Origin of the sequence: Microbacterium sp. NPDC056736, assembly GCF_042790415.1 — a bacterium.
In the GTDB taxonomy this organism is placed as follows: Bacteria; Actinomycetota; Actinomycetes; order Actinomycetales; family Microbacteriaceae; genus Microbacterium.
Genome location: NZ_JBHTZE010000001.1, coordinates 794,177 through 850,378, shown reverse-complemented (window position 1 = coordinate 850,378; position 56,202 = coordinate 794,177). Strand labels below are relative to the sequence as shown.

Annotated in this window: 51 protein-coding genes and 1 tRNA gene (2 of these 52 only partly in view); 20 read left to right on the top strand and 32 right to left on the bottom strand. The window is 70.6% G+C overall.

Annotated features, from left to right (window positions below):
- Window positions 1–451: the 3' end of a magnesium/cobalt transporter CorA gene (gene corA / locus ACFRAL_RS03890; protein ID WP_378879932.1), read on the top strand. It extends 548 nt beyond the left edge of the window; the window shows 451 of its 999 coding nt (coding positions 549–999); the start codon falls outside the window, past its left edge; the stop codon is at window positions 449–451.
- Window positions 452–542: 91 nt separating this feature from the next.
- Here corA and ACFRAL_RS03885 read toward each other — a convergent pair whose 3' ends face one another.
- The 5 genes from ACFRAL_RS03885 to ACFRAL_RS03865 all read right to left on the bottom strand — a co-directional run bounded on the left by ACFRAL_RS03885 (window position 543) and on the right by ACFRAL_RS03865 (window position 6,463).
- Entirely contained in the window at window positions 543–1,913 is a 1,371-nt protein-coding gene (locus tag ACFRAL_RS03885) for an ABC transporter substrate-binding protein (RefSeq protein ID WP_378879930.1), read from the bottom strand.
- Window positions 1,914–1,978: 65 nt separating this feature from the next.
- A complete protein-coding gene (locus tag ACFRAL_RS03880) occupies window positions 1,979–2,929 on the bottom strand; it encodes a carbohydrate ABC transporter permease (RefSeq protein WP_378879927.1) in 951 nt (316 codons plus the stop codon).
- Entirely contained in the window at window positions 2,929–3,948 is a 1,020-nt protein-coding gene (locus ACFRAL_RS03875; RefSeq protein ID WP_378879925.1) for a carbohydrate ABC transporter permease, read from the bottom strand. Before ACFRAL_RS03875 ends, ACFRAL_RS03880 begins: the two co-directional genes overlap by 1 nt.
- A 191-nt stretch (window positions 3,949–4,139) precedes the next feature.
- On the bottom strand, window positions 4,140–5,159 hold the full coding sequence (locus tag ACFRAL_RS03870) for a zinc-dependent alcohol dehydrogenase family protein (RefSeq protein WP_378879923.1): 1,020 nt from the start codon (window positions 5,157–5,159) through the stop codon (window positions 4,140–4,142).
- 56 nt (window positions 5,160–5,215) lie between these two features.
- Window positions 5,216–6,463: a multidrug effflux MFS transporter gene (locus ACFRAL_RS03865; protein ID WP_378879921.1), complete on the bottom strand. Its 1,248-nt coding sequence runs from the start codon at window positions 6,461–6,463 to the stop codon at window positions 5,216–5,218.
- Window positions 6,464–6,563: 100 nt separating this feature from the next.
- Here ACFRAL_RS03865 and ACFRAL_RS03860 point away from each other — a divergent pair, with 100 nt between their 5' ends.
- Window positions 6,564–7,463, top strand: coding sequence for a helix-turn-helix transcriptional regulator (locus tag ACFRAL_RS03860; protein ID WP_378879918.1), 900 nt, complete (start codon window positions 6,564–6,566; stop codon window positions 7,461–7,463).
- Between the two features lie 43 nt (window positions 7,464–7,506).
- On the opposite strand, the gene ACFRAL_RS03855 is transcribed toward ACFRAL_RS03860, so the two are convergent.
- Together ACFRAL_RS03855 and ACFRAL_RS03850 are read right to left on the bottom strand one after the other, a co-directional pair.
- Window positions 7,507–8,514, bottom strand: a complete 1,008-nt coding sequence (locus ACFRAL_RS03855) for an alcohol dehydrogenase catalytic domain-containing protein (RefSeq protein WP_336393700.1) — start codon at window positions 8,512–8,514, stop codon at window positions 7,507–7,509.
- Window positions 8,515–8,547: 33 nt separating this feature from the next.
- Window positions 8,548–10,260, bottom strand: coding sequence for an IlvD/Edd family dehydratase (locus tag ACFRAL_RS03850; RefSeq protein ID WP_378879915.1), 1,713 nt, complete (start codon window positions 10,258–10,260; stop codon window positions 8,548–8,550).
- Between the two features lie 244 nt (window positions 10,261–10,504).
- Here ACFRAL_RS03850 and ACFRAL_RS03845 point away from each other — a divergent pair, with 244 nt between their 5' ends.
- From ACFRAL_RS03845 to ACFRAL_RS03820, 6 genes are all read left to right on the top strand, one after another.
- A complete protein-coding gene (locus tag ACFRAL_RS03845) occupies window positions 10,505–11,071 on the top strand; it encodes a TasA family protein (RefSeq protein WP_378879912.1) in 567 nt (188 codons plus the stop codon).
- A gap of 26 nt (window positions 11,072–11,097) precedes the next feature.
- The gene (locus ACFRAL_RS03840) at window positions 11,098–11,661 is read left to right on the top strand and encodes a signal peptidase I (protein WP_336393703.1); all 564 of its coding nucleotides are present in this window, start codon (window positions 11,098–11,100) and stop codon (window positions 11,659–11,661) included.
- Window positions 11,662–11,753: 92 nt separating this feature from the next.
- A complete protein-coding gene (locus ACFRAL_RS03835) occupies window positions 11,754–12,146 on the top strand; it encodes a hypothetical protein (protein WP_378879909.1) in 393 nt (130 codons plus the stop codon).
- An 88-nt stretch (window positions 12,147–12,234) separates the two neighbouring features.
- Window positions 12,235–14,061, top strand: a complete 1,827-nt coding sequence (locus ACFRAL_RS03830; RefSeq protein ID WP_378879906.1) for an Ig-like domain-containing protein — start codon at window positions 12,235–12,237, stop codon at window positions 14,059–14,061.
- A 75-nt stretch (window positions 14,062–14,136) separates the two neighbouring features.
- The gene (locus ACFRAL_RS03825) at window positions 14,137–14,850 is read left to right on the top strand and encodes a response regulator transcription factor (protein WP_378879903.1); all 714 of its coding nucleotides are present in this window, start codon (window positions 14,137–14,139) and stop codon (window positions 14,848–14,850) included.
- Window positions 14,843–16,075, top strand: a complete 1,233-nt coding sequence (locus tag ACFRAL_RS03820; RefSeq protein ID WP_336393707.1) for a HAMP domain-containing sensor histidine kinase — start codon at window positions 14,843–14,845, stop codon at window positions 16,073–16,075. Before ACFRAL_RS03825 ends, ACFRAL_RS03820 begins: the two co-directional genes overlap by 8 nt.
- 9 nt (window positions 16,076–16,084) lie before the next feature.
- On the opposite strand, the gene ACFRAL_RS03815 is transcribed toward ACFRAL_RS03820, so the two are convergent.
- From ACFRAL_RS03815 to ACFRAL_RS03795, 5 genes are all read right to left on the bottom strand, one after another.
- Window positions 16,085–16,471: a PPOX class F420-dependent oxidoreductase gene (locus ACFRAL_RS03815; RefSeq protein WP_336393708.1), complete on the bottom strand. Its 387-nt coding sequence runs from the start codon at window positions 16,469–16,471 to the stop codon at window positions 16,085–16,087.
- 86 nt (window positions 16,472–16,557) lie between these two features.
- Entirely contained in the window at window positions 16,558–17,178 is a 621-nt protein-coding gene (locus ACFRAL_RS03810; protein WP_378879899.1) for a TetR/AcrR family transcriptional regulator, read from the bottom strand.
- 17 nt (window positions 17,179–17,195) lie between these two features.
- The gene (locus ACFRAL_RS03805; RefSeq protein WP_378879896.1) at window positions 17,196–18,494 is read right to left on the bottom strand and encodes an ABC transporter permease; all 1,299 of its coding nucleotides are present in this window, start codon (window positions 18,492–18,494) and stop codon (window positions 17,196–17,198) included.
- Window positions 18,491–19,180: an ABC transporter ATP-binding protein gene (locus ACFRAL_RS03800; RefSeq protein ID WP_378879893.1), complete on the bottom strand. Its 690-nt coding sequence runs from the start codon at window positions 19,178–19,180 to the stop codon at window positions 18,491–18,493. The genes ACFRAL_RS03805 and ACFRAL_RS03800 overlap by 4 nt, the downstream gene beginning before the upstream one ends.
- A gap of 153 nt (window positions 19,181–19,333) precedes the next feature.
- Window positions 19,334–21,478 (bottom strand): MMPL family transporter, encoded by a 2,145-nt coding sequence (locus tag ACFRAL_RS03795; RefSeq protein WP_378879889.1) that lies wholly within the window; start codon window positions 21,476–21,478, stop codon window positions 19,334–19,336.
- Window positions 21,479–21,560: 82 nt separating this feature from the next.
- Between ACFRAL_RS03795 and ACFRAL_RS03790 the strand changes: the two genes are divergently transcribed.
- Both ACFRAL_RS03790 and ACFRAL_RS03785 read left to right on the top strand, forming a co-directional pair.
- A complete protein-coding gene (locus ACFRAL_RS03790) occupies window positions 21,561–22,067 on the top strand; it encodes a MarR family winged helix-turn-helix transcriptional regulator (protein WP_378879886.1) in 507 nt (168 codons plus the stop codon).
- A gap of 215 nt (window positions 22,068–22,282) precedes the next feature.
- Window positions 22,283–23,323 carry a TerC family protein gene (locus ACFRAL_RS03785; RefSeq protein WP_378880236.1) on the top strand — a complete coding sequence of 347 codons (1,041 nt, stop codon included), beginning with the start codon at window positions 22,283–22,285 and terminating at the stop codon, window positions 23,321–23,323.
- A 44-nt stretch (window positions 23,324–23,367) separates the two neighbouring features.
- Here ACFRAL_RS03785 and ACFRAL_RS03780 read toward each other — a convergent pair whose 3' ends face one another.
- From ACFRAL_RS03780 to ACFRAL_RS03770, 3 genes are read right to left on the bottom strand one after another with little or no spacing between them, the layout of a single operon-like run.
- A complete protein-coding gene (locus tag ACFRAL_RS03780; protein ID WP_378879883.1) occupies window positions 23,368–24,117 on the bottom strand; it encodes a cupin domain-containing protein in 750 nt (249 codons plus the stop codon).
- Window positions 24,117–25,013: a PmoA family protein gene (locus ACFRAL_RS03775; protein ID WP_378879881.1), complete on the bottom strand. Its 897-nt coding sequence runs from the start codon at window positions 25,011–25,013 to the stop codon at window positions 24,117–24,119. Before ACFRAL_RS03775 ends, ACFRAL_RS03780 begins: the two co-directional genes overlap by 1 nt.
- On the bottom strand, window positions 25,010–26,152 hold the full coding sequence (locus tag ACFRAL_RS03770; protein ID WP_378879878.1) for a Gfo/Idh/MocA family protein: 1,143 nt from the start codon (window positions 26,150–26,152) through the stop codon (window positions 25,010–25,012). Before ACFRAL_RS03770 ends, ACFRAL_RS03775 begins: the two co-directional genes overlap by 4 nt.
- Before the next feature lie 277 nt (window positions 26,153–26,429).
- Between ACFRAL_RS03770 and ACFRAL_RS03765 the strand changes: the two genes are divergently transcribed.
- The 4 genes from ACFRAL_RS03765 to ACFRAL_RS03750 all read left to right on the top strand — a co-directional run bounded on the left by ACFRAL_RS03765 (window position 26,430) and on the right by ACFRAL_RS03750 (window position 31,602).
- Window positions 26,430–27,812 (top strand): TrkH family potassium uptake protein, encoded by a 1,383-nt coding sequence (locus ACFRAL_RS03765; RefSeq protein WP_378879875.1) that lies wholly within the window; start codon window positions 26,430–26,432, stop codon window positions 27,810–27,812.
- A 133-nt stretch (window positions 27,813–27,945) separates the two neighbouring features.
- Window positions 27,946–29,313 carry a TrkH family potassium uptake protein gene (locus ACFRAL_RS03760; RefSeq protein WP_378880233.1) on the top strand — a complete coding sequence of 456 codons (1,368 nt, stop codon included), beginning with the start codon at window positions 27,946–27,948 and terminating at the stop codon, window positions 29,311–29,313.
- On the top strand, window positions 29,306–30,007 hold the full coding sequence (locus ACFRAL_RS03755; protein WP_378879872.1) for a potassium channel family protein: 702 nt from the start codon (window positions 29,306–29,308) through the stop codon (window positions 30,005–30,007). Before ACFRAL_RS03760 ends, ACFRAL_RS03755 begins: the two co-directional genes overlap by 8 nt.
- An 80-nt stretch (window positions 30,008–30,087) precedes the next feature.
- Entirely contained in the window at window positions 30,088–31,602 is a 1,515-nt protein-coding gene (locus ACFRAL_RS03750) for an alanine/glycine:cation symporter family protein (RefSeq protein ID WP_378879870.1), read from the top strand.
- Window positions 31,603–31,635: 33 nt separating this feature from the next.
- On the opposite strand, the gene ACFRAL_RS03745 is transcribed toward ACFRAL_RS03750, so the two are convergent.
- From ACFRAL_RS03745 to ACFRAL_RS03725, 5 genes are read right to left on the bottom strand one after another with little or no spacing between them, the layout of a single operon-like run.
- Window positions 31,636–32,907 carry a D-arabinono-1,4-lactone oxidase gene (locus ACFRAL_RS03745; protein ID WP_378879867.1) on the bottom strand — a complete coding sequence of 424 codons (1,272 nt, stop codon included), beginning with the start codon at window positions 32,905–32,907 and terminating at the stop codon, window positions 31,636–31,638.
- Entirely contained in the window at window positions 32,904–33,872 is a 969-nt protein-coding gene (locus ACFRAL_RS03740) for a 3-hydroxyacyl-CoA dehydrogenase family protein (protein ID WP_378879864.1), read from the bottom strand. Before ACFRAL_RS03740 ends, ACFRAL_RS03745 begins: the two co-directional genes overlap by 4 nt.
- Window positions 33,869–34,381, bottom strand: coding sequence for a ribose-5-phosphate isomerase (locus ACFRAL_RS03735; RefSeq protein WP_336393722.1), 513 nt, complete (start codon window positions 34,379–34,381; stop codon window positions 33,869–33,871). Before ACFRAL_RS03735 ends, ACFRAL_RS03740 begins: the two co-directional genes overlap by 4 nt.
- Window positions 34,378–36,108 (bottom strand): dihydroxyacetone kinase family protein, encoded by a 1,731-nt coding sequence (locus tag ACFRAL_RS03730; protein WP_378879862.1) that lies wholly within the window; start codon window positions 36,106–36,108, stop codon window positions 34,378–34,380. Before ACFRAL_RS03730 ends, ACFRAL_RS03735 begins: the two co-directional genes overlap by 4 nt.
- Entirely contained in the window at window positions 36,105–37,088 is a 984-nt protein-coding gene (locus ACFRAL_RS03725) for a sugar phosphate isomerase/epimerase family protein (RefSeq protein WP_378879859.1), read from the bottom strand. The genes ACFRAL_RS03730 and ACFRAL_RS03725 overlap by 4 nt, the downstream gene beginning before the upstream one ends.
- A 181-nt stretch (window positions 37,089–37,269) precedes the next feature.
- Between ACFRAL_RS03725 and ACFRAL_RS03720 the strand changes: the two genes are divergently transcribed.
- A complete protein-coding gene (locus ACFRAL_RS03720; RefSeq protein ID WP_378879857.1) occupies window positions 37,270–39,093 on the top strand; it encodes a SulP family inorganic anion transporter in 1,824 nt (607 codons plus the stop codon).
- Between the two features lie 127 nt (window positions 39,094–39,220).
- On the opposite strand, the gene ACFRAL_RS03715 is transcribed toward ACFRAL_RS03720, so the two are convergent.
- Window positions 39,221–39,311, bottom strand: a tRNA-Ser gene (locus ACFRAL_RS03715).
- Window positions 39,312–39,395: 84 nt separating this feature from the next.
- Window positions 39,396–40,250: a class II glutamine amidotransferase gene (locus tag ACFRAL_RS03710; RefSeq protein WP_378879855.1), complete on the bottom strand. Its 855-nt coding sequence runs from the start codon at window positions 40,248–40,250 to the stop codon at window positions 39,396–39,398.
- Window positions 40,251–40,424: 174 nt separating this feature from the next.
- Here ACFRAL_RS03710 and ACFRAL_RS03705 point away from each other — a divergent pair, with 174 nt between their 5' ends.
- The 3 genes from ACFRAL_RS03705 to radA all read left to right on the top strand — a co-directional run bounded on the left by ACFRAL_RS03705 (window position 40,425) and on the right by radA (window position 44,280).
- Entirely contained in the window at window positions 40,425–41,792 is a 1,368-nt protein-coding gene (locus ACFRAL_RS03705; protein WP_378880230.1) for an MFS transporter, read from the top strand.
- A gap of 109 nt (window positions 41,793–41,901) precedes the next feature.
- Window positions 41,902–42,855, top strand: a complete 954-nt coding sequence (locus ACFRAL_RS03700; RefSeq protein WP_378879853.1) for an L-lactate dehydrogenase — start codon at window positions 41,902–41,904, stop codon at window positions 42,853–42,855.
- Window positions 42,856–42,909: 54 nt separating this feature from the next.
- Entirely contained in the window at window positions 42,910–44,280 is a 1,371-nt protein-coding gene (gene radA / locus ACFRAL_RS03695) for a DNA repair protein RadA (protein WP_378879851.1), read from the top strand.
- A 494-nt stretch (window positions 44,281–44,774) separates the two neighbouring features.
- Here the strand turns inward: radA and ACFRAL_RS03690 are convergent, their stop codons facing one another.
- From ACFRAL_RS03690 to ACFRAL_RS03665, 6 genes are all read right to left on the bottom strand, one after another.
- Window positions 44,775–45,185, bottom strand: coding sequence for a dehydrogenase (locus ACFRAL_RS03690; RefSeq protein ID WP_336393749.1), 411 nt, complete (start codon window positions 45,183–45,185; stop codon window positions 44,775–44,777).
- Window positions 45,186–45,254: 69 nt separating this feature from the next.
- Complete coding sequence (locus ACFRAL_RS03685; protein WP_336393750.1) at window positions 45,255–45,971, bottom strand: GntR family transcriptional regulator; 717 nt, start codon at window positions 45,969–45,971, stop codon at window positions 45,255–45,257.
- 127 nt (window positions 45,972–46,098) lie between these two features.
- Complete coding sequence (locus ACFRAL_RS03680; RefSeq protein WP_378879847.1) at window positions 46,099–46,872, bottom strand: 3-oxoacyl-ACP reductase; 774 nt, start codon at window positions 46,870–46,872, stop codon at window positions 46,099–46,101.
- A gap of 11 nt (window positions 46,873–46,883) precedes the next feature.
- Window positions 46,884–48,242 (bottom strand): aldehyde dehydrogenase family protein, encoded by a 1,359-nt coding sequence (locus tag ACFRAL_RS03675; protein ID WP_378879844.1) that lies wholly within the window; start codon window positions 48,240–48,242, stop codon window positions 46,884–46,886.
- The gene (locus tag ACFRAL_RS03670; protein WP_378879841.1) at window positions 48,239–49,006 is read right to left on the bottom strand and encodes a gamma-glutamyl-gamma-aminobutyrate hydrolase family protein; all 768 of its coding nucleotides are present in this window, start codon (window positions 49,004–49,006) and stop codon (window positions 48,239–48,241) included. Before ACFRAL_RS03670 ends, ACFRAL_RS03675 begins: the two co-directional genes overlap by 4 nt.
- Window positions 48,987–50,342, bottom strand: coding sequence for a glutamine synthetase family protein (locus ACFRAL_RS03665; RefSeq protein ID WP_378879838.1), 1,356 nt, complete (start codon window positions 50,340–50,342; stop codon window positions 48,987–48,989). The genes ACFRAL_RS03670 and ACFRAL_RS03665 overlap by 20 nt, the downstream gene beginning before the upstream one ends.
- Before the next feature lie 186 nt (window positions 50,343–50,528).
- Here ACFRAL_RS03665 and ACFRAL_RS03660 point away from each other — a divergent pair, with 186 nt between their 5' ends.
- Complete coding sequence (locus ACFRAL_RS03660; RefSeq protein ID WP_336393755.1) at window positions 50,529–52,097, top strand: amino acid permease; 1,569 nt, start codon at window positions 50,529–50,531, stop codon at window positions 52,095–52,097.
- 79 nt (window positions 52,098–52,176) lie between these two features.
- Here ACFRAL_RS03660 and ACFRAL_RS03655 read toward each other — a convergent pair whose 3' ends face one another.
- The gene (locus tag ACFRAL_RS03655) at window positions 52,177–52,398 is read right to left on the bottom strand and encodes a hypothetical protein (protein WP_336393756.1); all 222 of its coding nucleotides are present in this window, start codon (window positions 52,396–52,398) and stop codon (window positions 52,177–52,179) included.
- Between the two features lie 109 nt (window positions 52,399–52,507).
- Between ACFRAL_RS03655 and ACFRAL_RS03650 the strand changes: the two genes are divergently transcribed.
- Window positions 52,508–52,840 carry a hypothetical protein gene (locus ACFRAL_RS03650; protein ID WP_378879834.1) on the top strand — a complete coding sequence of 111 codons (333 nt, stop codon included), beginning with the start codon at window positions 52,508–52,510 and terminating at the stop codon, window positions 52,838–52,840.
- A 40-nt stretch (window positions 52,841–52,880) separates the two neighbouring features.
- Here ACFRAL_RS03650 and ACFRAL_RS03645 read toward each other — a convergent pair whose 3' ends face one another.
- From ACFRAL_RS03645 to ACFRAL_RS03635, 3 genes are all read right to left on the bottom strand, one after another.
- Entirely contained in the window at window positions 52,881–53,576 is a 696-nt protein-coding gene (locus ACFRAL_RS03645) for a hypothetical protein (protein ID WP_378879831.1), read from the bottom strand.
- Window positions 53,577–53,675: 99 nt separating this feature from the next.
- Window positions 53,676–54,179, bottom strand: a complete 504-nt coding sequence (locus tag ACFRAL_RS03640; protein WP_336393759.1) for an amino-acid N-acetyltransferase — start codon at window positions 54,177–54,179, stop codon at window positions 53,676–53,678.
- Window positions 54,180–54,299: 120 nt separating this feature from the next.
- Window positions 54,300–56,202: the 3' portion of an ATP-dependent Clp protease ATP-binding subunit gene (locus ACFRAL_RS03635; RefSeq protein WP_336393760.1), read on the bottom strand. The gene runs 623 nt beyond the window's last position; only the last 1,903 of its 2,526 coding nucleotides appear in the window; its start codon lies beyond the right edge, outside the window; its stop codon occupies window positions 54,300–54,302.

The following is a 56,202-nucleotide window of genomic DNA, read 5'->3' as shown; positions in this document are numbered from 1 at the left end:
CATCTACGACCTCTCGCGCGAGGTGATCCTCCTGCAGCGGGCCGTCGCGCCGCTCGCCGACATGCTCGAGGCGCTCCAGCGCGGCGCCCCGAAGTACGAGGTCGACGTGGAGCTGCAGCGGGCCCTCCGCGACGTCCACGACCACGCGCTGCGGATCGTCGACAAGACGGTGGCCTTCCGCTCGATCCTCGACAACGCGCTCACCGTCAACGCGACGATCGTCACGCAGCGCCAGACGGACACCGCACTCATGCAGAACGAGCAGGTGAAGAAGATCTCCGGGTGGGCGGCGATCCTCTTCGGCCCCACGCTCGTGGGGACCATCTACGGCATGAACTTCGAGTACATGCCCGAGCTGACGTGGCCGCTCGGCTACCCGATGGCCCTCGGTCTGATGGCCGCGACGAGCATCACGCTGTACTGGGTGTTCCGCCGGCGGCACTGGCTCTGAGCCCGAGCGACGACGCTCGAACGAACGGGGGCGGGCCGACCTGACGTCGAACCCGCCCCGCTGTCCCCCGCGCGTGGGGGCGGCCGGCGGCTCAGCCGCCGGCCGTCGCGTTCTCGTACGCCCGCATCGCGGCGGACTGCGCGTCGGCGAGCGCCTCTTCGGGCGTCTTGTCGCCGAGCAGCGCCGCGGTGACGGCGTTGTTCAGCTCGTTCTGGATGTCCTGCCCGGCGGGCGAGGAGCCGAACGACCGACCGTAGTCGAGCACCTCGTAGTAGGTGGCGATGGTCTGGTCGAAGCCGGCGTTGCCCGTCTCGACGACGTACTCGTCGCGGATCGCCTGGTCGGGGCCCGGCGCGCCGGTGAACAGCCCGGTGTTGATGCCGCCGTCCTCCTCGCGCGTCGCGGCGCGCGCCTCGCCGGCGGCCGCCCAGGCGTCCTCGCTGGTGAGGCTGATCATCCACGCGCAGGCCGCGGCGGCGTTCTCCGCACCGGCGGGGATGACGAAGGCCTGGCCGCCTGTGACCGAGAAGGGCTCGCCGTCGCTGTTCTTGAACGGCACCGCCTCGATCTGGATCTCGTCGACGTACGGCGACAGCACGTTCGGGTACCACTGCGCGTTCACCTGCGCGCCGACCTGGTCGGCGACGAACTGGTTGTTGTCTCCGAACGTGTCGAACGAGTCGGTGAAGCTCTTCACCGATGCGTAACCGCCCTGCGCGTCGTTGATCTGCTTGAGCATGTCGATGCCCGCGATGTTGCTCGGGTCGTCGAGCGTCGGCGCACCATCCTCATCGGTGAGCTGGCCGCCCATGCCGAGGATCCACAGCGGCGCCTGGCCCGTCGAGACCGGGTCGAAGCCCAGGCGCGTCGGCACTCCGCCGGACTCCTGGTACATCTTCTCGATCGCGCCGAGGAGGGCGTCGGGGTTCGACGTGTCGATGTCCTCACTGGTGACACCGGCCTCGTCCATCACGCGCTTGTTCAGAATGATCGCCGGCGGCTGGTAGAACTGCGGCACGGCCCAGATCGCGTCGTCGTAGCGGACGTCGTCGACCACGAAGGGGTACCAGTAGTCGTCGGGGGTGACCCCCTGCGCCTCGAAGCACGCGTCGAGCGGGACGATGAGACCCTGCGCGGCGTACTGGGTGACGTACCGCCGGTCCATCTGCACGACGTCGGGGACGTCGCCGCCCGCGATGCGCGTGGTGAACTTCTGCGCGTCGAACGCTGTGGCGTCGAGGTCGACCTCGACGTCCGGGAGCTGCTCCTCCGCGTAGTCCAGCCGGGACTGCCCGACGTCGTCGGCGTTCTCGAAGCCCCACGCCGAGAGGGCGCCGGTCGGCTCGGCCTCGAAGTCGACGTCGCCATCGGTGACTCCGCCGCCGTTGCCGCCGCCGCCGCAGCCGGCGAGGAGGACAGCGGATGCCGCGATGGCGGCCATTCCGATCATGCGCTTGCGCATCTGTTTCCCTTTCGCGTTCGTGATGTGTGGTTGTGGAATCGAGGTCAGCGTCGGAGAGGCATCCGTCATCCCTTCCTGCCCTGCGTCGCCACGCCCTCGATGAAGTACCGCTGGCCGAAGGCGAACAGGATGAGCATGGGGAGCGTGACCAGCAGCGACGCCACCATCACGTACTGGTAGTCGCCCTGGCCGCCGGCGGTGGGGCTGTACTTCGTCATCGCGTAGGCGATGCCCAGGGGCGCGGTGAACTCGTCGACGGATCCGGCGTTGAGGTAGATCAGCGCGGCCTGGAGGTTGTTCCAGCTCGCTTGGAACTCGAACAGGAACACGATGACGAACGATGGGATCGACAACGGCATCGCGATGCGCCAGAACAGTCCCCAGTAGCTCGCGCCGTCCAGGCGCGCCGCTTCGAACAGCTCCTTGGGCAGGCTCAGGAAGAACTGCCGCTGCAGGAAGATGTAGAAGGCCGAGCCGAAGAGGTTCATGCCCCACAGCGGAACCCACGTGCCGAGGAACCCGGTCTCCTTCCAGATCAGGTAGATCGGGATCATCGTCACCGCACCCGGGAGCATCATGGTCGCCAGCACCAGGCCGAACAGCAGCCCCCGCAGCGGGAAGCGGAAGTACGCGAAGCCGAACGCGACGATCGAGCTCGAGATCGCCACCGTCCCGGCAGCCAGGAGTGCGATCGCCACGCTGTTGAACATCCAGCTCAGCAGCGGCAGCTGGTTCCACACCTCGACGTAGTTCTCGGGCACGAAGGTCTTCGGGATGAGCGAGTTGTCGAAGACCTCGCCGCGCGGCTTGAAGCTCGCCGCGAGCAGCCAGGCGAACGGGTAGAGGAACAGCAGCGCGAACCCGAGGAGGAGGATCGTCAGCACCACGCGCCCGGCGAGGGTCTTGGGCTGCGAGAGCCCGCGGCGCCAGCGGGAGCGCTTGGGCGGCGGGGCGGCGGCCACCGCGGCTTCGGGGGCGGGCCGGGACACTCCGGGGGTCTGCAGCGACGCCGACATCAGCGGTCTCCCTCGTAGTACACGAAGCGGTTGCCGAACTTCACCTGGATCACCGTGATGATCATGATGATGACGAAGAGCAGCCACGCCATCGCCGCGGCGAACCCGAAGTTGAACTGCCGGAACGCCTGCTGGAAGAGATAGATGGCGTAGAAGAGGGATGCCTCGGGCGAGGCGTTGCTCTGATCGCGCCAGAACAGCAGGTACGCCTGGTCGAAGACTTGGAAGGCGGCGATCGACAGCACGATGATGTTGAAGAACATCGCGCCCGAGATCATCGGCAGCGTGATGGAGAAGAACTTGCGCACGGGGCCGGCACCGTCGAGCGAGGCGACCTCGTACAGCTCGACCGGCACGTTCTTCAACGCCGCGAGGAAGATCACCATCGTGCCGGCGACCGTCCACAGCGTCATGATCACGATGCTCGGTTTCACCCACGCGGGATCGACGAGCCACTGCGGACCCTCGATGCCGAAGATGCGCAGACCCTGGTTGATCGCGCCGGTGTTGCCGTTCAGCAGCAGGAAGAACACCGCCGCGGTGGCGACGGCCGGGGTCATCTTGGGCAGGTAGTACAGCGTCCGGAACGCGCCGGCGCCGCGGCCGACGCGGTTGAGCAGCATCGCGAGGATCAGGGCGAAGACGATCTCGAGCGGAACCGCCAGCACCACGTAGAACAGCGTGTTCGCCAGGGAGACACCCACCCGCGGGTCTTCGAACAGGCCGGCGTAGTTGGTGACACCGACCGGGCGGGCCGTGTTGGTGGCGAGGTTGTAGTTGCTGAACGAGATGTAGAGGCTGTAGACCATCGCGCCGGCGGTGAAGATCAGGAACCCGACGATCCACGGCGAGATGAAGAGATAGCCGGCGAGCACCTCTCGCTTGTCGTAGTGCTGCTTGACCTTGACCTTGCGCGGGCGCTCCTTGCGCCGCGCGCGGCCCCGTCCGCCGTCCGCGCTCGAGTCGGTGGCCTCCTTGAGAGCCTCGACGACGGCGTCGTTCTGCGACGTCACGCTCATCGCGGCGCCTCGCTCGCTGGGCGTGCGCGACGCCCGACCTCGCGTCGCGCGGTGAGAAGTGGGCATGGTGCGGCCATGGCGCGACGTTAGGCACCACCCCCGGCCGCTCTCCATGGGGTTGCGCGAAGCGCTGCTTCTGTGCATCCCCCCGGGGAGGGGCGCCGGCGGCGCCCCCTCCGGTCCGCGCGAGATCAGACGGTGAGGAGCACCTTGGTGGCCCGACGCTCGTCCATCGCCCGGTAGCCCTCGGCGGCCTCCTCGAGGGGCAGGGTCAGATCGAAGACCTTGCCCGGGTCGATCCGGCGGTCCCAGATCAGCTGGATCAGCTCGGGCAGGAACCGGCGCACGGGGGCCGGTCCGCCGTGGAGGTGCACCCCCGAGAAGAACAGCTCGAGCCCGTCGAGCGAGACGTCGTGCGAGACGCCGACGTACCCGACGTGGCCGCCCGGGCGGGTCGCGCGGATGGCCTGCATCATCGCCTCCTGCGTGCCCACCGCCTCGATGACGCTGTGCGCGCCGTAGCCGCCGGTGAGCTCCTTGATCTTCGCCACGCCCTCGTCGCCGCGCTCCTCGACGATGTCGGTCGCGCCGAACTCGCGGGCCAGGGCCTGCCGGTCGGCGTGCCGGCTCATCGCGATGATGCGCTCCGCGCCGAGCTGCTTGGCGGCGAGGATGCCGAGGAGGCCCACGGCGCCGTCGCCGACGACGGCGACCGTCTTGCCCGGTCCGGCCTCGGCGGCGACCGCGGCGAACCAGCCGGTGCCCAGCACGTCGGAGGCCGCCAGCAGCGACGGGATCAGGTCGGGGTCGGGCTGACCGGGAGTGGCGACGAGGGTGCCGTCGGCCATCGGGATGCGCGCGTACTCGGACTGCGTGCCGATGGCGCCCACCGGGTACGCGTGGATGCACCGCGACTGGTACCCGGCCTGGCAGATCTCGCACGTGTTGTCGGAGGCGAAGAACGAGCCGACGACGAAGTCGCCGACCGTCAGGGTGCGCACGTCTTCGCCGATCTCGGTGACGACGCCGACGTACTCGTGTCCCATCGGCAGGTGGTCGGCCTCGTCGTCGCCGCGGTACGGCCACAGGTCCGACCCGCAGATGCAGGTCGCGGCGAGCTTGATGACGGCGTCGGTGGGCTCCACGATGACAGGATCGTCGCGGTCTTCGACGCGGACGTCGCGGGGTGCGGTCATGATGACGGCGCGCATGAGGTGCTCCTTGTTGTCGGGGTTCGGATGGGGGTGGTCTCGGGGTTCGGAGGAGGTCAGCCGACGGATGCCGCCACCGCCGCCTGCTCCACGGTCGCCGCGGGAGCGGACCGGCGGGTCAGCACGACGTAGGCGACGGCCGCCAGCGCCACGGCCGTCACGGTGACGACGCCGAGAGGCAGGATGCTGGTCGCACCGGCGACCCCCACGAGCGGGGCGGCGATGCCGCCGAAGCCGAAGCGCACCATGCCCAGCAGCGACGATGCGGTGCCGGCCATGCGGGGGTGGTCGGCCAGGGCCAGGGTGGTCGCGGGGGGCGAGGTGATGGCGACGCCGACCGCGAGCGCGAAGAGCGAGACGATCACGACCCAGAGCGGCATCGCCGCCAGGCCGGATGCGAGCAGCCCGGCGGCGCCCAGCCCCGCGACCACGATGCCCGCCGCGAGCGTCCCGCGAAGGCTCCAGCGCTCGGCCAGGCGGCCGGCGAGCCAGCCGAAGACCATGAAGCCGGCGGAGTTCAGCCCGAAGGCGAGCGCGTAGCCGAGGGGTGTCAGTGCGTAGATGTCCTGCAGCATGAAGGTCGCCCCTGCCAGGTAGGCGAAGAGCGCCGCGTAGAGGAAGCCCTGGTTGAGGACGGCGCCGAGGAACGCGGCATCCGTCACCAGCGTCCGGTAGTCGCGCATCGTGCGGGTCCAGCCGCCCTGCGTGCGGTGGGCGACCGGCAGTGTCTCGGGGAAGGTCTGCAGCGTGATGACGAGGATGCCAGCACCGATCAGCGCGAGGAAGGCGAACAGTCCCCGCCAGTCGGTGACGGCGATGAGCACCCCGCCGAGAAGGGGGCCCACGATGGCGGCGAGTCCGCCCACCACCGTCAGCCGGCCGTAGAAGCGGATGAGCGCGCCGCCGGAGTACACGTCGCGACCGGCGGCCTGCGCGATGACGATGCCGACGCCGCCCGCGAGGCCCTGCACGAAGCGCGCGGCGATGAGCAGCTCGATCGTGGGACTCATGGCGCACAGCGCCGAGGTCGCGATGTACGCCGCGATGCCGACGAGGAGGATCCCCCGCCGACCGAACCGGTCGGAGAGCGGACCCGCGACCAGCTGCCCGACGGCCAGGCCCACGAGGCATGCGGTCACGGTGAGCTGGGCGACCGAGGTCGCTGCGCCGAGCTCGCTCGTGAGCGCGGGGAGCGCCGGAAGGTAGAGGTCCATGGAGATCGGCCCGAAGACCGTGAGCAGGAGCAGCAGCGTCGGCAGCAGCCGGGTGCGCGTGCTTCGCGGCGGAGCGGCGGTGTCGGTCATGCATCGAGCGTCGCGCGCAGCCGCTCGCCGGGGGAGTTCCTGATGAGACATGTACCGACAGGGCACCCTTCGCGCGGCCGAGCCGATCTAGCCTTCTCGTATGGACAACCGAGCCGAGGTGCGAGAGTTCCTCATGACGCGCCGGGCGCGGGTGACGCCCGATGCCGCCGGCATCGCGGCGGGGCCGAACCGCCGCGTCCCGGGGCTGCGCCGCGGCGAGGTCGCGATCCTCGCGGGCGTCAGCGTCGAGTACTACGCCAAGCTCGAGCGAGGAAGCATCGCCGGCGCATCGGCGTCGGTGCTCGAGGCCGTCGCGCGGGCCCTGCAGCTCGACGACGCCGAGCGGGCGCACCTGTTCGACCTCGCGCGCGCGGCGGACGGCATCCCCACCAGCGGCCGCCCGCGCCGCCGGAGTTCCCGCACGTCGGCGGCGCGCCCCAGCCTGCAGTGGGCCATGACGGCGATCACCGACGGCGTCGCGTTCGTGCGCGACCAGCGCCAGAACCTGCTCGCGGTCAACGAGCTCGGCCGGGCCTTCTACTCCCCCGTCATCGGCGACGGCGGACGTGTGCCGAACCTCGCCCGCTTCCAGTTCCTCGACCCGGCCGCCCGTGAGTTCTACCCCGACTGGGACCGGTTCGCCGAGATGTGCGTGGGTGTCATGCGCGCCGAGGCAGGCCGCGATCCGCACGACCCGGCGATGCAGGAGCTCGTCGGCGAGCTGTCCACGCGCAGCGAGACGTTCCGGCGGCTGTGGGCCGCCCACGACGTGCGCACGCACGGCGCGGGCACGAAGCGGTTCCACCATCCGGTGGTCGGCGAGCTGATCCTGGCCTACGAGGAGCTCGCGATCACCGCAGAGCCCGGGCATGTGATGCTCATCTACACCGCCGAGCCGGGGTCGCCCTCCGCGGACCGACTGCGTCTCCTCGCCTCGTGGGCGGCGACGCACCGCGCCGAGGAGCCCGCCGCGGACGAGCACGCGGCCGAAGGCGCCTGACGCGCCCCGCGTCGGCGCCCCGGCGGTGATCCGCCGAGCCCGCTCAAAGGGCGACGTGGAACTTCGGACCGGATCCGGCACCCTCCGGCCGCTCACCCGCCAGGATCGCGGGCAGATCCTCGAGGGCCACGGTGGCGGCGACGAGCGGGCGCGGGTCGACCACCCCTGCCGCGAAGGCGTCGATGGTTCCGGCGAGCCCGGGTGAGGCGCTCAGCACGCCGACCGCCGTCACGTCCTTCAGCGCCAGGTCGCGCGTGTCGATGAGACTCGGGGTTCCGGCGAGGCCGATGTAGACCACCCGCCCGCCGGGTTCGACCAGCTCGAGCGCCTTCGCCGGGAGCTGGGACGCGTTGGATGCCTCGATCACGGCGTCCCACGGCAGCTCCGGCAGCCGCTCCTGGGTCCAGACGTGGTCGAAGCCGAGCGATCGGGCGAACGCCCTCGCCCCCTCGTGGCGCGCGAGCAGGTGCACCTCGGCGCCGGCGGCGCGGGCGAACATGGCGCAGAGGAGCCCGATCGTGCCCGGGCCGAGGATGAGGCAGCGGTCGCCGGGCTGCAGCGCCGCACCCTGCACGGCCCGGAAGGCGTTGCCCCCCGGTTCGACCATCGCCCCCATCGCATCGTCCACCGGCTCGGGGAGTCCGTGCAGCGACGAGACGGTCGTCCCGACCTTCTCGGCGAGCGCGCCCGCCTTGCCCCCGCGGATGCCGAGCTCGAGCCGGCGCGCGCACACGTGCTGCCGTCCATGCTCGCAGCGCCGGCACGCCCCGCACCCCAGCATGGTGTCGCCGGTGACGCGGCGACCGACCCAGAGCGGGTCGACCCCCGGGCCGACGGCCGAGACGACGCCCATCCACTCGTGCCCGATGCGCATCGGATACGCGGCGTCACCGGTGCCGAGGTACGCCATCTCGCCCGTGAAGAACTCGATGTCGGTCCCGCAGATGCCCGCGCGCCGGACATCGACGACGACCTCGCCGGGGCCTGCTTCCGGTTCCGCGACCTCCTGGATCTCGGCGTGGCCGGGTCCGGTGACGACGAGCGCCCTCATCGCCCCGCCCACAGGTTCGGCGCGGTCTGGGTATCAATGCGACTCACGCGACACCTCGGATCCGGATGCGCCGACCAGGAAGTCCAGGTCGGCGCCCCTGTCTGCCTGCAGGACATGATCGACGTAGAGGCGCTCCCACCCCCGCCGGGGCCGGGCGTAGCCGTCGAGGGTGGCCTGGCTCGGCATCCGCTCGGCCAGCTCCTCCGCGGGGACGTCGAGGTCGAGTCGGCCGGCGCGCACGTCGAGGCTGATCCAGTCGCCGCTCTGCACGAGGGCGAGCGGGCCTCCGGCGGCGGCCTCAGGCGTCACGTGCAGCACGACGGTGCCGTAGGCGGTGCCCGACATGCGGCCGTCGCAGATGCGCACGACATCGCGGACGCCCCGCTCGAGCAGCTTCTTCGGCAGCGGCATGTTCGACACCTCCGGCATGCCGGGGTAGCCCTTCGGGCCGCAGCCGCGCAGGACCATCACGGACTCCTCGTCGATGTCGAGCTCCGGGTCGTCGACGCGTCGGTGGAAGTCCTCGATCGAGTCGAACACGACGGCCCGGCCGCGATGCTTCAGCAGGTGCGGCGAGGCGGCGGCGGGCTTGATGAGTGCGCCGCCCGGCGCGAGCGACCCGCGCAGCACCGAGATGCCCGCGTGCGGCTGCAGCGGCGCGTCCCGCGAGGCGATGACGTCGGGGTCCCAGATGCGGGCGTCGTCGACGTACTCGACGAACGGGCGCCCGGTGATGGTGAGGGCCTCCGGGTCCAGCAGGTCGCGCACCTCGCGCATCACCGCGAGGAACCCGCCGGCGCGGAACAGGTCGTCCATGAGGTACCGGCCGGCCGGCTGCAGGTTCACCAGCAGCGGCACGTCGGCCCCGACGCGGTCGAAGTCGTCGATCGTGAGGTCGATGCCCAGCCGCCCCGCGATCGCCAGCAGGTGCACCACCGCGTTGGTGGATCCGCCGATCGCCGCCAGCGCGACGATCGCGTTGCGGAAGCTGCCCTCGGTGAGGAACGTCGACGGCCGGCGGTCCTCCGCCACGAGCCCCACGGCCAGCGCGCCGGTCAGGTGCGCCGCCTCGAGCAGCCGCGCATCCGCCGCGGGGGTTCCGGCCACCCCGGGCACGACCACCCCGAGCGCCTCTGCGACCAGCGCCATGGTCGACGCCGTGCCCATCGTGTTGCAGTGCCCCTTGGAGCGGATCATCGACGACTCGGACTTCAGGAACATCGCCTCGCTGAGCGTGCCCGCGCGCACCTCTTCGCTGAGCCGCCACACGTCGGTGCCGCAGCCGAGAGCCTCGCCGCGGAAGTGCCCGGTCAGCATGGGCCCGCCGGGCACGACGACGGCGGGCAGATCGACGGATGCCGCGGCCATGAGCAGCGCCGGGATCGTCTTGTCGCATCCGCCGAGGAGCACGACGCCGTCGATGGGGTTGGCGCGCAGCATCTCCTCCGTCGCCATGGCCGCCATGTTGCGCCACAGCATCGCGGTCGGCCGCACGTTCGTCTCGCCGAGCGAGATCACCGGGAGCTCCAGCGGGATGCCGCCGGCCTCGTAGACGCCGTTCTTGACGGACTGCGCGACCTCGGTCAGGTGCGCGTTGCACGGCGTCAGGTCGGAGGCGGTGTTGGCGATCGCGATCTGCGGACGGCCGGTGAACGCCGAGTCCGGCAGTCCACGCCGCATCCAGGCGCGGTGGATGTACGCGTTGCGGTCGTCGCCCGCATACCACTGGGAACTGCGAAGCGTCACCGGTGACCCACATCCCCGCCCGCTCGAACGGGCGCTCCTGCCATCCTGCCCGACCGCGAGGGGGCTCCGCGCGATCCGGCGCGGCCGGGACGCGGCATCCGTCACCCGCTCGTTGCCATCCGCGGACGCGTGTGTCCGAGCCCTGGCGCTGTCGTAGTCCGGCTGTGGGGGTTCTGTTGCCCGCGCCTTCGTAGCGTTTTCCACAGCACGAAGTACCCCTTCTCAGAACAGGAACCCGCCCACGATGGACATCACCGCCACCCCCGCCGCTCCGGTCGCCGCGCCCGCTCGTTCGCGCAAGCGCATCCTCCTTCCGCTCGCCGGCCTTCTGGTCGCCGCCGCCATCACCGTGGGCTCGGGCGCCGACTTCGTCGCCAACTCGGTCAACACCGGCAACGCCTACAGCACCGGCACGCTGACGCAGCAGAACTCGAAGGCGAACAGCGCGATCTTCAACCTCGACAACCTCAAGCCCGGCGACACCGTCAACGGCAAGGTCACGATCACGAACTCCGGCTCGCTGGCCGCGGTCCTCAAGCTGACCGAGAGCGCAACGAACGGCTTCGCGAACAAGGACAACCTCAAGCTCACCATCACCAACGGCTCGACCACCGTCTGGAGCGGCACCTTCGGCGCCCTCACCACGGCCGGCCCCGTCGCCCTCGGCCAGTTCGCCGCCGGGGAGGCCCGCGAGTACACCTTCAGCGTGACGCTCGCCCAGACCGCGGGCAACGAGGAGCAGGGCAAGACCGCCACTGCGACCTACACGTGGGATGCCACGCAGACCGCCGCGACGGTCACCAACCAGTAATCCGACTTGGGGTAGGGGGACACGACATGAGCGCCGCGAAGACGTTCCAGCGAGTCGGCAGCGCCGCGATCACCATCGCCGCGATCATCGCCACCATCATCGCGGCGCTCATGTTCGTGCCCGGCCTCCTCGGGATGGACCGCTACGTCATCACCGGCGGCTCCATGTCCGGCACCTTCGAACGAGGTGCGCTCGTCTTCGAGCGCCAGGTGCCGGTGTCGGAGCTGCGGACCGGCGACGTCATCACGTACCTGCCCCCTGCCGACTCGGGCATCACCGAGCTCGTCACGCACCGCATCGTCTCGATCGAACCGAACCCCGACGGCAGCCCGTCGCGGGTGTTCCGCACCCAGGGGGACGCCAACGCCGGCGTCGACCCCTGGACCTTCACCCTCGCCGACGCCGTCCAGCCCCGCGTGGTCGGCTGGGTGCCCCTCGTCGGCTGGATCTTCATCGCCCTGTCCGATGCGATGATCCGGATGCTGGCGATCGGCGTACCCGCCGCCTTCATCGCCCTGCTCTTCCTCCGCGACCTCATCCGCGCCGGCAGCCCGCGCCGCGGCGCCGCCCCGGCTCCCGTCGCCTCCTGACCCGTGGCCCGCGTACCCGAAACGCGGGCCACGACCTTCCCCACCGCCGCCGGTCCCCGCTCACCGGCGACCTGCCCTTCCCGGAGCTCCCCATGGCACCCCTTCGCGCCTCCACACGTCACCGCCTGATCGGCGGGGGTTCGACGGCCGCCCTCGTGGGCCTGTCGGCACTTCACCTGCTGGCAGCCTCCGCAGGCGACCCCCGCCGGGACCCGTCGGCGCTGGTGTCCGCCGTCCTCGGCACGGCGGGAGTGCTCGCCGCCCTGCGCCTCGTCACCGCGCGCTGCTTCGAGTCGCGGCTGGCCATGGTCCTCATCGGCGCAGCGACGCTGGTCGGCGTCTGCCTGACCCACACCATAGGCATCCCCGGCGCAGCTGCCGCGCCGTGGGACGGACGGGATCTCCTGCTCGCGGGCCTCGCCGCCTGCCTGACCGCGTCATGGCCGGCCACCGCGCGCCGCGTCGCCGACGGCTGCCCACGCTGATTGTGGAGCGGGTGAGGCGCTGCCGTGGCACGGCTGTAACCCGGCCGCGCGTAGCGTCGGAATCGCCCCGTCCGACGAGGAGAATCCGATGACCCGCACCGCGCTCCGCAACGCGGTGCTCGTGGTGCTCGCGGCCGTCCTGCTCGTCGCCGGGGGTCCGCTCGGACCGGCCCTCTCGTCGGCGTCCTTCACCGCCCAGACCACCAACGGCGCGAACCGCGTCGGCGCCGCCGTCGACTGGACGCCGCCGACGGTGTCGGTCCAGCAGCCCGCCGGCACCCTCCGCGACACCGCGACGATCACCGCCCTCGCGGCGGACGCCGAGACCGGCATCCGCAGCGTCGTCATCTCGGTCCAGGCCGTCGGAGCGGCGACGTGGACGACGCTCTGCGCCGACACCACGAGCCCCTACAGCTGCGCGTGGGACACCCGCACCACCGCCGACGGCGCCTACGACCTGCGCGCCGTCGCCACCGACAACTCCGGCTACGTCACCACCTCGACGAGCGTGCGCGCCACCGTCGGCAACGCCGTCGGCATCGTCCTCGCCGACCCGGGTGAGATCGTGCGCGGATCCGTCTCGCTCGCCGCCGCGCTGCAGAACCCCGGCACGGGCACCTACACGGTGAACTTCGAGTACGCCGTCGCGGGCACGGGGATCTGGAAGTCGGTCTGCACGACGACGACGTCGCCGTACACCTGCGCCTGGGCCACGGGCTCGCTCAAGGACGACTTCTACGACCTGCGGGCGACCGTCACCGCCAACGGCGTGACCACCGCGTCCAACGTCGTCGCCGACGTCCTCGTCGACAACGGGGCGCCCGCCGTGGCGATGACCGACCCGGGGTCGCCGCTGCGAGGCACCGTGACGCTCGCCGCGACCGCCTCCGACGCCGCGTCGGGCATCGCCCGCGTCGTGATCCAGCTCTCGGCCAACGGCACGAGCTGGCAGGACGCGTGCACCGTCACCGCTCCGCCGTACTCGTGCCGGTACGCCACGACCGCGCTGCCCGGCGGGAGCTACTCCTTCCGTGCCGTCGCGACCGACGGGGCCGGGAACATCACGACCTCCGCCGTCATCGCACAGCGCGTCGTCGACAACACCGTGGCATCGGTGGCGATGGAGGACCCGGGCGCCTTCCTCAGCGGAGCGGCGAGCCTCACCGCGACGGCCAACTCGACGGCCGGAGTCGCGAACGTCGCCATCCAGATGACTCTGAGCGGCACGACCGCCTGGACCACCGTGTGCGCTCCGACGGCCGCCCCGTACAGCTGCGCCTGGAACACCCGATCGGTCGCCGACGGTCTCTACGACTTCCGCGCCGTGCTCACGGACTCCGCCGGCAAGACGACGACGTCCGCGACGGTCGCCCAGCGCCGCGTCGACAACCGCGCCGTGCGCGGCACGGATGTGCAGACCGCGAGTGGCGGCACGACACCGGGCCGACTGGATGCCGGCGACACGATGACCTTCACGTACAGCACGCAGATGAACCCGGCGAGCATCATGGCCGGCTGGAACGGCGTCGGCGCGCCCGTGACGCTGCGCCTGCGCGACGGCAACCTGCTCTCGCTCGGCAACGCCGGCGACACGGTCGACGTGCTGGTCCCGGGCACGAGCACGCTCGTGAACCTCGGCTCCGTCAACCTCAAGGGCGACTACGTGAAGAGCAACAAGACGTCGACGTTCAACGCCACGATGACGGCGACCACCGCGACCGTGAACGGCCTGCCGGTGACCGTCGTGCAGGTCACCCTCGGCTCCCTCATCGGCGGCGGCGCCCTGCGCACCGCTCCGACGACATCGGCGGCCGCCATGGTGTGGACGCCGTCCGGCTCTGCGACCGACCTCGGCGGCACCGCCTCTTCGAACACCCCCGTCACCGAGACGGGCAACCTGGACCGGGAGTTCTGAGTGAGCCGACAGCAGGGCGACACCCCAGGCGGGGCTGACGCAGCCCGAGGCGACAGCCTGGATAGCATCGACGTCGTGGGGCAGCGCATCCTGGTCGTGGAGGACGACGACGGCATCGCGGTGCCGCTCGTGCGCACGCTGACCCGAGAGGGCTACGAGGTCGAGCGGGTGGCCGAGGGCGGCACGGCGGTCAGCCGGGTCATCGGCGACGGCTTCTCCCTGGTGGTGCTCGATCTCGGCCTCCCCGACATGGACGGCCTCGACGTCTGCCGACGACTGCGCGAGGAGGGCTTCGCCGGCGGCATCATCATCCTCACTGCGCGCGACGGGGAGCTCGACCGGGTGGTCGGTCTCGACGTCGGCGCCGACGACTACATCGCCAAACCGTTCGCGCTCGCGGAGCTCCTCGCGCGGCTGCGGGCGCTGCTGCGACGCAGCGCAGGGCTGCTGGCCGCCGGGACGGCGGAGACCACCGCGGTCGCGGCATCCGGGGCCGGACTCACCGTCGACGCCGACGCGCGCCGGGTCTTCGCCGGTGATCGCGAGATCTCGCTGAGCACCAAGGAGTTCGATCTGCTCGAGCAGCTCGACCGCAACCGCGGCGCCGTCGTGACGCGGGAACGCCTCATGGACGAGGTGTGGGACGAGAACTGGTTCGGCTCCACCAAGACGCTCGATGTGACGATCGCCCGGCTCCGCCAGAAGCTGGAGGAGTCCGGCGCGGATGTGCACGTCACCACGATCCGGGGCGTGGGATTCCGCCTCGACGACGGGGCGGCGGATGCGTGAACGCCTCGTCTTCGCCTTCGTGGCCCTCGCGGTGGGGATCATCGCGCTGTACGGCATCCCGCGCGCGTACATCGTCGCCGACCTGATCCAGACCAGCGAGGAGCGGCGGGTCGTGCGTCTCGCCGATTTCCTCGCGGTGCTGATGGCCGAGCGCGAGGCGGAGGCCGAGGTGACCGCGGAGTTCCTCGAGCCCCTGCTCATCGAGGGCGAGCACATCGTCTATGTCGACGCAGACGGCGAGCGCGTGCAGGCGGGCGTGAACCCCCGACCGGACGACATCGTCTCGACCGCCGAGGTCGAGGGGGGCGGAATGGTGGAGTTCGGCCGGTCCGACGACGTCATCTCGGGGCGGGTGCAGGAAGCGGTGATGCCCGTGGTGATCCTGGGCGTGGCGCTCATGGCGGTCTCGGCCGTCGCGGCCGTGCTGCTCGCGCGTCGCCTCTCGCAGCCGTTCACCCGGCTGGCCGCCGTCGCGCGCGACCTCGGCGAGGGGACGCTCGAGCGCGCGCCCGAGGACCTGCGCATACCCGAAGCCCGGGCGATCGACCAGGCGCTGCGCACCAGCGCGTCCACGCTCGAGCAGCGCATCCGGCGCGAGCACGAGTTCGCCGCGAACGCCTCGCACCAGCTCCGCACCCCCATCACGGCACTGCGGCTCGAGCTGGAGGACCTGTCGCTGTGGCCCGAGACTCCGCCACCGGTGCGCGAGCAGCTGGAGCACGCACTGCGGGAGATCGACCGTCTCTCAGAGGCGATCGCCGAGCTGCTCGAGATGGCCCGAGGCGGCACGCCGGGTGCGGACGCGTGGACGCCGCTGGCCCCGATGCTCACGCAGGCGGGCGATCGGTGGCGATCGCAGGCGGCGGCGAAGAGCCGTCAGATCCGCGTCGACGCGACGCACGTGACCACCGTGGACGCGCCGGCGCCCACGGCGCAGATCCTCGACGTCCTCGTGCACAACGCGCTGCAGCACGGCCGGGGCAGGGTCAGCGTGTCGGCGGCCCGCGCGAACGGCTACGTGACGGTGAGCGTCGGCGACGAAGGACCGCGTCCCGCCGGCAACGCCATCTTCCAGCGCACCCCCGGCAAGAGCACCGGAGGCGGCGAAGGGATCGGGCTGGCCCTGTCGGCCGAACTGGCAGAGGCCCTGGGCGGGCATCTGCTGCTGGATTCGTCGCCCACGACGCGCTTCTCGCTGATCCTGCCGCAGAAGCGGCCGGAGTGACGCCCGGCCCTAGTCCCGGCGCAGCCCGCTGCTGCCGAGGATCCGCGTGGGCCGCAGCTGGATCGCCACCCGCTTCGGGTTCACGCGCGGCTGCCGATACCGCTCGGCGTAGAGCGAGACCGCGAGCGCGACCTCCTCGGGATCGTCGTGGACGGTCGCGGTGCCGGGGAAGCTGAGCCACCGCGCCCCGTCGACCTGGCTGATGGTCGCCGTCCCGTCGCGAAGCACGTTGCGCACCTTCTGGGAGTCGCGCGACGTGATGACGCGGAGGATCCCGTCGTGGAGTGTGAACCCGACGGGGACCGAATGGATGCCGCCCCACGGCGCCATCGTCGACAGCGTGGCCAGGTGGCGCTCGCGCACGAACTCGAATCCGGCCGACGACAGTTCCCGCACCGTCCCAACATACCGGGGGCGGACGCCCCGGTCGGTGCGGAGAACGACTGGGACGACCGTCACGCCATGATGCGGCCAGGCGTCGGTCAGCCGAGCTTGCGCACGGCGCGATCGAGCGCCTCGCCGATGGCGGTCGGGTCGATCGCGGGTGCCGCGCCGCGCTCCACATCGCGCGCCCACGACTGGCCGATGTAGCGCATGACCCCGGCGAGGAGGTGGGTGATGATGTCGGCCTGATCGGCCAAGTCGTCGGGAGCCTCATCGGGGTACTGGGTCTGCAGTCGCAGCTGGATGATCTCGCGCAGCTCGTGCTCGATCGACGCGAGACGCTCCATCTGACGGGCCATCAGGATGGGGTTGGTACCCACCGCGCGGATCCGGCGGGCGAGGAGCCCTGGGTCGCTCGCCATCGCACCCGCATCGATCCGGATGAGCTGCGTCGCCTCGCGCAGCAGCGGGCCGGTCGACACGATGAAGGCGCGCGCAGCGCGCTCGTCCACGGTCGGCGCACCGGGGCCGATCAGAGCCATGTCCTTCGTCTTGAAGTGGTTGAAGAACGTGCGCTGGCTCACACCCGCGCGAGCGCAGATCATGTCCACCGTCACCGCCTCGTACCCGTGCTCGAGCACGAGGTCGACCGCCGCGGCTTCGATGGCCGCGGCCTTCGCAACGGCGTCGCGACGACGTGGACTCGGTGACGTGGACATGATCTGCGCTCCTCGGCTCACTCGTACCGTAGCGACTCGATCGGGTCCTGGCGGGCCGCGCGGCGTGCCGGCAGCACGCCGGAGACGAAGGCGATCGCCATGATCACGACGATCACCACGGCGACGCCCGCCGGTTCGAAAAGGAGGATCCGCAGGCCCGGGAGGTCGGCCAGGACCGTCTGCGACAGGGAGCCGGCGAGCGCGGATCCGACGGCGACTGCGGCGAGCGCGCCCAGCGCCGAGCCCAGGAACCCGATCACCACCGCTTCGAGACTGAACAGCCCGAACACGCGTCCGTTCGACATCCCCATCGCCTTCATGAGTCCGATCTCGCGCGTGCGCTCCTGCACGCTCATCAGGAGCGTGTTCACGATCCCGAAAGACGCCGCGATGAGGGCGACCACCGCGAAGGCGCTGAGGACGCCGATGATGCCGTTGATGATGGTCTGGACGACCCCGAGCTGGTCCTCGACGGTCTGGCCTGCGAGATCCGCGTCGGCCAGTTCGGCCTTGACCGCGCCGATGTCATCGGCAGTCACCGCTCCGTCGTCGCCGGAGCCTTCGAGGTAGGCGACCGCGAGCGGCCACGCGCGAGGCTGCCCGGGTATCGCCTGAGCGGCGGCGACCTCCTCCACGAGCGCGGCGTTGGCGCCGGCGCCCGACGCGAACAGGCTCGTCCGCGCCACCCCCACGATCGAGGCCTCGACCTGCCGCTCGGCCAGTCCGGCGTCGCTGAAGCCGAGCATCACACGCGCGTCGACGGCCGAGTCGGCGTCGGCGAATCCCAGTGCGGCGACGTACTCCTCGGGGATCACCAGCTCGTACCCGGCCGATTCCTGGTCGAGCTGGGCGCCGGCGACGAGGTCGCTCCGCCCGATCGACGACGTCGGGTTGATGTCCATCTCGAACCTGGTCGCGTCGTCGGCGGCGGCCTGGACCCAATCGATCTGGACCTGGCTGACGGCCTCGACCGAGCGGACGCCGTCCATCCCGGCGATCGCTTGGACATCGTCCTCGTTCAGCAGCGTACCGCCGGCCAGCGGATTGGCCGCGGCGGCCTGCTGACGCCCGTCCGGATCGAACTCGTCAGGGCCGTCGGAGGTCTCGGTCGTCGCGGCGGGACTGACGAGCAGGACGTCTCCCGTGCTCAGGGTCGAGACCTGCCGCTCCACGTAGTCGTTGACGCCCGCACCGAGGGCGGTCGTGAGGGTCAGCGTGAAGGCGCCGACGAACAGGCTCAGCACCGTGAGGGTGGTGCGCAGCCGGCTGCGGAAGGCGTTGCGGGCCGCCGTGCGCACCAGATCGCTCGTCCTCATCGCGACACCTCCGTGAGCGCTGCGGCCGCGGTCGCGGCATCCGTCGAGATCAGCCCGTCGGCGATGGCGACCGCCCTCCCGCAGCGATCGGCGAGTTCGCGGTCGTGGGTGACGACGACGAGGGTGATCCCGCGTTCGCGCTGCAGCCCGAAGAGGATCTCCTCGACCTGCGCGCCGGTCGCGGAGTCGAGGTTTCCGGTCGGCTCATCGGCGAAGATCACCGACGGCTCGCCCACGAGGGCGCGGGCGATCACGACTCGCTGCTTCTGACCCCCGGAGAGGTCCGTCGCACGGTTGGCGGCCTTGTCGGCGATCCCCAGAGCGTCGAGCGCGGCCATGGTCCGGCGCCGCCGCTCCTTGGCCGGCGCTCCGGCGATCACCAGGGGGAGGCTGACGTTTTCGAACACCGACTGCCCGGCGGCGAGGAAGAACTGCTGGAAGACGAAGCCGAAGGTGGAGTTGCGGAGGGCGTTGAGGTCGCGAGCGCGGAGGGTGGCGGCATCCGTCCCCTCGACGATCACCTGGCCGGAGGTGGGCCTGTCGAGGAGCGCGAGCAGGTGCATCAGGGTCGACTTGCCCGACCCGGACTTGCCGACGATCGCCAGCGATTCGCCGCGTTTCACGGCGAGGTCGACGCCGCGCAGCGCGTGAAACGCGCTCTCGCCGCGTCCGTAGGTGCGCGTCACAGCGCGTGCCTCCAGAACGGGCGAGCCGCTTGCGGCTCGCCCATCGTCCGCTTGGGGTGTCATTATGGTCCCTCTCTCAGAAACTTACAGTGACTGCACTTTATATCGCAGTAACTGCATGTAGGCCGAGAGAGGCCGATCCGGCCTGCGGAGTCAGCGCACAGCCGCCACCGGGGCCTCGACGCTCTCGTCACCGGCGAGCTCGCCGGCACGCCCTGCGAGAGCGTCCAGGCCCGCCGCGCGCGCGTCCGCGTCGGACACGGCCGGACGCCGCGGCCACCAGAACCGATCGCGGGTGATGAACGCCATGGCCGGCACGATCACGGTGCGCACGAGCAGCGTGTCGATGAGGACGCCGATGCACACGATGACGCCGATCTGGGTGAGGGTGATCAGGGGCAGCACGCCCAAGACCGCGAACACCGCCGCGAGAAGGATGCCCGCGCTCGTGATGACGGCGCCGGTGGCGGCGAGCGCCCGGATCATGCCCTGCGTCGTGCCCAGCACGCGCGACTCCTCCTGGGCACGCGTCACCAGGAAGATGCTGTAGTCGACGCCGAGCGCGACGAGGAACAGGAAGCTGAACAGCAGCACATTGGTGTCGATGGCCGGGAACTCGAAGAGCGGCGATTGGAAGAGCCACCAGCTGGCCCCCACGGCGGAGAAGTAGCTCGCCACCACCGCGAGCAGCAGCAGGATCGGGGCCACGAGCGCACGCAGCAGGATGATGAGCACGACGAGCACGACCACGAGGATGAGCGGGATGAGCAGCGCCTGGTCACGCGCCTGCGCCTGCGCGACATCGAGGGATCTCGCGTCGAGGCCACCGACCAGCGCGTCGCTCGAACCGGCGTCGGCGAGTGCGGTGCGCATCCGTTCGATCGTCGCGAAGGATTCCGGCGTCTCGGCGGCATCCGACAGCACGACATCGATCCGGGCGAGATCGCCGCTCTCCTCGGTCACCGTCGCACCGTCGACGCCGTCGAGGTCGGACAGCGTCGCCACGACCTGCTCGGCATCCTCGCTCGGAAGGACGACGACCGCCGGCGAGCTCGTGCCGGCCGAGAACGCATCGGCGAGCACCTCCTGCCCCTGCACGGCCTCCGGCTCGCGGAGGAACCGGTCGCTCTGCGACAGGCCGACTTCGACGAAGAAGAGCCCGCTCGCGAGCGCTGCCAGCACGCCGAAGCCGGACATCGCGACGACGACCGGGCGCCGCGACACCGCACGGCCGAGCTTCCCCCACGGGCTGCGGGCGATGGCGTCGCGCGAGCCGAACCGGGGGACGTAGGGCCAGAACAGGCCGCGGCCGAACAGCACGAGGGCTGCCGGCAGCACGATGAGCGCGAAGGCCATGGCCACGAGGATGCCCACCGCGCAGGCGAGCCCCAACGCCCGGTTGCCGGCGATCTCCGCCAGGAGCAGTGTCGCCAGCGCGAGGGCGACGGTCGAGCCGCTCGCGATGATCGCGGGGCCGGCGCCGCGCATGGCGCGGCGCATCGCCTCACGGCGATCGGGGCTGAGCCGCAGCTCGTCGCGGTATCGGGCGATCAGGAGGAGCGCGTAGTTGGTGCCCGCACCGAAGACGAGGACCGACAGGATGCCGGTGATCGACGCGTCCAGCGCGATTCCGGCGGCGGCGGCCACCCGGTTGGCGACGATTCCCGCCACCGCGTCAGCGAGTCCGATGACGACGAGCGGCACGATCCAGAGCCAGGGGCTCCGGTACGTCACGATGAGGAGCACCGCGACGACGATGACGGTGGTGAGGAGAAGGGTGAAGTCGGCTCCCGCGAAGACTGCGGCCACATCGACCTCGAAGCCCTCGGGGCCGGTCAGGTAGACACGCACGTCCTCGAGATCGGCCGCGGCCGCTTCGCGGATCTCCGCGGCCCGCTCGGCCTGGCGCTCGACGTCGGACTCGGGGTCGAGCGGGACGACGAGAAGGGCGACCGTGCCGTCTTCCGAGATCTGGGCGGGCGGGACGAAGCCGTCCGGCGTGAAATCGGCGAGCTCGCCCGCCGCCTTCTCGCCGATCAGCGCGATGTCGTCGGACGACAGCTCTCCGTCGTCGGCGGCGAACACCAGCAGCGCCGACGTGGTGTCCGCACTCGGGAACTCCTCGAGCAGCTCGTCCACCTGCACGGACTCCGCCGAGTCGGGCAGCCCCACGGTGGGCGCCGTCTCCGATTCCGCCCCACTGCCGAGGGCGAAGAACCCGCCCGCGATGAGGCCGGCGAGCACCAGCACGATCCACGACGTCTTCGCGGAGGTGACGAAACGGAGGAAGCCGTTCATGGCCGCCCTTTCCCTAGCAGAACTAATGTCTAGATTATCTAGATATAAGTCAGACTGCGCAAGTTCGGGCTATCATCGACGCATGGATGCCGTCGCCGCTGGCAACACGGACGCCTCCCGCCGCCCCCGCGAGGCTGACGCGGGCGGCCCGCCCGTGCGCCCGGCGACCGGCCTGCTGCGCGACCTCATCACCGTGAGCGACCTGTTCGAGCGGCGGCTGCGGACGCACCTGACGGTGAACCCCACCGACCTGGAGGCCATGGAGCACCTGATCGCCTCGGGGCCGCTCGGGCCGAGTGAACTCGCGCGCCGGCTCGGCATCACGACGGCGTCGACGACGGCACTCGTGGACCGGCTCGTAGGACTCGGCCATGTCACCCGCGAGCCCCATCCCAGCGATCGCCGCGGGGTGCTGGTGGTGCCGACGGAGACCTCGCGCGAGAGCGCCCTTTCGGTGCTCATGCCGATGATCCTCGACGTCGACGCCGTGCTCGACGACTTCAGCGCCCGGGAGCAGGCGATCATCACGGCGTACCTCTCCCGGGTCGTCGAGGTCTACCGCTCCCACGTCGAGCCGGCCCGCTCGTGAGCGCGCCGCTCGCGCGCGGCCGACGATGGCGCCGCCTCTCGGCCGGTTCTCAGGAAGACATCGGCGTGGCCCAGTAATCTGCCGACAGCAAGGGGAGTACTCCGGCGCGGTCGACTCGTCACTACGGATGCAGGGTGCATCCCGGGTCACCGGTCCTCGATCAGGGGATGGAGAAGACCTTGGCGTCATCCATCACGCCAGGTCTGGAGATCCCTGTGAACATCACCCCGCTCGTCTGGTTCATCACGATCGCGGTCACGATCGCGTTCTTCGTCTACGAGTTCTTCGCCCACGTCCGCAGACCCCACGAGCCGTCGATCGGCGAGTCGGCCCGCTGGTCGGCGTTCTACATCGGACTCGCGCTGCTCTTCGGCGTCGGCATCGGCGTCATGTCGGGCTGGACGTACGGCGGCGAGTACTTCGCCGGCTACCTCACCGAGAAGGCGCTCTCGGTCGACAACCTCTTCGTCTTCCTCATCGTTATGACCGGCTTCGCGGTGCCGAAGATCTATCAGCAGAAGGTGCTGATGATCGGGATCGTCATCGCTCTCGTCCTGCGGGGCGTGTTCATCGCGGTCGGTGCCGCGCTCATCGAGAACTTCTCGTGGATCTTCTACCTGTTCGGCGCGCTGCTGCTGTTCCTGGCGTACCGTCAGGCATTCGCGCACGGCGAGGCGGACCCCTCGCAGGGTCGCTTCATGAACTTCGTGCGTCGCCACCTGCCGGTCAGCGACGAGTACAACGCGGATCGGCTCACCGTCGTCAAGGACGGTCGGCGCTTCGTCACCCCGATGCTCCTCGTGATCATCGCAATCGGCTTCGTCGACCTCGTCTTCGCCGTCGACTCGATCCCCGCGATCTACGGGCTGACAGAGGAGGCCTACATCGTCTTCACCGCGAACGCGTTCGCGCTGATGGGGCTCCGCCAGCTCTACTTCCTGATCGGCGGCCTGCTGGAGCGCCTCGTCTACCTCGCGCAGGGTCTCGCCGTGATCCTCGCCTTCATCGGCGTCAAGCTGGTGCTGCACGCGATGCACGTCAACGAGCTCCCGTTCATCAACGGCGGCGAGCCGATGCTGTGGGCCCCCGAGATCCCCATCTGGTTCTCTCTGCTGTTCATCGCCGGCACCATCGCGGTGGCGACGGCGGCGAGCCTCATCAAGACCCGCGGCGACCGCGACGCGCCGGCACGCCCTCTGACCACGCCGGCCGCGGACGACGAGATGGCTGCCGACCGCGAGAGGGAGACCTCGTGACCCGCCGGCACTGAGCGACGCCCGGCGGCGGCCGCCGGGCGGCATCACGCTCGCCGATCGACCCCGCCGTCCTCGATCGCCTGCGTGGGCCACTGCCACGTGGTGAGGCGCCCGCACATCCCGAAGCCGCGGGCGTCGCGTGGCGTGGCCCTGGTCACCGCGGCCTCGCCGAGCGCTCCGCGCCGCCCGGCTTCGAGTGCGTCCAGCTGAGCGCGCGTGGCATCCGTCTCCGCCGCGACGGTCTGCTGCCAGATGGTGCGCCACCGCGCGACGCGGGGTTGCACGAGCGCCGCAGCCCGGCGGTGGAAGCGCTCGAGCGCCGATGGCCCCTCCTCGTCGATCGCGGCGCAGAGCGACGCGTACCCCTCGAGCGCGAGATCCCGGCGCGCGCGGGCCGCTGCGGCCCGCGCGTCGTCCGAGCCGCCCGCAGGGAGCGCGGCGGCGCGCGCGTACGCCTCGGGGTCGGCGAGGACGTCGTCGGGAAACGTCATGACGGCGTCGCCGGCCTCGGGGAGCCCGGCGTTCGACATGACGACGAGCAGACGCAGGTCTCCGCCGTTGATCAGCCGGTGCACGGTGCCGGGGGTGAACGAGACGATGTCGCCCGGAGCGAGCGGGTGCTCCTCGCGGCCCACGGACGACAGCGTCTGAACCGCCCCTGCGCCCGCGACGACCACGTAGCCCTCGCTCGATGCCGTGTGCAGGTGGGGGGTCCCGCCCGCGCACCCGTCGGCCGCTTCCCAGTCGTACACGGTGAGCTCGCTGAGCGCGACCCCGCCGGGGAAGCCTGCCATCAGAGCACCGTCCCCGCGGCTGCGGCGAGCGCCGGGGCGGCGTCGGCTCCGGCATCCGCGATGGCCACCGCGTAGCGGAACCGGACGGTCTCGCCCGGCGCCACGACCAGCTCCTCGCTGAAGAACGGTGCGGGGTTCAGACACGCGAACGGCTCGGATCGCACGAACCACTGCGGCGGATGCTGCGGATTCCGGGCGTCGTCGACCATGACGACGAGGGACTGCTCGTCGATGTCGTCGTGGCGGCCGACGTAGCCCATCCACGCGTGACGCTGTCCGCGGAGGTCGTCTCCGGTGCCGCGCGCGCCCTCGGTGACGACCAGCCCGTCGGTGAACGAGCGGGGGCCGCGCCAGAACAGGCCGCCGTATCCGGCGTTCTCCCGGCCCCGCGTGGTCGGGGACCCGATGGGGATGCCCTCGTCCGAGACGTTCGTCAGCGCGGTGTCGAAGGTGAGCGCCCAGGCGGTGTCGTCGAGGATATGCGCGCCGAGCTGCCGCTGCTCGGCGAACAGCCGCCTGCCGTCCTCGGCGATCCATTTCAGGTCGTGGGCGTACGAGGCACTCGTTCCGTCCGTCGACGCTCCGCCGCCCTGGTGCACCTGCGCCCCGTTGTTGGGCAGCTGCACGTACCCCTGGCCGTTGACGTACGTGACGCCGCCCCAGAAGTTCTCGTCGCCGACGACGGGCAGCGACCATGCGATGCCCTTGTGCCAGACGTGATCCCAGGGGCGGAACAGGCTGACCAGTCTCCCGGCCCGCGTGCGGATCGGGTGAAGGTACGGCTTCGGCGACTCGAACTGGACGGTGTCGGGGACGTACGTATACCGGACGAGCTCGACATCACCGTCACGGATGCTCAACGCGCCGACGCCGTCATCGTCGATGCGGATGCTCACGCGCCCGCCCCGATCGGCTCCTTGACGGGCGCCCAGGGCACGGCGCCGCCGTCCATCGCCGTCGCGAACGGGTCGTCCGGCGTGATCTGGCCCGCACGGATCGGAACTCCGCGGAACGCCGACGCGTACGTCGCGGCGGCGAACTCGAGCGTGCGCCGGGCGTCGGCGATGCCCACGCCCGGGTCCCGCCCCTCTTCGAGTGCCGTCACGATCGCCTCGATCTGGCTGCGATGGCTGGTCGTCTCCGGGCTGTCCGACGCGTGCCACAGCGACGCGAGCTCTTCGTGCCCGCGTGCCGGCGTGAAGGTCCAGTCGCCGTCGGCGTAGCCGTAGAGGTGCTCGACCTCGACGGTCGCGCAGTCGAAGTCGAAGCGCAGGCGCGAGCTCTCGCGCGGCGAGACGATGGAGTTGACGATCGTCGCGAGAGCGCCGTTGTCGAACTCCGCGACGGCGACCGAGACGTCCTCCGTGTCGGTCGGCAGCTTCTGCCGAGCGGCGAACGCCGACACGCGGGACCAGGGACCCAGCACCGCGAGCAGCAGATCGAACTGGTGGATGCCGTGACCCATGGTGGGCCCGCCGCCCTCGACGTGCCACCGCCCACGCCAGGGGAGGTCGAAGTACTCCGGGCCGCGGTACCACTGCGTCTCGCAGGTCGCGACCATCGCGCGACCGAGCGCACCCTCCGCGAACAGACGGAGCAGCCGCTGCGCCGCCGGGCCGAAGCGGTGCTGATACACCGTGAGAACGGGCACGCCCGTCTCCGCGGACACCGCGGCCAGCTCATCGGCCTCGGCCAGGCTCAGCGCCGTCGGCTTCTCGACGAGCACCGGGACCCCGGCCCGCATCGCCGCGATGGCGAGCGGCACGTGCGTCTGCGGCGGAGTGCACACATGGACCAGGTCGAGCGTCTCCGCGGCGAGCAGCTCGTCGGCCGATGCGTACACCGAGGCCTGCGGGCTGTGCCGCAGCGCGAAGGCCTCGGCGCGGTCGCGGTCGACGTCCGCGACGGCGACGACCTCGATGCGCGGGGCCAGCCCCGCGATGGCGCCGGCGTGCGCGTGCGCGATGCCGCCCGTCCCGATGATGGCCGATCGCAGCGGGGCGGCGCCTCGCTCGGACGTGGTGGCGGATGGCATCGTTGCTCCCTCAATACAGTGAACGTTCACTAAGTTGCTTCAGAGCGTATGCGGCCTCGCGCGCGCCGTCAAACCCGGCGTCGAGAACACGCGACGCGCGGCCGGCTCAGCCGGCGCGCACGTCACCGCGCGCGAGGGGCGCCGGCGGTGAGGTGAGGCCGCCCGCCTGCGCGGTGCTTATCGTGGCAGGAAAGACCGGTGCGGTATGGTGCTGGCCGGTGTGCCGGGAAGTCGGGTCGGCGAGGCAGTCCGTCGCCGTCCCTGGAAGAGACCCTCGATGACCTCAACCACAGCCTCCGAGCGGAGACCCCTCCGGCGAGCCCAGCGGGTCCTCAGCGGGTTCATCAGGCGGTCGCCCGCCCGCGCGTCCGTGCTCGTGTTCATCAGCGCGGCTGCGGTCTTCTCGCTGCTGCTCCGGCTTCCCATCGCGACGGCGACCGGCAGGGCGGCACCCTGGCAGGACGCGATCTTCACCGCGACGTCGGCGATCACCGTCACCGGCCTGACGACGGTCGACACCGCGACCTACTGGTCGCCCTTCGGGTGGATCGTGATCCTCGTCGCGATCCAGATCGGCGGCCTGGGGATCGTGACCCTCGCGCTCCTGCTGGCGCGTGCTGTCACCCGGCAGCTGGGGCTCGGCGGCAGAGTGTTCGCCCAGCAGAACATCGGATCCCCCGAACTCGGAGAGGTGCGGCGCCTGTTGCAGATCGTCGTGCTGACGACCCTGTCGATCGAAGGGGCCCTCTTCGTCGCGCTCGCCCCCGCCTTCATCGTCGCCGAGGGCTGGGGCAGGGGCCTGTGGCACGGCCTGTTCTATTCGATCTCCGCCTTCAACAACGCCGGCTTCTCCGTCCACGAGGGCGGTCTGATCCCGTTCCGGAACGACGGCTGGGTGCTGACGCCGATCGCGATCGGCGTCTTCGTCGGCAGCTTCGGATTCCCGATCTTCCTCAACCTCATCAACACGCGATGGAACCGCAAGCGGTGGAGCCTGCACACCAAGCTCACCCTCGTCACCACGTCGCTGCTGCTGCTGGTCGGCGCCGCCGCCTGGACGGCGACGGAATGGAGCAACCCGGCGACGATCGCCGACTACACCGTCGGCGAGAAGGTGCTCAACGGCCTGTTCGCCTCGACGATGATGCGCTCGGGCGGGTTCGCGATCGTCGACACGGCGCAGTCCACGTCGACCACGCTGCTGCTCAGCGACGCGCTGATGTTCGTCGGCGGCGGTTCGGCATCCACGGCCGGCGGCATCAAGGTGACGACTCTCGCCGTGCTGTTCCTGGCCATCGCGGCCGAGGCCCGCGGAACGCGGGATCTGAGCGTCGCGGACCGCACCATCCCGAACGGGCTGCTCCGAGTCGCCATCAGCGTGACCTTCCTCGGCGCCACGCTGGTGCTCGGGGCGACGGCCCTCATCACGCTCACGAACGATGCGCCGCTGGACCGGATCCTGTTCGAGGTCATCTCCGGGTTCGCCACGTGCGGGCTGTCGGTCGGGCTCTCAGCGGAGCTCGACGCGTTCGGGAAGCTCGTGCTCTCCATCCTGATGCTCGCCGGTCGCATCGGGCCGATCGGCCTGGCCGCAGCGCTGGCCGTCAGGCAGCGCAAGATGCTCTTCTCCTTCCCCACCGAACGGCCGATCGTCGGCTGACGCCGCGCGGACGCCGAGGCGTTCGCGCGCGGCATCCGTCCCGGCGTTCGTACGCGTTCCGGATGCCGTCGTGAGGATTCCGTGAGGGCGGCCAGGCGGGCGGTCGCGGCGCGAGTACCGTGTGCGGGTGGCGATGAGACGGCCGGGCCGGGTGCGCAATCGAGAGCTGGCCTCTCGGCTCCGCCTGCACCCGGCGCAGGCCGTGGCGAGCGGATTCGCCGTGACGATCCTCGCGGGAACGGCGCTGCTGCTGACACCGGTCGCCAAGGCCGGCCCCGGCGCGGCGACCCCCGTCGAGGCGCTCTTCACCGCCACGAGCGCGGTGTGCGTGACGGGCCTGGTCGTCGTCGACACCCCGACGTTCTGGACGCCCTTCGGCCAGGCGGTGATCCTGGTGCTGATCCAGCTGGGCGGCCTCGGGATCATGATCTTCGCGTCGCTGATCGGGCTCGTCCTCGCCCGGCGCATCTCCGTGCGATCGCGGCTGTATGCGGCCGCCGAGGCGAAGGTCCTCGGTCTCGACGACGTGCGCGGCGTGGTGCGGGGAATCGTCGGCATCTCGCTGACGATCGAGGCCGCCCTCTTCGTCGTCCTGTTCCTGCGGTTCCTGCTGGGCTACGGCTACTCCTTCGGCGATGCCGCGTGGCACGGCGTGTTCCACGCCGTCTCGTCGTTCAACAACGCGGGCTTCGCCCTCTACAGCGACAGCCTGATGGCCTTCGTGGGCGACCCGTTCATCTGCCTCCCCATCGCGGCGGCGATCATCCTCGGCGGGCTCGGCTTCCCGGTCATCATGCAGCTGCGCAAGGAGTTCCGGCATCCGCTGCACTGGACCATGAACACCAAGCTCGTGCTGTGGGCGACGGTGGTCCTGCTCGCCGCAGGGTCCGTGTACATCACAGTGATCGAGTGGGACAACCCCGGCACCCTCGGAGGCCTCGATCCGTGGGCGCGGGTGCTGGCCGGCTTCTTCCAGTCGGTCCAGACGCGCACGGCCGGCTTCAACTCGGTCGACATCGCCGCGATGCATGACGAGACGTGGCTCGGCATGGACATCCTGATGTTCATCGGCGGCGGGCCTGCAGGCACCGCGGGCGGCATCAAGGTGACGACGTTCGCGGTGCTCTTCTTCATCATGCTCACCGAGCTGCGCGGCGAAGGAGCCGTGAACATCTTCGGCAAGCGGCTGTCGCGGGCGGTGCACCGGCAGGCGATCACGGTCGTCCTGATCGCGGTGGCCGCGGTCGTCGCGGGCACCGGATCGCTCATGCTGCTGACGGGCGAGAACCTCGATCGGGCGCTGTTCGAGACCGTCTCCGCGTTCGCCACCGTGGGCCTGTCGACGGGCATCACGCCGACCCTGTCGGAACCTGCCCAGGTCGTGCTGATCGTGATGATGTTCCTCGGCCGGCTGGGGCCCCTCACGCTCGGGTCGGCGATCGCGCTGCGCGAGCGGCGCGTCCTGTACGAATACCCGAAGGAGAGGCCCGCCATTGGCTAGATTCCCCGCGTTCTCGGGATCCGCGCGTTCGCGCCGGACCGCCGAAGCCCACTCCGTCGCCGTGATCGGCTTGGGGAGGTTCGGCAGCGCGCTCGCCCTCGAGCTCATGGCCGGCGGGACGGACGTCCTGGGCATCGACCTCTCCGAGGATCTCGTGCAGTCGCTCAACGGGCAGCTCACCCAGGTCGTGCGCGCCGACTCGACCAAGCGCGAGGCGCTGGAGCAGCTGGCCGTCGACGAGTTCGATCGCGTGGTCGTCGCGATCGGCGGCGACATCTCGGCGTCGATCCTGACGTGCTCGATCCTGCTCACCATGAACATCCCGGCGGTCTGGGCGAAGGCCGTCGACGACCAGCACGGGCTGATCCTCGAACAGCTGGGCGTGGGCAAGGTGATCTACCCGGAGAAGGACATGGGCCGCCGCGTGGCGCACCTGGTGCGCGGCGCTGCGCTGGACTTCATCGAGATCGCGCCCGGATACGCCATGGTCAAGGCGCCCGCGCCCTCGTCGGTCCAGGGTGTCCCGCTCGGTGAGACGGGGCTCCGTCGCAGCCACGGCGTCACGATCGCCGCGTTCCAGCACGGCGACAGCCCCTGGGACAACGCCGACAACCGCACCGTCCTGCGCGCGGGCGACACCATCCTCGTGGTGGGCAAGACGCGCGACGCCGAGGCGTTCGCTCAGCTCATCTGACGTGGAAGCCATGGCGGCGGGGTCGCGGCACGGGCGCGTCGCCTCCCCCGGCCGGCGCGGAGTTCGCCATACTGACGGGCATGGATGCCGTCAACGCGTGGTTGCTGACATGGGGTGACAACCTCTGGACGTGGGTCGTCCTCCCGGTCGTCGTTCTCCTGGGTCTCTATTTCACGATCCGCTCCGGCGTCGTGCAGTTCCGGCTCATCCCCGAGATGTTCCGCACCCTCACCGACAAGACGCCCCGCAACGCCGACGGCGGTCCGCAGTCCGTCTCGGCGTTCCAGGCCTTCACCATCTCGGCGGCATCACGGGTCGGCGTCGGCAACATCGCCGGGGTCGGCACCGCGATCGCCGTCGGTGGACCCGGCGCCGTGTTCTGGATGTGGGTGATGGCGTTCATCGGCGGGGCGTCGAGCTTCATCGAGTCCTCGCTCGCGCAGCTGTTCAAGGTGCGCGACAAGGACAGCTTCCGCGGCGGGCCGGCGTACTACATGCAGCGCGGCCTGAAGGCGCGCTGGCTCGGCGTCTGGTTCGCGGTCATCCTCATCGTCTGCTTCCCGTTCGCCTTCAGCTCCCTGCAGGCCAACACGATCTCGGCGACGGTCACGTCGAGCATCGGGGGCGACAACCCCTGGCTGCCGTGGGGCGTGGGCCTCGGGATCGCGGTGCTCACCGGGCTGGTCGTGTTCGGAGGCGTCCGCCGGATCGCCTCGGTCACCCAGTTCCTGGTGCCCATCATGGCGATCGCCTACCTGCTGCTGGGCATCGTCGTGGTCGCGCTGCACGTCGACCGGATCGGCCCGGTCTTCGCCGAGATCTTCACCTCGGCCTGGGGATTCAACGAGGTCGTCGGCGCCGCGTTCGGGTACATCGTCCTCACCGGCGTCAAGCGCGGCATGTTCTCCAACGAGGCCGGGCTCGGCTCCGCCCCCAACGCCGGCGCGAGCGCCGCGGTGACGCACCCGGTCAAGCAGGGGCTCGTCCAGACCCTCGGGGTCTACTTCGACACGTTCCTGGTGTGCTCCATCACCGCCTTCATCATCCTGGTGTCGGTGCCGGATCTCGCCGGAGCCACCAAGGGCATCGGGCTCACGCAGGGGGCGCTCGTCGGCACGCTGGGCGAATGGTCGAACATCGCGCTGACCGTGATCATCTTCCTGCTGGCGTTCTCGTCGATCCTGGGCAACTACTACTACGGCGAGTCCAACATCGAGTTCATCTCGACCAACCCGATCCTGCTCACCGTCTACCGGGTGCTCGTGGTGGCCGCCGTGCTGGCAGGTTCCGTGGTGGGGGCCGACCTCGTGTGGAACTTCGCCGACGGCGTGATGGGCCTCATGGCGCTGACGAACCTCATCGCCATCGGCCTGCTGTCCGGGCTCGCGTTCAAGCTGCTCAAGGACTACACCGGTCAGCGGCGCGCGGGCCGCGACCCGGTCTTCACGCGCGACAGGCTCCCCGGCGTCACCGGCATCGAGTGCTGGGAGGACGAGCTCACCGTCACCGGTCCGATCGACACCGTCACCAAGACGCGGCAGGCCGAGAAGCACCGCGACCACCTGCACCACGACCAGTCGAGCGACCAGCGCTGAAGGTGCCGGCCGCCTCCCCGTCCGACCCGCTCCTCAGAGACCGAGCCGCGAGAGGAAGTCGTTGCCGAACACGCCTCGCGGGTCGAGGCGGCGGCGCAGCGCCGCGAAGTCGTCCCAGCGGCGATAGAGGCGCGGCATCCGCTCGGCCGCCCCGTCGAGCGTGAAGAGCTTGCCCCAGTGCGGGCGCGCATCCAGGGGCTCCAGGGCACGCTCGATGACGGGCAGCAGCCGCTCGACGCCGGGCTGGTCGGGCTGCCAGGTGAAGTGGATGCCGAGGACGTCGGTCTCGTACGCGGGAGACAGCCACAGGTCGTCGCTCGCGACGGTGCGCAGCTCGCACACCTGCAGCAGCGGCGCGACCTGGCCGGCGAGGTCGCGCATCGCCGCGATCGCCGCGATGGCGTTGCGCCGGGGCACGAGGAACTCGGACTGCAGCTCCTCGCCGTTGGACGGCGTGAACTCGAGCTTGAAGTGCGGCAGCCGGGCGTACCACTCCCCCGGGGCGCCGAGCTGCTCGGTGCAGCTCTCGGCCGATACGCCGGGGAGCGGATGCCGCTTGCCCGGCGCCTTCGGGGCGCCCAGGATCTCGTCGGGGAGTGCGCCGGCCTGATCGGCCCGACGCTTCACCCACAGCTGGTCGACGGTGCCGGGATCGCGCCACGTGTGGAACATCGACACGCTGTAGCCCAGGCCGGTGATCGCGTCCAGGTCCTCGAGCACGGCATCCAGCGGCAGGCGCTCGTAGACGGTCTGCGCGACCTCGAACGTCGGCACCAGATCGAGCTCGAGCGCCGTCACGATGCCGAGCGCACCCAGTGAGACGACGACGCCGTCGAAGTCGGCGTCGCCCCGCCGGAACGTGCGCAGCTCGCCGTCGGCGGTCATGAGCTCGACGCCCGCGACGGCCGCCGCAAGGGAGGCGACGGCGTCGCCCGAGCCGTGCGTTCCCGTCGCGACGGCTCCGGCGAGCGAGATGTGCGGCAGGGACGCGAGGTTGGCCAGCGCCCATCCCTCGCGGTGAAGCGCCGGCGCGATGTCGCCGTACCGCAGGCCGGCCGCGGCGCGCACGACACCGCGCTCGGCGTCGATGCTCACCTCGGCGGGGAGGTCGCCGAGGAAGACGTGCACACCGTCGGTGTCGGCGATCGTGTTGAAGCAGTGGCGACTGCCGAGGGCCTTCACGCGGTCGGCCGAGCGCACCACCTCGGCGAGCTCGTCGACGGACCGCGGTGCGACGATCCGCGACGGCCCGTAGACCACGTTCGATGCCCAGTTGCGGGTCAGGTCCGGCCGAGCGGTCGTCATCGCGCCACCCCATCGGCCGGCGCCTCGAAGGGCGAGGGCCCGAGCTCGTCGAGGAGGTCCTTCATCTTCGCGTAGGCGCGGTTGCGGTAGGCCACCAGCTCGGGGATGCGCGCGGGGTCGATCTCGCGGAACCCGGCACCGGACTTGGTGCCCAGCTCGCCGCGCTCGATCCGCTCGGCGAGGATCGGGGGCGTGGCGAACCGCTCGGGGAAGTCACCCTGCAGCGAGGCGTAGCAGAACGCGTAGACGTCCAGACCCGCCATGTCGGCGATGGCGAACGGACCGAAGAAAGGCAGCCGGAACCCGAAGGTCGACCGGACGATGGCATCGATGTCCTCCGGCGTCGCGATGCCCTCGTCGACGAGCTGCGTCGCCTCGTGGAACAGGGCGTACTGCAGCCGGTTCAGCACGAAGCCGGTCGCATCCTTGACGCGCGCGCCGACCTTGCCGCACTGCGACAGCAGCTCTTCGGCGACGACGATCGCGCTCTCGGCGGTGGACGGGTGAGGGATGAGCTCGACACCCGGCACGAACGGCGCGGGGTTGGAGAAGTGCACGCCGAGGAACCGCTCCGGGTTCGCCACCGCCTCGGCGAGCTTCGTGATCGAGATGGTGGAGGTGTTGCTGCCGATGACGGCCTGCGCGTTGGCCTGCGAGATGCGCCGGAGCGTCTCGTGCTTGACCTCGATCCGCTCGGGCACCGCCTCTTCGATGAACTCGGCGTCGACGACGGCCTCCTCGATGCTCTGCGCGGCCGAGATGTGGCGCGCGACCAGCTCGGCGGCTCCTGCCGGGAAGAGACCCTGCTGCTCGAACTGCGCGGCCTCGGTGCGGACCCGATCGAGGTTGGATGCCGCGATCTCGGCGGTGACGTCCGAGAGCACGACGTCGTGGCCGGCCATCGCGAAGACCTGTGCCATCCCGCCACCCATGTAGCCACTGCCGACGACGGCGATACGGGTCATGAGCGGGCCTCCACGGTGTGCGGGTTCTGGGTGGTGTCTCCGGCGACGCCGGGCTGGTCGTAGGAGTCGATGGCGGCGACCTTCGCCGCCGACGACGAGGATGGGTCGAACCGATAGCCGAGCCACTCCGTCACGAGGCGCTTGGCGAGCTCGAGGCCGATGACGCGCTGCCCCATCGTCAGGACCTGCGCGTCGTTGCTGAGCACCGAGCGCTCCACCGAGTAGCTGTCGTGCGCGGTGACGGCGCGGATGCCCGGCACCTTGTTGGCCGAGATCGCCACACCGAGCCCGGTGCCGCAGATGAGCAGGGCACGGTCGGCGTCCCCGGCGGCCACGCGACGGGCGGCTTCGACGGCGACGTGCGGGTAGTCGGTGTGCTCGTCGCCCGCGACGCCCACGTCGGCGACCGAGGCGACCCGGGGGTCGGCCTCCAGCAGCGCCTTCAGGGCGGACTTGTACTCGTAACCGGCATCGTCGCTTCCGACGACGATGCGGAGGGTGTCGCTCATCGCTGTTCCTCTCGAAGGTTCTCTTGTGCGGATGCCTCGGCGATCGCCGTCGCGATGAGGGCGAGCGACGTCGCGCCGGCGTCGGGATGCCCCAGGCTCTTCTCGGCGAGCGGGCGCGCGCGACCGAGGGCGGGACGAAGGGCCGACGTGGCCGCGGCGGCGTCTGTCGCGGTCCGGGCGGCGGTCTGAAGCGCGACGGGCAGGCTCTCGCCGGCGTCGATCTGCTCGGCGAGCACTCGCGCGAACGGATCGAGGGCGTCGACCATCGTCTTGTCGCCCACGCTCGCGCCGCCGCGGGCGGTCACCGCGTCCAGCGCCGCTTGCGCTGCGCCGACGGCGGACGTGCGCGGGTCGGCGCCATCGCGGTCCAGCGCGGAGCCGATCGCGCGCAGCATCGCGCCCCACAGCGCGCCGGAGGTGCCCCCTGCCTTCTCGCTCCACGCCTCGCCCGCGGCATCCAGCATCGCCGCAAGGCCCGCGTCGGGGTCGGCCGCCTCGCATGCCGCGTCGACGCCGGTGCGCATGCCGACGCCGTGGTCGCCGTCCCCGGCGATCGCGTCGATGCGGCCGAGCTCGGCCTCGTGCTCGTGGATCGTGTCGCGTGCGGCCACGAGGCAGGCCCGGGCGACCGCGGCGGCGGACTTCGACCACGCGGAGGCATCGGAGCTGCTCGCGGCCTCGGTCGCGGCGCCCTCGTCCTCGTCCTCGGCGTCGGCAGCGGGGGCGATGACGACCGAGCCCTTGCGGTAGGCCGGCGTGTACGCGGGCGCGGCCCACAGCGCCTCGAGCTCGTCGTCGAGCCAGAAGAGGGTGACGGATGCCCCGGCCATGTCGAGGCTCGTCACGAGCTCGCCCACCTCCGGCTGCACCACGGTGATGCCCGCCGCGTCGAGCCGGGCGGCGACGTCGCCGTACAGGACGAAGAGCTCCTCGTATTTCACCGAGCCGAGGCCGTTCACGATCACGGCCACGCGATCGCCGCGCTCCTCGGGGACGTCCGCGAGGAGCGCGTCGACGAGCGTGCGGGCGAGGTCCTCCGACGTGGCGCGCGGCACGTCGCGGATGCCGGGCTCGCCGTGGATGCCGAGACCGATCGACATCATGCCGTCCGGGACGGTGAAGAGCGGCTCGTCGGCGCCCGGGAACGTGCAGCCGCTGAAGGCGACTCCGAGCGTGCGGGTGCGGTGGTTCGCGTGTCGGGCGAGGCGCTCGACGTCGTCGATCGAGTCGCCGCGCTCGGCGGCCGCGCCGGCGATCTTGAACACGACGAAGTCGCCCGCGATGCCGCGGCGCTTGTGCAGCTCGTCCTGCGGGGCGCTGGCGATGTCGTCGGTGCAGAGCACCGTGCGCGCGTCGATGCCCTGCTCGCGCAGGCGCTCCTGCGCCTCCCCGAAGTGCAGCACGTCGCCGGCGTAGTTGCCGAAGCTGAAGAGCACGCCGCCGCCGCGGTGCGCCGCCTTCGCGACGCGATAGGCCTGCCCTGCCGAGGGCGAGGTGAAGATGTTGCCGCACACCGCGCCCGCCGCCATCCCGGCTCCGACGACGCCGGCGAAGGCGGGGTAGTGCCCCGACCCGCCGCCCACGACGAGCGCGACCGAGCCGCGCGGTGCAGGAGCGGCGCGGACGACGCCGCCGTCGACGGCGCGGACCAGGTCGCCGTGCGCGGCGACGAAACCGGCGAGGGCCTGCGGAACGAACTCGGCCGGGTCGTTGGCGATGCGGGTCACGAGGCATCTCCGTCGTGGCGCGGCTGACGCACTCTGCTCTCGCCCCGCACGTAGCCGTCGCGCTTGGGGAGCACGTGCCGGCGCAGGTAATCGCGGTTGTCGGCGCACACGCTCAGCCCGTCGCCACCGTAGTTCTCCACGCAGATCACGCTTTGGAAGCCCTGCGCGATCGCGTACCGGAACGCGCGGCGGTAGTCGATGAGGCCGTACTGCATCGGCGCGGGCACCGCGAAGTACGTCCCGCGTGCCGTGTCCTCGTCGCGCGCGTAGTTCTTGACGTGCCAGAAGTTGGCGTAGGGCAGCGTCTTCTCGACGAGCTCCCACCACGACTCGATGGGCCGATGCAGTCGCACCAGATTCCCGATGTCGGGGTTGAGGCCGACATTGTCGAGACCGATCTCCTCTACCAGGCGCACCGCCGAGTCGGCGGTGCCGAGGAAGGTGTCCTCGTACATCTCGAGGGAGACCAGGATGCCGAGCTCCGCGGCGTGGCTGCCGAGCTCTCTCAGCCGGCTGACCGCGAGATTCCAGTCCGCGGGGTCGTCGACGTGGCCCTGCACCGTCCAGAACCAGAGCTCCTCCTGCTGCTGCGGAGTCAGCGCCTGGTGCAGGCCGAACGACACGGTCTCGATTCCGAGCGCGGCGGCGGCGTCGAGCGTGCGATGGCTGTAGGCGAGGTTCGCGTCGCCGTCGGCGCGATCGATGACGCTGCGCCGGATGGCCGAGATCGACGTCGGCACGACGCCCGCGCGCGCGGACGCGTCTTTCAGATCACGCAGGCCGCCGGCGGTCAGGTCCCCGACGCGCAGCCACGAGTCGGTGATGTCGACACGGTCGAACCCGGCATCGGCGATCTCGGTCAGGGTGACCGCCCATTCCTCGGCGCCCGCGTCGGTGACGCTGCGTCCGTCAGCGGTGGTGCCGGGGAAGGGAAGCGCGGCGGCCGCGATCGGCCAGTTCTCCGCAGTGAGGCCGGTCATGAGGCATCCTTGGCTCGCGATTTGTTCTAGGCAACAACAATTCTCAACGTTAGCGTGCCTTCGAGCGATGGCAAAGCGGTTCGTCGAACTGGGTTCCGTCAGAGCTCGCTCGCCGTCTCGGCTCCCGTGGTCGCCGGTCCGGGACATGCACAGGTGCGTCTGCGTCCTCTCGGGACGTAGCATGCCGTCAGGAAAGCATCGGGAACATCGGCGGTGTCGGCGAGGCGCTTCTCGTACCCTGCCGGCGACCGGCCCGACGCGCCGATGGTCGGAGGCAACTGTGCGGACAAGCGCGAAGAGCGGCTCCGCAGGCTTTCTCCCGATCCTGCGCTGGTTGCCTCGCTATGAACGGCGATGGCTGCGCGCGGACATCATCGCGGGAGTGGCCGTCGTGGCGATGATCGTGCCGAAGAACCTCGGGTATGCCGAGATCGCGGGCATCCCAGTTCAGAACGGTCTGTACGCTGCGGCGGCCGGGGCGATCGTCTACGCGCTGTTCTGCACGTCACGTCAGATCTCCACCGGTCCGAGCTCGGCGTTGGCAACGGTCGCCGGGGGTGTGGTGATCGTGACCGGTGTCACCGGCGGTGATGCAGCTCAGCTCGTCGCGGCGATCACGCTGGTGACCGGCATCCTGTTGCTGCTCCTGGCGCTCTTCCGGATGGGATGGATCGCCCAGTTCCTCTCGAAGGCCGTCGTCACCGGGTTCCTGGCGGGAGCCGCGATCGATGTGGTCGTGGGAGAGCTGCCCAAGCTGACCGGCACCTCGGGAGAGGGCGACAACGTGTGGCGGGAGTTCGCGTCGTGGATCGTCGGGCTCGGTGCCATCCACCTCCCGACGCTGGTGGTCGGCGCGGCAGCCCTCGCGGTGATCCTCGCGCTGCGCTTCTGGGCGCCCAAGATCCCCGGCGCGCTGGTGCTCGTCGTCGGCGGGCTCCTCGCATCCGCGCTGCTCAACCTGGGCGAGCGAGGAGTGACGCTGGTCGGCGACGTGCCGAGCGGGCTGCCCGTCCCGCAATTGCCGGACCTCGACATCGTCCTGGGGAACGTCCCGGAAATCATCATCGCGGCATTGGCGCTGCTGCTGATCGGGTTCTCTCAGACGGCAGGCGACGCCAGATCCTTCGCGACCCGGCACCGTTACCGCATCGATGTGAATCAGGAGGCGGTGGCCCAGGGTATGGCCAACGTCGGCGCCGGCCTCGTCCAAGGGATGCCGGTCTCGACGAGTCTGTCGGCCAGTTCGCTCAACGAATCCGCAGGTGCGCGCACACCCGTGGCGTCGCTCACCACCGGAACGCTGGTGATCCTGACGCTGCTCTTCCTCGCACCTGTCTTCTCAGAGCTGCCGAAGGCCGTGCTGGCCTCCATCATCATCGACGCGGTCGTGTTCGGGATGATCGACCTCAAGGAGTTCTCCCGGCTGCGGCGCGTGTCCAGATTCGACTTCTGGATCGCGGTGGCGGCCGTCGTGGGCGTGCTGTCCGCGGGCGTGCTCTTCGGGATCGTCATCGGGATCGCACTGTCGCTCGGGTGGCTCATCTACGTCTCGACACGGCCCGCCATGCCCCTGCTCGGCCGTGAGCCCGGCACCCAGGTCTTCCGCGACATCGACCTCAACCCCGCCGATGAGACCATCGCCGGTATCGCCGTGATACGTCTGGACGGCGGCCTGTTCTTCGCAACCGCCGAAGCGTTCGATGAACGCATCCGCAAGGTCATCTCCGGGGACCCGCTCCTCACCGCGCTGGTGATCGATCTGGAAGGCGTCGCCTTCGTGGATTCGCAGGGGGCAGCCAAACTCACCGAGCTCGTCGACCTGGCCGAAGCGGAGGGCGTCACGATGCGGCTGGCGCGAGTCAAGCCCCGCGTACGCGACGTACTCGAGGCCCAGGGCATCATCGATCGGATCGGCACTGACCACGTCCACGGCAACGTCCATCGGGCCGTCGGGGCGCAACTGTCCCAGAGCGCAGGCGACGAGACCCGTGGAAGCGGACTCTGACGCGTGACGCTTCGAGTGAGTCCAACTGTTCAGGCCCTGTGGCGTGGTGGTTCCAGCTCGTGTCATCCCGCTACGAGGAATGGGCCAGATCGAGACCGTCCGAGAAGGACGTCGATCTGGCCCAAACTGGCGGTGACGGTGGGATTTGAACCCACGGTAGGGGGTTACCCTACACAACTTTTCGAGAGTTGCACCTTCGGCCGCTCGGACACGTCACCGCCGACAAGCTTACGACACGCGGACGGATGCCGCGAATCGGTCCTGGCCGCCGCGCTCGCCGCCCGCCGCCCGCCGCCACATCGTCAGGCGGCGTCGAGGAACGCCCGGTGGTGGTACCCGTCGGGGTCGAGCACCGCGACGGTGGACTCGCCGACCTCGTGGAAGATGCCCGGCACATCGTTGAGCGGTTCGGACACGACGACCTGCGCGTGGTCGCCGAAGAGCGACAGGCGCTCGGCGTCGGGGTACATCGCGCGCAGCGTGGGGATGTCCGCCGAGTGGAAGAGCGTCCGCGAGCGCCCCTGCGACGAATAGCGGAACGCCCACAGCGTCGTCCCGTCCGAGACCGCGAGCGTGCCCTGCATCGGGAACGGCACGCCGGCCGCACGGCCGAGCTCCTCCACGCGGCGGATGGCCGCACCGACGGCCGTGATCGGGTCGTCGGCGAGTCCGTACGTCAGGGCGAGGTGGAACAGCACCTCGGAGTCCGTCGTCCCCTGTATGAGCGGGTACAGCGCGGGGTCGACGGCGAGCGTGAGGTCGCGCTTGATGAGGCCGAATCCCGAGATCGCGCCGTTGTGCATGAAGAGCCACTCGTCGTGGCGGAACGGGTGGCAGTTCGTCTGCTGGATGGGCGGTCCCGCGGCCGCGCGCACATGCGCGAAGAAAAGCGGGCTGAGGACGGCGCGGGTGATCTCGCGGAGGTTCTGATCGTTCCACGCCGGCTCGATGCTGCGGAAGACGAACGGATGCCTCGGGCTGGCGGCACCCGTCCCTCCGGTGTCCTGCGGGTACCAGCCGAAGCCGAAGCCGTCGCCGTTGACGGTCTCGGCTCCGAGCGGCGAATTCTGCGACATCGCCACCACCGAGTGCTGCGCGTCGAGGACGAGGGCGGCCGGCCGCAGCGGCTCCCCCGTGTAGGCCAGCCATCGGCACATCGCAGCTCCCGCGCGAGGTTCGAAGCGGCACCGGGTGGTGCTGTCGTCATCGTACGGCGCCGAGCCCCCGCGCACACGGGGTCGCGCGGACCGGCCGCCGTGTCGCCGGGCGGGTCTAGCGTGGGGGTCGTGACGCACGAGCAATCCGGGGCCGAGCAGACCGTCACCGATCCGATGTCGACGACGCAGCGGTTCGTGCTGTGGATCGCGATCCTCGGATCCTTCGTGGCCTTCCTCGACGGCACCATCGTCAACGTCGCCCTCCCCGCCATCAGCGACGAGCTCGGCGGCGGCCTCCGGACGCAGCAGTGGGTCGTCGACGCCTACCTCATCACTCTGGGCGCGCTGATCCTGGTCGCGGGGTCCGTGAGCGACGCCTACGGTCGCGTGCTGGTGCTCCGCATCGGGCTCATCGGCTTCGGCGTGGCATCCCTCGCGATCGCGGCCGCGCCGACGGCCGAGTTCCTGATCGTCGCGCGAGCGGTGCAGGGTGCCGCGGGCGCGTTCCTCGTGCCGAGCTCGCTCGCGCTCATCACGTCGAACTTCTCCGGCGGGGCGCAGGGCCGCGCCATCGGCATCTGGACGGCGATGACGACCTCGGCGATGATCGTCGGCCCCCTCATCGGAGGCCTCCTGGTCGACCTGGCGTCGTGGCGGCTGGCGTTCCTCATCAACGTGTTCCCGATCGGCGCGACGCTGGTGCTGCTCGCGCGGGGCGGCTTCCGTGACACCCGACAGCCGGATGCCTCGATCGACTGGCTCGGCGCCGCCCTGTGCACCCTCGGCCTCGGCGGCATGGTCTACGCGCTCATCGAGCAGCCCCACCTGGGCTGGTCGTCTCCCGCTATCTGGGTGCCGCTGCTGCTCGGCGCAGTGCTGTTCGCGCTGTTCATCCTGCGCCAGCGGCGGGTGCGCAGCCCGATCCTGCCGCTGGACCTCTTCCGGGTCCGCAACTTCTCGGCGGGCAACATCGCGACGACGTTCATCTACGGCGCCCTCGCCCTCAACGGCATGGTCGTGGTGGTCTACCTGCAAGAGGGCGCCGGCCTCTCCGCCACGCTCGCGGGGCTCGCGAGCCTGCCCACGACGATCCTCCTCATCCTCTTCAGCTCCCGCGTGGGCACGCTCAGCGGCCGGTGGGGTCCGCGCTTGTTCATGACCGTCGGCCCGATCACGATGGGCGCCGGCGCCCTGCTCCTGCTCACCGTGAGCACGGACTTCTCCTACTGGTGGCAGGTGCTTCCGAGCATGGTCGTCCTGGGCGCGGGACTGGCGCTCACGGTGGCGCCGCTGACGTCGGCGATCCTGGGCTCGATCGGACCGGAGCGCTCCGGCATCGCATCCGCGGTCAACAACGCCGTCGCCCGCGTCGCAGGCCTCATCGCGATCGCCCTGCTCGCCACGATCGTCGGCGGCGCGCTCGACCTCGACGGCTTCCACCGCGCGGCGATCGTCACGGCCGCTCTCATGATCGCGGGCGGGATCACCTCGTTCCTCGGCATCCGCAATCCCGAGACCGCCGCCGACACACCGCCCGCGTGACGGGCGACGGATGCCGCGACCCGGCCGGGCCGCGGCATCCGCTCGCCGTCGCCATACTCACGGCCACCGGCGCTGGCCGCACCGCGTCCCGCACTGCCAGACTGGCGGCATGGCTGTGATCGAGAACTCGAAAGTCACCATCGTCGGAGCCGGCAGCGTGGGGTCCAGCGCGGCGTACGCGGCGCTGATCCGGGGGTCCGCGCGGCACGTCGCGCTCTACGACATCGCGACCGAGAAGGTCGAGGCCGAGGTGCTCGACCTCGCCCACGGGACGCAGTTCACCGGCTCGAGCGACATCGTCGGCGGCAGCGACCTGTCGGTCGTCGAGGGCTCGCACGTCGTGGTCATCACGGCCGGCGCCAAGCAGCACCCGGGGCAGACCCGCATCGAACTCGCCGGCGTGAACGCCGGGATCATGCAGAAGATGATGCCGCAGCTGCTCGAGGCGGCCCCGAACGCGATCTATGTCATCGTCACCAATCCGTGCGACGTGCTCACCGTGCTCGCGCAGGAGGACACCGGCCTGCCGCCCGAGCGCATCTTCGCCTCCGGCACGGTGCTCGACACCTCGCGCCTGCGGTGGAAGCTCGCCGAGCGCGCCGGCGTCTCCACCTCGAGCGTGCACGCCTACATCGTCGGCGAGCACGGCGACACCGAGTTCCCGCTGTGGTCCAAGGCGACGATCGGCACCGTGCCGATCCTGGATTGGGTCACCCCTCGAGGCGATCGCATGACCGTCGAAGAGCTCGACCGCATCGCCGTCGACGTCCGCGACGCCGCCTACAAGGTCATCCAGGGCAAGGGTGCGACGAACTACGCCATCGGCCTGTCCAGCGCCCGCATCATCGAGGCGATCCTCAACGACGAGCGCGCGGTCATGCCCGTGTCGACGGTGCTGAGCCGTTTCCACGGCGTCGACGGGGTGGCCCTGTCGGTGCCGTCGGTGGTGAGCGCGACCGGTGCGGTCCCGATCCGCGAGACGAGGTTCGACGACCGCGAGCTCGAGCTGTTCCACGCGTCCGCCGATGCGCTCAAGAAGGTGGCCGACTCGCTGCGCGCCTGACGAACCCCGGCCACGCGCGCCGGCGATGTCCCCGCGGGCGCCTACGCTGGGCCCATGCCCGCAGCCCGACGCCCGACGCAGACCGCGCCCTACCGCTGCACCGAATGCGGCTGGACGACGATCAAGTGGGTGGGGCGATGCGGCGAATGCCAGCAGTGGGGCACCGTCGTCGAGGCGGCCGAGCAGACCGGCATCCTCCGCTCGATCACACCGGTCTCGCCCGGCGCGGCCCGCGCCGCGCAGCCCATCACCCGCATCGACACGTCAGACGCGCCGCGCCGCACGACCGGGGTCGGTGAGTTCGACCGGGTGCTCGGCGGCGGCCTCGTTCCGGGTGCGGCGATCCTGCTCTCCGGCGAGCCGGGCGTCGGCAAGTCGACGCTGCTTCTCGAGGTGGCGGCGCAGTCCGCCCGCGAAGGGCGCCGCGTGCTCTACGCGAGCGCGGAGGAGTCGACGGCTCAGGTGCGCCTGCGCGCCGAGCGCACCGGCGCGCTCCACGACGAGCTGTACCTCGCGAGCGAGACCGACCTTGCGACCATCCTCGGCCACGTCGACGACGTCGCCCCCGACCTGCTGATCGTCGACTCCGTGCAGACGGTGTCGTCGGCCCTGTCCGAGGGCATGGCGGGGCATCCGTCGCAGGTGCGCGAGGTGGCGGCGACGCTCATCCGGGTCGCGAAGGAGCGCGGGATCCCCACGATCATCGTGGGCCACGTCACCAAGGACGGCTCGATCGCGGGGCCCCGCATCCTGGAGCACCTGGTCGACGTCGTGTGCCAGTTCGAGGGCGACCGGCAGACGTCGCTGCGGTTCGTGCGCGCGCTCAAGAACCGCTTCGGCCCGACGGACGAGGTCGGATGCTTCGACATGACCGGCGCGGGCATCGCCGAGGTCCCCGACCCCAGCGCCCTGTTCCTCGGCCACGGCAGCACCGAGCCCGGCACGTGCGTCTCGATCGCCTTGGAGGGCCGGCGCGCGCTGCCCGTCGAGGTGCAGGCGCTGACGATCGACAGCAAGTCGGGCAACCCGCGGCGCATCGTGAACGGGGTCGACGCCGCGCGCGTGGCGACCGTGCTGGCGGTGCTCGAGAAGCGGATGAAGATCAAGACCTCGGATCAGGACGTGTACGTCTCGACGGTCGGCGGAGTGAGATTCGCCGAACCGGCGGCCGACCTCGCGATCGCGCTCGCCGTGGCCAGCGCGGTCGAAGGATGGACGATTCCCCGCCATATCGCCGTGGTCGGCGAGCTGAGCCTGGCGGGCGAGGTGCGGCCCGTCACCCAGGCGACGCAACGGCGCAGCGAAGGCGCGCGTCTCGGGTACCGAGACGTGATCGACCACCGCTCGGGCTCGCTGGGTGGCGCCGTCAGCGACGTGCGGACGCGGTCCAAGGGCCGGCCGGGCGAAGACGTCCCCGAGTTCTGAGGCTCGGCCGGTCCCCTCAGCGCTGGAGCCTGCCGGGCGAAGACGTCCTCGGGTCCCGCGGCGTGCGGCCGGTCCCCTCAGCGACCCCGGGGCCGGCGTCGACGCCCAGGGTCGGCGTACCCGAGCACGATGGGGATCACCAGTCCGGCCGCGCACACGATTCCGACGAGCAGGAATTCCACCCGGCGAGTCTGCCCGCTCATCCCCGTCGACGCAAACCCCTCCCCCGGAGCTGCCGTCTGCTGTCGCGCGGGCGCGTCCCCCGGCGGATCACCGGGGGTTTGGGGCGCACCGCGGTCGTTCGGGGCGCACGGGGCGCGCCCCAGACGGGCGCGACGCGCCCCAAGCCCGATGAAGCTCGGCGCTGTCGCGCGGGCACCCACCCGGCGGATCACCGGGGGTTTGGGGCGCACCGCTGTCGTTCGGGGCGCACGGGGCACGCCCCAGACGGGCGCGACGCGCCCCAAACCCGGGGACGCTGGGTGCTGGGCGCGTCAGGCGTCGAGCGCGGCGATGAGGTCGGCGGGTGAGGCCTGCAGCGGGTGGGGTCCGGCGATGTCGAAGAAGACCGTGGTGATCTCGGCCTCGTGCGCGCCGAGGAACGCGCGCAGCCACGCCGGCGACTGCAGCGCGACGCCGGGCGGCAGGCTCGCGGGCTTGTGCGCGGCATCGCTGAACAGCAGCAGGGCCACGTCGCCGGTGTCGGGGTCGCGGTACGTCCACACCTCGCCGACGTCGAGCGGGTTGTCGCGCTGCCCCGGACGCATGAGCGGGACGACGGTGGGGCCATGGCGCAGCGCGAACGCGACCGCCGCCATGTCCTGCGTCTGGAGCGCATCGCTCAGCTGGGTGTTGCGGAACTCCAGCGGCTCCTTCGCCTTCTTCGCCCGCTTCTTGCCTGCCACCCCTCCAGCGTAGCTTCGGCCTGGACGGCCTTCCCTCCGCCGCCCCAGCGGCCACCGGAGCAGGAACCCTCAGGCGAGGAAGCCCCGCAGCAGGGCCTCCGAGCCGGCGAGGTGTTCGAGGATCGCCGCCTCCGCGGCATCCGCTCTCCCCGCGAGGATGGCGGTCACGATGTGCTCGTGCTGGGCGTTGGAGTGCTCGATGTTGCGCGGAAGCAGCGGGAAGGTGTCGAGCCACTCGTTGACCTTCGCGCGGTTCTCGGCGGCGAGCGCGACGAGCGACGGAATGCCGGCGAGCTCGGCGATCGTCAAGTGCAGCAGCGTGTCGAGCCTGCGGTAGTCCGTGGCGGATGCCTCGGCCACGGCCTCGTACCTCGCCCACAGCACGTCGCGCGCCGACGCGTCGAGCGTCCGGCCGGCGGCGGCGCGGGCTGCGCCGGCCTCGAGCACGCGCCGGAGCCCGAGGACGTCCTCGAACTCGGCGGCGGTCACGTCCCGCGGGTGCGGGGGCTGCGGAAGGGGGTCGGCGACGAACGTGCCGCCGTAGCGGCCGCGCCGTCGCACGAGATAGCCGGTGTCGGCGAGCTCGCGGATCGCCTCGCGGACGGTGTCGCGGCTGACGGCGTAGAGAACGGCGAGCTCACGCTCCGACGGCAGCGACTCCCCGGGGGCCACCACGCCGAGCCGGATGGTCTGCGCGATGCGCGCGACCGTGTCCTCGAGGGCGTTGCCCTCGCGCACCGGCCGGTACACGGCCTTGCGCACCTCGTGCAGCGGCGGGTCGGTCACAGCCCCTCGCCTCTCCGCCGTACCGTTCGCAGGACGGATCCCGCCGAACCCGCGCGACACGCCGAGTTCCGCCTCGGTTCGGGCGGTCGGTCCTGCACACGGTACGGGCAAGGCATCGGAAGGGTCCTCACAGCGGCGTCACGTAGGCGTTGGTGATGCCGCCGTCGACGACGAACGCGGTCGCTGTGATGAACGAGGCGTCGTCCGAGGCGAGGAACGCGACGGCGGCGGCGAGCTCCTCCGGCTCGGCGAACCGGCCCATCGGCACGTGGACGAGGCGGCGCTGCGCGCGCTCGGGGTCCTTCGCGAAGAGCTCCTGCAGCAGCGGGGTGTTCACCGGTCCCGGGCACAGCGCGTTCACGCGGATCCCCTGACGCGCGAACTGCACGCCGAGCTCGCGGGTCAGGGCCAGCACGCCGCCCTTCGAGGCGGTGTACGAGATCTGCGACGTGGCCGATCCCAGCAGCGCGACGAACGACGCGGTGTTGATGATCGAGCCCCTGCCCGCCGGCACCATGTGCCGCAGGGCCGCACGCGAGCACAGGTAGACGCTCTTGAGGTTGACGTCCTGCACGCGGTCCCACGCGGGCAGCTCGGTCGTCTCGATCGAGTCGTCGTCGGCCGGTGAGATGCCGGCGTTGTTGAAGGCGATGTCGATGCCGCCGAACTCCGCGGCCACGCCGTCGAAGACGGTGTTCACCTGGGCCTCGTCAGCGACGTTCACCCCGCGGAAGACGCCGTCCACCTCAGCGGCGGCGGCCTCGCCGGACTCGGGATCGAGATCCGCGATCACGATGCGCGCGCCCTCGGCCGCGAACCGGCGCGCCGTCGCCAGGCCGATGCCCGACGCGCCGCCGGTGATGATGGCGACCCGGTCCTTGAGCCTCGCCGTCAGATCCATGCTGTTCCCTCTCAGTCCGTCGCGAAGAAGACGTTCTTGGTCTCGGTGAAGTGCTCGGCGGCGTCGGGGCCGAGTTCACGGCCGAGGCCCGACGCCTTCATGCCGCCGAACGGCGTCCAGTACCGCACCGAGGAGTGCGAGTTGACCGACAGCACGCCGCTCTTGACCCCGCGCGAGACGCGCACGGCGCGGCCGAGGTTCTCGGTCCAGATCGAGCCGGCGAGCCCGTAGATGGTGTCGTTGGCGAGCCGCACGGCGTCGGCCTCGTCGTCGAACGGCAGCACCGCGACCACCGGTCCGAAGACCTCCTCGCGCGCGATGCGGTCCCCGCGATCGGCGAGCACGACGGCCGGGGCGAACCAGAAGCCGTCGCCGTCGGGCGCCGACCCGCGGAAGGCGACGTCCGCGCCGTCGAGGAAGCCTTCGACGGTGGAGCGGTGGGATGCCGAGATCAGCGGCCCCATGTCGGTGCGCTCGTCACCCGGGTCGCCCACGCGCCACGCCTTCACCGCGGGCTCGAGCAGCTCGAGGAACCGGTCGTACGCGGAGTGCTCGACGAGGATGCGGCTGCGGGCGCAGCAGTCCTGGCCGGCATTGTCGAACACCGCGCCCGGCGCGCTGGCGGCCGCCTTCTCGAGATCGGCGTCGGCGAACACGATGTTGGCGCTCTTGCCGCCGAGCTCGAGGGTGACCGGCTTCAGCTCGCGCGCGCAGCCGGCCGCGACCTCGACGCCGACGGACGTCGACCCGGTGAAGACCACCTTGCGCACGTCCGGGTGCGACACGAAGCGCTGACCGACCACGGAGCCCGAGCCGGTGACCACCTCGAACAGCCCCGCCGGAAGCCCCGCCTCGAGCGCGAGCTCGCCGAGGCGGATCGCGGTCAGCGGGGTGAGCTCGGCGGGCTTGAGCACCACGGCGTTCCCGGCGGCGAGCGCGGGGGCGAACCCCCACGACGCGATCGTCATCGGGAAGTTCCAGGGCACGATGATGCCGACGACGCCGTACGGCTCGTGGAACGTCACGTCGAGTCCCCCGGCGACCGGGATCTGCTGGCCCGAGAGCCGCTCGGGCGCGCCGGCGTAGAAGTTCAGCACCTGCGCGACGTGCGACGCCTCCCACCGCGCCGAACCGATCGGATGCCCCGAATTCAGCACTTCGAGCTGCGCGAGCTCCTCGACATGGGCCTCCACCGTGCGAGCGAACGCACGCAGCGCGTCGGCCCGCGCCACGGGCGGCAGCGACGCCCACGAACGCTGGGCGGCGACGGCACGCGCGATCGCGGCATCCGTCTGCGCCTCGTCGGCACGGGCGATCTCGCGGATCGGCTGCCCGGTCGCGGGGTTGACGAGCGTGAACGTCCCACTCATGCGTGGACCTCCCGGGACGCGTAGACGGATGCCTCGGCCACGAGCCCCGCGAACAGCCGGCGGTCCTCCTGGTTCTGCTCGGGATGCCACTGCACCCCCAGGACGTAGCCGTCGCCGTCCGACTCGAACGCCTGGACCAGCCCGTCATCGGTGCGCGCGGTGACCACGAGGCCGTCGCCGAGCCGGTCGATGCCCTGGTGGTGGTAGCTGTGGACGTCCATCGGTCCCGCGCCGACGAGCGCCGAGAGCCGCGTGCCGTCGTCGACGTGCACCTCGTTGGTGGCGAAGACGCCGCCGCCGACGCGGTACCGCTCGGTGCCCAGCACCTCCGGGAGGTGCTGGTGCAGCGTCCCGCCGCGGGCGACGTTGACCAGCTGGAGGCCGCGGCAGATCGCGAGCACCGGCATCCGTCGCGCTTCGGCCCCGCGGAACAGCGCGAGCTCCCACGCGTCACGGTCCGGACGCGCCGGGTCGGTGGTCGGATGCCGCTCCGCGCCGTACAGCTCGGGCTGGACGTCGAGGCCGCCGGTCAGGATGAGACCGTCGAGGCCGTCCAGGACGGCTTCGGCGGCGTCTTCCACACGCACGCCGGTCGCGCTGCTGTGCTGCGGCGGCAGCAGGACCGCGATTCCACCCGAGGCGGTCACCGAGTCGAAGTACACCTGCGGCAGGAACGCCGCGCGCACGTCCCACACCCCCTGCGTGGCCTGCTCGAGATACGTCGTCAGGCCGATCACGGGGTTCTCAGAGGCGTTCGAAGCCACGCACCCTCTCCCAGTCGGTCACGGCGGCGTCGTAGGCCTCGACCTCGATGCGCGCCTGGTTCAGATAGTGCTCGACCATGTCATCGCCGAAGGCGGCGCGCGCGATGGCCGACTGGTCGAACAGCTGCGCGGCCTCGCGCAGCGTCGTCGGAAGGTGGTCGACCCCGGACGTGTACGCGTTGCCGGTGAGCGCGTCGGGCATCGGCAGCTCGTGCTCGATGCCGTGCAGGCCGCCCGCGATGATCGCCGCGATGCCGAGGTACGGGTTCACGTCGCCGCCCGGGACCCGGTTCTCCACCCGCAGCGAGGAGCCGTGGCCGATCACGCGCAGCGCGCAGGTGCGGTTGTCGAGGCCCCACGCGATCCCGGTGGGGGCGAACGAGCCCTTCGCGAACCGCTTGTACGAGTTGATGTTGGGCGCGTAGAGCAGCGTGAACTCGCGCAGGGTGGCCAGGATGCCGGCGATCCAGTGCTCCATCAGCGGACTGAAGCCGTGCCTCCCGTCGCCGGCCATGACGGGCTCTCCCGCCTCCGAGCGCACCGACAGGTGGATGTGGCAGCTGTTGCCCTCGCGCTCGTCGAACTTGGCCATGAACGTCAGCGCCTTGCCGTGGTGCTCGGCGATGGCCTTGGCGCCGTTCTTGTAGATGGCGTGCTGGTCGGCGGTCTCGAGCACCTCGGCGTAGCGGAAGGCGATCTCCTGCTGACCGAGGTTGCACTCCCCCTTGACGCCCTCGGTGTAGAGCCCGGCCCCGTCCATCGACAGGCGGATGTCGCGCAGCAGCGGCTCCAGGCGGCCCGAGGCGAGCAGGTCGTAGTCGACGTTGTAGTCGGTCGCAGGCGTGAGGCCGCGGTAGCCCTTGGCCCAGGCATCGCGGTACGTGTCGTCGAAGATGATGAACTCCAGCTCGGTGCCGGAGTAGGCGACGAGGCCGCGGTCGGCGAGGCGCTGCCGTTGGCGGTCGAGGATGTCGCGCGGCGACTGCACGACCGGGTCGCCACCCTCCCAGGTGAGGTCGGCCATCACCAGCGCCGAGCCCGGCAGCCACGGAATGAGGCGCAGCGTCGACGGGTCGGGGCGCAGCATCATGTCGCCGTAGCCGGTCTCCCAGCTCGACATCGCGTAGCCGTCGACGGTGTTCATGTCGACGTCGACGGACAGCAGGTAGTTGCAGGCCTCCGCCCCGTGGGGGAGCACCTCCTCCTGGAACAGCCGCGCTGAGACGCGCTTGCCCACCAGCCGCCCCTGCGCGTCGGCGAAGGCGACCACCACCGTGTCGATGTCGCCGCTCGCGATCCGGTCGTTCAACTGCTCGACGGTGAGGTTGCCCGGCATCCGTCCTCCTCAAGTCCCGACGTGCGACCAGTCGCGCACGCGACCATGCCCGGCCGCGGGCACGCGCTCACTCTAACGAAAATCGGATTCAAAGGTAGACACAGCCCACCAATAGCGCCACAATCGGCGACAAGTGCAAGCCGCGCGACCCGAGCGCGCCTCCCTTCGCCTATCACTGGAGGACCGATGTCCCAAGCGAGCAGTGCATCAACCCCGAAGCCACCGGCATCCGCCGCCGCAAGCTCGTCGAAGGTCGCAGGAGCGACCTATAGGCGAGCAGGTCACGACTATTTCCAGAAGCGCACCCTGAAGCGCTCGGCCGGCGTCTGGGGCCTGTGGGGCCTCGCCGTCGCCGCCGTCATCTCGGGCGACTTCTCGGGGTGGAACTTCGGCATCGGCTTCGCAGGCTTCGGCGGCATGCTCATCGCCTTCGCGATCCTCGTCGTCATGTACTACGGCATGATCTTCTCGATCGGCGAGATGGCCGCCGCGATGCCGCACACCGGCGGTGCGTATTCGTTCGCGCGCTCCGCGATGGGCCCGTGGGGCGGCCTGGTCACCGGCGCGGCTGAGACGATCGAGTACGTCGCGACGACCGCGGTCATCGTGTACTTCTCGGCGTCCTACGCCGATGCCATCACCAGTGAGCTGCTGAACTTCTCGATGCCGACGTGGGTGTGGTGGATCATCCTCTACACGGCCTTCATCGCGCTGAACGCCGCCGGCGCGGCGATCTCGTTCAAGTTCGCGATCGTCGTGTCGATCATCTCGATCGCCATCATCCTGGTGTTCTCGGCGATGGCGCTCTTCTCGGGCCAGTTCAGCTGGGACAAGCTCTTCGACATCGCACCCGATCCCGGACAGAGCGCCTTCCTGCCGCACGGCGTGATCCCCATCCTCTTCGCTCTGCCGTACGCGATGTGGTTCTTCCTCGGCATCGAGGAGCTGCCGCTCGCGGCCGAGGAGTCGCACAACCCGGAGCGCGACATCCCCCGTGCCGGCTTCATCGCCCGCACGACTCTGATCATCACCGGCCTGCTCGTGCTGTTCCTGAACACCGGGGTCGTGGGCGCGGAGGCGACCGGCAGCGCCGGCGAGCCGCTGCTCGACGGATTCCGCGCGATCGTCGGCGACGAGCTGGCCGCAGTGCTGGCGCTCTTCGCCCTGATCGGGCTCCTCGCGTCGCTGCAGGGCATCATGTTCGCGTACGGCCGCAACATGTACTCGCTGTCGCGCGCCGGCTACTACCCGAAGTTCCTGTCGCTCACCGGCAAGCGGGCGACGCCGTGGGTCGCGCTGGTGGTCGGTGCGGCGATCGGCTTCATCGCCCTCGTGCTCGTCGACTCGCTCGGCGGCACCGGCGGGGTGGCAGGAGCGATCGTGCTGAACATCGCGATCTGGGGAGCGGTCATCGCCTACGCGCTGCAGATGGCGTCGTACGTGATCCTGCGCCGCAAGTACCCCGACGCCCACCGTCCCTACCGCAGTCCGTGGGGCATCCCCGGCGCCGTCATCGCCGGCGCCGTGTCGGTGCTCATCTTCTTCGGCTTCTTCATCAACGAGCCGGCCCGGCCCGCCATCGTCGCGATCGCCATCGTGTACGTCGTGATCCTCGTCGGATTCGCCCTGTACTTCCGCCACCGTCTCGTGCTCTCTCCGGAGGAGGAGTACGCCCTCTCCGGCGGCAAGCACTGGGACCCCCAGGCGGAGGGGTACGACGCCATGGAGTCCGAGGTGTTCGGCGACAAGCCCTAGGTGTTCGGCTGACACCCTGGCGTGGGGAAGCGGAGCGGGGCGTCCTGGGGGAGCCCCGCTTCGCGCTGTCTGCGCCTTCTCACGTGTACGTGTGGTGGATGTGCCAGTCCTCGCCGTCGCGATAGACGTCGAACACCACCACGTCGCCGTCGTCGCTGGTCGCCTGGAACCGCCAGCCGTACATGCTGCGCCCGCGCTCCAGCGGCATGGCCCAGATCGACTCGCGGAGCCGCGTCGGCGCATCGCTCACACGCCACCGGCGACCCGCGTAGAACATGCGCGCGGGGATGTCGTCGGCCATCCATATGGTTACGTCATGTTCGATACGCGTGGTCGTCATGGATTAAGAGAATAGAACACATTTTCGAATCTCGATAGAGTGGAAGGAGGCCGGAGGAGGGAGCCGGCGGGTGGGCACGAACAGGCGATACGCCGACCACTACGACCGGCTGATGGACGAGAGGATCCTGCAGCGCATCGCGGCCGGCGGTCCGCTCGAGACGCTCTCGCGGCTCGAGCTGCAACTGGACGATCTGCCGTGCACCACCGATCCGAAGCCCAAGCGCGTCAAAGCGTGGGTGCGGTTCGGCCGGACGCCGATCCAGGTCGACGCGGAGGCCTGCATGTGGACGCCGCGCGCGATCGCCATCCGCTTCCGGATCTCAGGCGAGGAATACCGCTGCTGGGTCTGGGCCAGCGCCGTGGACAGCGCCGGCGACCAAGAGCCCGAGGCGGGCCGGTGACAGCGGATGCCGCGGCCGCGCCCGGCAGCTCAGGACGCGCTCAGTACAGCAGGAACTGCTTCGGCTCCGTCGACGCGACGCCGCCGATCTCGACCGACAGGTGGTACGACGCGCCGCCGCCCGGCGCGACCGGCCGGGTCGTGTCGCCGCACGTGCCCACGGCGGAGCGGGTGCGATCCCACTCCAGCGGCGCCGCACTGGACACCGTCTGCCCCGCGGCGACGAGCACGATCATGTCGCTGGGCTCGCTCTGGCAGTCCGTCGAGCGCCACCAGACGTCGTCGCCGCTGGTGACCGTGAAGGACTGCGCGCTGGTGCCGACGTTGAGCGTGCAGTCGGGGCCGTTGTTGGTGAGTTCGATGGAGAACTGCGGCTTCTGGTCGCCGGTGAACGCGTCGGCGGAGGTGACCGGCTCCACGGTGATCTCGCCGGCGACGCAGGGCTGCGCGGCAGGCGTCGCGCCCGGCGTCGCACCCTCGACGACTGCACCTTCGACGGCGCCCGTCTCGGACGGGCCCGGGGTCTCCCCCGGCGACGGCACCGGCAGCGAGTCCGCCGAGTTCTGCGACGACGCGCGATCCCCGTCGGCGGCCGACTCCTCGGCCGATCCGCGCCAGGGCTGGGCGATCAGCAGCCACACGACGCCTACGACGACGAGGAGCCCGACGAGCAGCACCAATCGCCGGCGACGATAGACCGCCGGAGAATGGCGGCGGCGCGGAGTGGTGCCGGTCATGATGACAGGCTAACTCCGGGCGGCGTCATCGCCGGTCGGCGCGCCCCGGGTCGCGCCACCCGGCAGGGCGCAGCCGCCGGCGCGCGCGTCGCCCGCGGGTCAGAGGCGCTTGATCATGCGCGTGTTGCCCAGGGTGTTCGGCTTGACGTGCGCGAGGTCCAGGAACTCCGCGACGCCTTCGTCGGGCGAGCGGATGAGCTGCGAGTACACGTCGGGGTCGACGACCTGCTCGCCGATCGGCTCGAAGCCGCGCCGTGTGAAGAAGTCCACCTCGAACGTCAGGCAGAACAGCCGCGACAGCCCGAGCGCGCGCGCGTTCTCCTCCAGGCCCTCCACGAGCGCGCGTCCCACCCCGTGCCGCAGCCACCCGTCGGCGACGATCAGGGTGCGCACCTCGCCGAGGTCCTCCCACATCACATGCAGGGCGCCGCAGCCGATCAGCTCGCCCTGCGCATCCTCGGCGACGAGGAACTGCTGGGTCGCCTCGTAGAGCACGACGAGGTCCTTGCCGAGCAGGATGCGCCGCTGCACGAACGGCTCGAGGAGCGCCTGGATGCGGCGGATGTCCGGCGTGCGCGCGGGCCGCACCGTGAACTCGCTCATCCGTCCAGCGTAGGGCCGGGACCGGTGCGTGGAGCGAGGGGCGGGCCGGGAATGCGAAGAGCGGATGCCTCGGAGTGAGGCATCCGCTCTTCGACTGCGTGTCCCGGCTCGGCGACCGCCCTAGGCGTTGGCGGCCAGATCGGGGGTCGCGGTGATCTCGCCGTTGTGCACGACGCCCACCGCCACCTTCTCGCCGCGGGGGCCGTGCTCGAAGACGAACTCGCCGTTCTCGGCATCGACCTTCACGTGATCGCCGGGGTTGAGCTCGCCGTGCAGGATCTTCTCCGACAGGCGGTCCTCGACCTCGCGCTGCATCGCGCGACGCAGCGGCCGGGCGCCGAGCGCGGGGTCGAAGCCGATGTCGATCAGCTTGTCCTTCGCGGCATCCGTCAGCTCCACCGTCATGTCGCGGTCGAGCAGGCGCTCGCCGAGACGCTTGGTGAACAGGCCCACGATCTGGCGGAGCTCGTCCTTGTTCAGCTGCGGGAAGACGATGATGTCATCGACGCGGTTGAGGAACTCGGGCTTGAAGTTGCGCTTGAGCTCCTCGTTGACCTTGCCCTTCATCCGGTCGTACGTCGTGCCCGTGTCGCCCTCGACCTGGAAGCCCACCGGGCCTCCGGCGATCGCCGACGAACCGAGGTTCGTCGTCATGATGATCACCGTGTTCTTGAAGTCGATGACGCGGCCCTGACCGTCGGTCAGGCGACCCTCCTCGAGGATCTGCAGCAGCGAGTTGAAGATGTCGGGGTGGGCCTTCTCGATCTCGTCGAAGAGCACGACCGAGAACGGCTTGCGGCGCACCTTCTCGGTGAGCTGGCCGCCCTCCTCGAATCCGACGAAGCCGGGAGGGGCACCGAACAGGCGCGAGACGGTGTGCTTCTCACCGAACTCCGACATGTCGAGCGAGATGAGCGCGTGCTCGTCGTCGAAGAGGAACTCGGCGAGCGCCTTGGCCAGCTCGGTCTTTCCGACGCCCGTGGGGCCGGCGAAGATGAACGAGCCCGACGGACGCTTGGGGTCCTTGAGGCCCGCGCGCTGGCGGCGGATCGTCTTCGAGAGGGCGGCGATCGCCTCCTCCTGGCCGATGACGCGCTGGTGCAGCGCCTTCTCCATGAAGACGAGCCTGCTGGACTCCTCCTCGGTCAGCTTGAAGACCGGGATGCCGGTGGCCTGGGCGAGCACCTCGGCGATCAGGCCCTCGTCGACGACGGCGTGCGAGGCGACGTCGCCCGAGCGCCACTGCTTCTCGAGGCGCAGACGCTCGGCGAGGAGCGACTTCTCCTCGTCGCGCAGCGACGCGGCCTTCTCGAAGTCCTGATCCTCGGACGCCTGCTCCTTCTGCTGGCGCACGTTGGCGATCTTGTCGTCGAACTCGCGCAGCTCGGGCGGGCTGGACAGGATCGACAGGCGCAGGCGGGCGCCGGCCTCGTCGATCAGGTCGATCGCCTTGTCGGGCAGGAAGCGGTCCGAGATGTAGCGGTCGGCGAGGTTCGCCGCCGCGACGATCGCGCCGTCGGTGATCTGCACCTTGTGGTGCGCCTCGTAGCGGTCGCGCAGCCCCTTCAGGATGTTGATCGCGTGGGGCAGGCTCGGCTCGGCGACCTGGATCGGCTGGAAGCGGCGCTCCAGCGCGGCATCCTTCTCGAAGTGCTTGCGGTACTCGTCGAGGGTGGTCGCGCCGATCGTCTGCAGCTCGCCGCGCGCGAGGAGCGGCTTCAGGATCGACGCGGCGTCGATCGCGCCCTCGGCGGCACCGGCACCCACGAGCGTGTGGATCTCGTCGATGAAGACGATGATGTCGCCGCGGGTGCGGATCTCTTTCGTGACCTTCTTGAGGCGCTCCTCGAAGTCACCGCGGTACCGCGAGCCGGCGATGAGCGAGCCGAGGTCGAGTGAGTAGACCTGCTTGTCTTTCAGCGTCTCGGGAACGTCGCCCTTGACGATGGCCTGGGCGAGGCCCTCGACGACCGCCGTCTTTCCGACGCCGGGCTCGCCGATGAGGACGGGGTTGTTCTTGGAG

Excerpts from the sequence above, each read along its gene's own strand:
- ACFRAL_RS03885 (WP_378879930.1), bottom strand. The coding sequence starts at position 1,913 with ATGCGCAAGCGCATGATCGGAATGGCCGCCATCGCGGCATCCGCTGTC.
- ACFRAL_RS03880 (WP_378879927.1), bottom strand. The coding sequence starts at position 2,929 with ATGTCGGCGTCGCTGCAGACCCCCGGAGTGTCCCGGCCCGCCCCCGAA.
- ACFRAL_RS03875 (WP_378879925.1), bottom strand. The coding sequence starts at position 3,948 with ATGAGCGTGACGTCGCAGAACGACGCCGTCGTCGAGGCTCTCAAGGAG.
- ACFRAL_RS03870 (WP_378879923.1), bottom strand. The coding sequence starts at position 5,159 with ATGCGCGCCGTCATCATGACCGCACCCCGCGACGTCCGCGTCGAAGAC.
- ACFRAL_RS03865 (WP_378879921.1), bottom strand. The coding sequence starts at position 6,463 with ATGACCGACACCGCCGCTCCGCCGCGAAGCACGCGCACCCGGCTGCTG.
- ACFRAL_RS03860 (WP_378879918.1), top strand. The coding sequence starts at position 6,564 with ATGGACAACCGAGCCGAGGTGCGAGAGTTCCTCATGACGCGCCGGGCG.
- ACFRAL_RS03855 (WP_336393700.1), bottom strand. The coding sequence starts at position 8,514 with ATGAGGGCGCTCGTCGTCACCGGACCCGGCCACGCCGAGATCCAGGAG.
- ACFRAL_RS03845 (WP_378879912.1), top strand. The coding sequence starts at position 10,505 with ATGGACATCACCGCCACCCCCGCCGCTCCGGTCGCCGCGCCCGCTCGT.
- ACFRAL_RS03840 (WP_336393703.1), top strand. The coding sequence starts at position 11,098 with ATGAGCGCCGCGAAGACGTTCCAGCGAGTCGGCAGCGCCGCGATCACC.
- ACFRAL_RS03835 (WP_378879909.1), top strand. The coding sequence starts at position 11,754 with ATGGCACCCCTTCGCGCCTCCACACGTCACCGCCTGATCGGCGGGGGT.
- ACFRAL_RS03830 (WP_378879906.1), top strand. The coding sequence starts at position 12,235 with ATGACCCGCACCGCGCTCCGCAACGCGGTGCTCGTGGTGCTCGCGGCC.
- ACFRAL_RS03820 (WP_336393707.1), top strand. The coding sequence starts at position 14,843 with ATGCGTGAACGCCTCGTCTTCGCCTTCGTGGCCCTCGCGGTGGGGATC.
- ACFRAL_RS03810 (WP_378879899.1), bottom strand. The coding sequence starts at position 17,178 with ATGTCCACGTCACCGAGTCCACGTCGTCGCGACGCCGTTGCGAAGGCC.
- ACFRAL_RS03805 (WP_378879896.1), bottom strand. The coding sequence starts at position 18,494 with ATGAGGACGAGCGATCTGGTGCGCACGGCGGCCCGCAACGCCTTCCGC.
- ACFRAL_RS03795 (WP_378879889.1), bottom strand. The coding sequence starts at position 21,478 with ATGAACGGCTTCCTCCGTTTCGTCACCTCCGCGAAGACGTCGTGGATC.
- ACFRAL_RS03790 (WP_378879886.1), top strand. The coding sequence starts at position 21,561 with ATGGATGCCGTCGCCGCTGGCAACACGGACGCCTCCCGCCGCCCCCGC.
- ACFRAL_RS03780 (WP_378879883.1), bottom strand. The coding sequence starts at position 24,117 with ATGGCAGGCTTCCCCGGCGGGGTCGCGCTCAGCGAGCTCACCGTGTAC.
- ACFRAL_RS03770 (WP_378879878.1), bottom strand. The coding sequence starts at position 26,152 with ATGCCATCCGCCACCACGTCCGAGCGAGGCGCCGCCCCGCTGCGATCG.
- ACFRAL_RS03765 (WP_378879875.1), top strand. The coding sequence starts at position 26,430 with ATGACCTCAACCACAGCCTCCGAGCGGAGACCCCTCCGGCGAGCCCAG.
- ACFRAL_RS03760 (WP_378880233.1), top strand. The coding sequence starts at position 27,946 with ATGAGACGGCCGGGCCGGGTGCGCAATCGAGAGCTGGCCTCTCGGCTC.
- ACFRAL_RS03750 (WP_378879870.1), top strand. The coding sequence starts at position 30,088 with ATGGATGCCGTCAACGCGTGGTTGCTGACATGGGGTGACAACCTCTGG.
- ACFRAL_RS03745 (WP_378879867.1), bottom strand. The coding sequence starts at position 32,907 with ATGACGACCGCTCGGCCGGACCTGACCCGCAACTGGGCATCGAACGTG.
- ACFRAL_RS03740 (WP_378879864.1), bottom strand. The coding sequence starts at position 33,872 with ATGACCCGTATCGCCGTCGTCGGCAGTGGCTACATGGGTGGCGGGATG.
- ACFRAL_RS03735 (WP_336393722.1), bottom strand. The coding sequence starts at position 34,381 with ATGAGCGACACCCTCCGCATCGTCGTCGGAAGCGACGATGCCGGTTAC.
- ACFRAL_RS03725 (WP_378879859.1), bottom strand. The coding sequence starts at position 37,088 with ATGACCGGCCTCACTGCGGAGAACTGGCCGATCGCGGCCGCCGCGCTT.
- ACFRAL_RS03720 (WP_378879857.1), top strand. The coding sequence starts at position 37,270 with ATGCCGTCAGGAAAGCATCGGGAACATCGGCGGTGTCGGCGAGGCGCT.
- ACFRAL_RS03710 (WP_378879855.1), bottom strand. The coding sequence starts at position 40,250 with ATGTGCCGATGGCTGGCCTACACGGGGGAGCCGCTGCGGCCGGCCGCC.
- ACFRAL_RS03705 (WP_378880230.1), top strand. The coding sequence starts at position 40,425 with ATGTCGACGACGCAGCGGTTCGTGCTGTGGATCGCGATCCTCGGATCC.
- ACFRAL_RS03700 (WP_378879853.1), top strand. The coding sequence starts at position 41,902 with ATGGCTGTGATCGAGAACTCGAAAGTCACCATCGTCGGAGCCGGCAGC.
- radA (WP_378879851.1), top strand. The coding sequence starts at position 42,910 with ATGCCCGCAGCCCGACGCCCGACGCAGACCGCGCCCTACCGCTGCACC.
- ACFRAL_RS03680 (WP_378879847.1), bottom strand. The coding sequence starts at position 46,872 with ATGGATCTGACGGCGAGGCTCAAGGACCGGGTCGCCATCATCACCGGC.
- ACFRAL_RS03675 (WP_378879844.1), bottom strand. The coding sequence starts at position 48,242 with ATGAGTGGGACGTTCACGCTCGTCAACCCCGCGACCGGGCAGCCGATC.
- ACFRAL_RS03665 (WP_378879838.1), bottom strand. The coding sequence starts at position 50,342 with ATGCCGGGCAACCTCACCGTCGAGCAGTTGAACGACCGGATCGCGAGC.
- ACFRAL_RS03660 (WP_336393755.1), top strand. The coding sequence starts at position 50,529 with ATGTCCCAAGCGAGCAGTGCATCAACCCCGAAGCCACCGGCATCCGCC.
- ACFRAL_RS03655 (WP_336393756.1), bottom strand. The coding sequence starts at position 52,398 with ATGGCCGACGACATCCCCGCGCGCATGTTCTACGCGGGTCGCCGGTGG.
- ACFRAL_RS03645 (WP_378879831.1), bottom strand. The coding sequence starts at position 53,576 with ATGACCGGCACCACTCCGCGCCGCCGCCATTCTCCGGCGGTCTATCGT.
- ACFRAL_RS03640 (WP_336393759.1), bottom strand. The coding sequence starts at position 54,179 with ATGAGCGAGTTCACGGTGCGGCCCGCGCGCACGCCGGACATCCGCCGC.